This window comes from Tabrizicola soli (assembly GCF_015999335.1).
Classification (GTDB): domain Bacteria; phylum Pseudomonadota; class Alphaproteobacteria; order Rhodobacterales; family Rhodobacteraceae; genus Tabrizicola; species Tabrizicola soli.
In genome coordinates this window covers 53,637-111,307 of the sequence record NZ_JAEACP010000017.1, presented here as the reverse complement: position 1 = coordinate 111,307, position 57,671 = coordinate 53,637, and the positions used below count along the sequence as shown (strand labels likewise).

The window sequence follows — 57,671 nt, the reverse complement described above, 5'->3', positions numbered from 1 at the left end:
TCCCCATCCGGGAGCGCGGATCGAAACTTCCTGATGCGGGGCTGGGAGGAGCGGGAGTCGACGTCGCTCCCCATCCGGGAGCGCGGATCGAAACGACCAGTGGAACGCCTCGGCGATCCGGCGGATGCGGGTCGCTCCCCATCCGGGAGCGCGGATCGAAACATGATCGGGGCCGATGTCGCCGGTCTGACCCGCGGTCGCTCCCCATCCGGGAGCGCGGATCGAAACACCTATCGGCAGGGCACTGGTCAGATCTTGATCCTGTCGCTCCCCATCCGGGAGCGCGGATCGAAACGACTCCAAGGCTGGCGAATACGTCCAGCTCGCCAGTCGCTCCCCATCCGGGAGCGCGGATCGAAACACCGAGTTCGGCGTCTCGCAGATCTCGGTGGACTGTCGCTCCCCATCCGGGAGCGCGGATCGAAACGATCGAGAAGATCGACGCCACGCGGTCGCAGGTCAGTCGCTCCCCATCCGGGAGCGCGGATCGAAACGCCCATCGCGAGGGCGGCGAGATGGTGCCAGGCTGGGGTCGCTCCCCATCCGGGAGCGCGGATCGAAACCGCCGCATTCGTCGGCTCCGGCGCGCTGCCCGCCAGTCGCTCCCCATCCGGGAGCGCGGATCGAAACGGAGATGGTGCGGATGATCGCCTGGGCGAGGCCCGTCGCTCCCCATCCGGGAGCGCGGATCGAAACGTGCTCGACTACACTATCGCCCGGCGGCAGCGCCGTCGCTCCCCATCCGGGAGCGCGGATCGAAACCTCGGGGACATGGGCGACGTGATTTCCGTGGTTCGTCGCTCCCCATCCGGGAGCGCGGATCGAAACGCGCCTGAGTGCGCAGCTTTGGGTGCGCGGGTGCGTCGCTCCCCATCCGGGAGCGCGGATCGAAACCTCGCCCTGCCGCCGGCCGCGTCCTGGCGCGAGGGTCGCTCCCCATCCGGGAGCGCGGATCGAAACCGGGCGATGCCCCGCCCGAGGACGCCGGGGCAACCGTCGCTCCCCATCCGGGAGCGCGGATCGAAACTGATGGGCAAGATGAAGATCGTTTACCAGACAGAGTCGCTCCCCATCCGGGAGCGCGGATCGAAACGGCTCGGCGCAGCCCTCGAATTTCAACGTCTCGGGGTCGCTCCCCATCCGGGAGCGCGGATCGAAACAGTTGAATCCGAACCGGCATTACCGCAGCCGATCGTCGCTCCCCATCCGGGAGCGCGGATCGAAACCTCAACGAGCAGCTCGAGTTGGTTGACCACGACCCCGTCGCTCCCCATCCGGGAGCGCGGATCGAAACTTCGTCACGCCGATGACGGTTCAGTCGCGTTATAGTCGCTCCCCATCCGGGAGCGCGGATCGAAACGCTCGGATCGACGCCATGCGCTTGATCCGGCCAGGTCGCTCCCCATCCGGGAGCGCGGATCGAAACTCCCACTTCGAGATGTCATCACCGATGACCAGCCGGTCGCTCCCCATCCGGGAGCGCGGATCGAAACCTTGACCCTGCATCGGGGCCGATCCAGGCATCGGCGGTCGCTCCCCATCCGGGAGCGCGGATCGAAACTGATGATCGAGAGCAAGGGCATCCAGCGTCTTGGCGTCGCTCCCCATCCGGGAGCGCGGATCGAAACACTGTCTACAAGCCCGTCGACACGCGCCACTAGCGAGGTCGCTCCCCATCCGGGAGCGCGGATCGAAACTCTATGACGTCACCTCATACGATATCGCCTATCGGTCGCTCCCCATCCGGGAGCGCGGATCGAAACGGATTGCGCTATATCGGCCGCGTCATCGCCGATTGGTCGCTCCCCATCCGGGAGCGCGGATCGAAACTGACGCCGATGCAGGTCTGCGAGCGGCTGATCGGCCGTCGCTCCCCATCCGGGAGCGCGGATCGAAACCTGCGGGACAGCAACGGCAACAAGTGCGGCACGGTGTCGCTCCCCATCCGGGAGCGCGGATCGAAACCGCCAGGTGAACGGGTGCCGGGGGCCTTCGGGGGGTCGCTCCCCATCCGGGAGCGCGGATCGAAACCCGGCGGCCGGGAGATTAGGCCGCACGTCCTCCCTGTCGCTCCCCATCCGGGAGCGCGGATCGAAACGATTGACAAGCGGCCGATGGGCGAGGGCTTCGAGTCGCTCCCCATCCGGGAGCGCGGATCGAAACGACCAACTCAAGTCCTGGGTCACGGCCGACTGGCGTCGCTCCCCATCCGGGAGCGCGGATCGAAACCACAGGCGCGGTGTCGGCCTGCATTGCCTGCATGGCGTCGCTCCCCATCCGGGAGCGCGGATCGAAACCTCGGCGATGGATGCCTCTGGCGGGATCAGGCCCCGGTCGCTCCCCATCCGGGAGCGCGGATCGAAACACCCGACAGGGCAAACTGTGCCAAACCGTAACCTGTCGCTCCCCATCCGGGAGCGCGGATCGAAACCGTATAAGCACCATACGACTTTCCCCAGCCCGTAAGTCGCTCCCCATCCGGGAGCGCGGATCGAAACCCCGTAGGGTGCTTCCGTCCGTCCAAGTCTCCCGTCGCTCCCCATCCGGGAGCGCGGATCGAAACGGCACCTTTGGCACCTTGTCGCAGGCCGCGGCCAGTCGCTCCCCATCCGGGAGCGCGGATCGAAACAGGAAGATAGAGAAAGAGAGAGAGAGGGGCGCAACGCGTCGCTCCCCATCCGGGAGCGCGGATCGAAACCTGCAGAAGGTGAAGCGCCCGGTGCAGGTGATCGCGTCGCTCCCCATCCGGGAGCGCGGATCGAAACGACCAGGCGGCGCAGGAGCTGGCCGTCTCGGGCCGTCGCTCCCCATCCGGGAGCGCGGATCGAAACAACACTGACAAGGAAGGCCAGATCAATCGCTCTGGTCGCTCCCCATCCGGGAGCGCGGATCGAAACTACTCGCCAGGCGGGAGCGCCGCTGATGGGGTTCGGTCGCTCCCCATCCGGGAGCGCGGATCGAAACCGTGAACTTCTTGAAGAGGTAGGCCCACATGGCGGTCGCTCCCCATCCGGGAGCGCGGATCGAAACGCTCGAGGATTGCCCTGATGGTCGGAAAGCCCGCGTCGCTCCCCATCCGGGAGCGCGGATCGAAACCACGCGCTTGGCGACGAGCGCGGGATCGTTGGCGTGTCGCTCCCCATCCGGGAGCGCGGATCGAAACCCGATGGCCTCCTGTGTCATGCCGTCGCGGTATGCGGTCGCTCCCCATCCGGGAGCGCGGATCGAAACCGAAGCGCCGTGATGGACCAGGCGATCCTCTTTGGTCGCTCCCCATCCGGGAGCGCGGATCGAAACACCGCGACCTTTGGCGTCGCGTCCCGGTCCGCCGTCGCTCCCCATCCGGGAGCGCGGATCGAAACGCCGCGAGGACCCCCGCGCAGCGCAATATTGGCACCGTCGCTCCCCATCCGGGAGCGCGGATCGAAACATCCAGCGTGTTACGGCGGCTTTGCGCCGAATTGGTCGCTCCCCATCCGGGAGCGCGGATCGAAACGTCGATCCGGTAGCAGACGAGGCGGCGAACCGCCTGTCGCTCCCCATCCGGCAGCGCGGATCGAAACACCGCGCAGTTGTAGGCGAGGCGCACAGCCTCGTTGTCGCTCCCCATCCGGGAGCGCGGATCGAAACCGACAGCAGCCAGATACCGAACGCACCGGCGGCCGTCGCTCCCCATCCGGGAGCGCGGATCGAAACAGCATTTCCTTGACGCCCGCGCCCTCCAACTCGGGGGTCGCTCCCCATCCGGGAGCGCGGATCGAAACTACGAAGTCTGGGGCGTTGACGGTGAGTTTGAGACGTCGCTCCCCATCCGGGAGCGCGGATCGAAACCGGGCCGCGATGCGGTGGCTGTCGTCAAATCCCAACGGTCGCTCCCCATCCGGGAGCGCGGATCGAAACGCGGCGATGATCGGCATCACGCAAGGTGCCCTTGTCGCTCCCCATCCGGGAGCGCGGATCGAAACATTCAGCGCCTCCACCAGCCTCTCCACGGCGGTCAGGTCGCTCCCCATCCGGGAGCGCGGATCGAAACTACCGCATCCTCACCGGCCAGACGAAATCGCCCGACGTCGCTCCCCATCCGGGAGCGCGGATCGAAACCGGCACTGTCGCGGCGCAGTCGGACGGCTGGCAGTCGCTCCCCATCCGGGAGCGCGGATCGAAACCGAAAAGAAGTTTCCGATCAGCGCGCCAATCAGGTCGCTCCCCATCCGGGAGCGCGGATCGAAACAACGCGTTGCCTCGTCCGTCCGACTTGCGGCGTCGTCGCTCCCCATCCGGGAGCGCGGATCGAAACAGCGCAGCCCTGCCGCAGCCGGTGACGCTGGCCGTCGCTCCCCATCCGGGAGCGCGGATCGAAACGAGCCGCATGTCTTCTGGCGCGAGCTGGGGCCGAGTCGCTCCCCATCCGGGAGCGCGGATCGAAACAGCTTTTGCGCCACAAGGGATGGGTCATAGCGCCGAGTCGCTCCCCATCCGGGAGCGCGGATCGAAACTCGATGTGGCGGTCGGACATATCCTTCATGTCGAGGGTCGCTCCCCATCCGGGAGCGCGGATCGAAACACCGCCCAGAGCCAGAGAAGGCAGTCCGGCGCGGCCGTCGCTCCCCATCCGGGAGCGCGGATCGAAACGCGGCGGATCGGCGGCGGTTTGCGCCGGATCGGGGGGTCGCTCCCCATCCGGGAGCGCGGATCGAAACCGGTCAAAGCGCGCCTTCCGGTCCCGATCCGCCGCGTCGCTCCCCATCCGGGAGCGCGGATCGAAACGCCTTGATGAATTCATCACCACGGGCGCGGGACCGTCGCTCCCCATCCGGGAGCGCGGATCGAAACGGAAATCAGCCGGACGGCCGAGGCGACGGCGGGAACGTCGCTCCCCATCCGGGAGCGCGGATCGAAACGCCTCAATCTGGCTGATTGTCAGCACCGTTGCCCGTCGCTCCCCATCCGGGAGCGCGGATCGAAACACCCTTGAACAGGCGCGGCACTATGTCCTGACCGAGTCGCTCCCCATCCGGGAGCGCGGATCGAAACGAGACAATAGGACAGGACGTAGGATATGCCGGCTTCATCGGGTCGCTCCCCATCCGGGAGCGCGGATCGAAACTGGAACAGGTCCAGCAGGGGCTGAATGGGCGCGTGTCGCTCCCCATCCGGGAGCGCGGATCGAAACGGGAAGGCGCTGAACAGGGCGGCGGTGCGGTGGGCGGTCGCTCCCCATCCGGGAGCGCGGATCGAAACCACACCCGCACCAGGCGGCCGGCCTTCTGGTGGGCGTCGCTCCCCATCCGGGAGCGCGGATCGAAACGCGGCGGCGATCGCCACCTCGCGCTGGCGCGCCTGTCGCTCCCCATCCGGGAGCGCGGATCGAAACTCGCCGCCATGCAGATGCTTGATCAGGGTCTGCAGTCGCTCCCCATCCGGGAGCGCGGATCGAAACAGGCCGCCGCCGGACGGGATGCCCCGCGTCCTGCGTCGCTCCCCATCCGGGAGCGCGGATCGAAACACCAAGGGTGACGTCCTGCTCATGCCTTCGGGCGTCGCTCCCCATCCGGGAGCGCGGATCGAAACCTGCTGGGCGCCGCCCTTTTCTGACCTTCCTTCATGTCGCTCCCCATCCGGGAGCGCGGATCGAAACAAGGACCGGGCCGTCGCCACCCTTCGGCTGATGCGTCGCTCCCCATCCGGGAGCGCGGATCGAAACGTCTGGACCAGATCCAGTGCGCTGCGGCGGGTGCTCGTCGCTCCCCATCCGGGAGCGCGGATCGAAACGATGGTGTCTGATACCCTTGGGGCCGTCGCCAGGTCGCTCCCCATCCGGGAGCGCGGATCGAAACAGCGACAAACATTAGGCGTCTCACCCCCGCCGACGCGTCGCTCCCCATCCGGGAGCGCGGATCGAAACCTTGAAGGCAAGGCCGACCGGCAAGCCCCGCCGTGGGTCGCTCCCCATCCGGGAGCGCGGATCGAAACTGCGACGGCATGGCCGGGCATCTGATCCCCGGCGTCGCTCCCCATCCGGGAGCGCGGATCGAAACGGCTCCAAGGCTGGCGAATACGTCCAGCTCGCCAGTCGCTCCCCATCCGGGAGCGCGGATCGAAACCGCGTGTCTGTGGAGTGGCTGCTATATGGCAAGGGGTCGCTCCCCATCCGGGAGCGCGGATCGAAACGTGGCATCTATGCTGCCCCCGCCTGCGCCCGGCGCGTCGCTCCCCATCCGGGAGCGCGGATCGAAACCACATCGACACCGGCAACGACTTCGGCCCGCAATAGTCGCTCCCCATCCGGGAGCGCGGATCGAAACCGGCACCGAGGCCGGTGCGGGCTTGGCGGCTTGCAGTCGCTCCCCATCCGGGAGCGCGGATCGAAACGATGACGTGGTCGTAGGAAGCCGGGGCCAGATCGGTCGCTCCCCATCCGGGAGCGCGGATCGAAACCTCGTCACTGCACTCGACAACCGCCTCCTTGGTGTCGCTCCCCATCCGGGAGCGCGGATCGAAACGCCGATGCGATGTGCCACGCGGCCATCGCGTCGCGTCGCTCCCCATCCGGGAGCGCGGATCGAAACGCATTGGCGATGTGCCGGTAGTAGGCGATCACAGTCGCTCCCCATCCGGGAGCGCGGATCGAAACAACGGCCCCATGCGCGGCCGCTACGGAATTGGGTCGTCGCTCCCCATCCGGGAGCGCGGATCGAAACATCACCCGCGCGCTGGAGTGCAGCGACCATGTTGTCGCTCCCCATCCGGGAGCGCGGATCGAAACCGCAGATCAACTTGGCTTGTAGCGCCAGCTTGCGGGTCGCTCCCCATCCGGGAGCGCGGATCGAAACCCCTGCATGATGTTCTTGAGGATGTCGGGGGAGACGGTCGCTCCCCATCCGGGAGCGCGGATCGAAACCTGCAAGACGTGGTGACTTCGCAGCCGGTGGTTTTGTCGCTCCCCATCCGGGAGCGCGGATCGAAACAATTGCATACTGGAACAAGGAGTATGCAGACGCCCCGTCGCTCCCCATCCGGGAGCGCGGATCGAAACCACGATCTGCCGTCTATAGGCGGTGCTTCACGAAGTCGCTCCCCATCCGGGAGCGCGGATCGAAACTTCTCCTTGCGGGCCGGGGCAGCGCCATCCTTGCCGTCGCTCCCCATCCGGGAGCGCGGATCGAAACGATGTCCCATGAGCGCATACCGCCTTCGATGATGGTCGCTCCCCATCCGGGAGCGCGGATCGAAACACCACCTCGGCCAGCTGGTTCACCGATGACATGTGGTCGCTCCCCATCCGGGAGCGCGGATCGAAACGATCATCGTCGCCGCCCAAGAGGGGGCGCTTCTCGTCGCTCCCCATCCGGGAGCGCGGATCGAAACATCCCGGAGTTCGGCCGGGGTGCGCATCTGGCAAGCGGTCGCTCCCCATCCGGGAGCGCGGATCGAAACCGGTCAGGTCCGACCATGCCGTGTCCGTGTCAACGGTCGCTCCCCATCCGGGAGCGCGGATCGAAACAACATCTCGGCCTCGTCGTAATGCGGCGACGCCAGGTCGCTCTCCATCCGGGAGCGCGGATCGAAACTTCTTGGGGAACAGGCGATTCCACCGCCTGCTCCGGTCGCTCCCCATCCGGGAGCGCGGATCGAAACAGGATCGTGTTGATGTCGGCTGTCTGCTGCAAGGCGTCGCTCCCCATCCGGGAGCGCGGATCGAAACCCGCACCGCCCATCATCCACCAAGGTCATGAGGGCGTCGCTCCCCATCCGGGAGCGCGGATCGAAACGCCTATGGCGGCACGGTCGAGGCTCCGACCGAGGTGTCGCTCCCCATCCGGGAGCGCGGATCGAAACTCTCCTGACGGTAGACCCCGGCGACCCTCGCCGGTCGCTCCCCATCCGGGAGCGCGGATCGAAACTGTTGGGAGACGGACAAGCGAGCCGTCAGGCATCGTCGCTCCCCATCCGGGAGCGCGGATCGAAACACTATCGCCCGCATCTCGTCGATCTGGTCCTTGCGGTCGCTCCCCATCCGGGAGCGCGGATCGAAACCCTTTCGTGTGGTGTCCCCGCCGACCATCGGCGGGTCGCTCCCCATCCGGGAGCGCGGATCGAAACCGCGACGACGGCGATGCGTTCGGGGCCGCGCCCTGTCGCTCCCCATCCGGGAGCGCGGATCGAAACTGCGATCAGCCGGTCAAGCGCGGCGCGCTGGTCGGTCGCTCCCCATCCGGGAGCGCGGATCGAAACCCCAGCGGCCGTTCCTGTTCGAGGACAGGGGCGGGTCGCTCCCCATCCGGGAGCGCGGATCGAAACGTCCTGTCCACCGGCGCCATCGTCGGTGCCGGGGACGTCGCTCCCCATCCGGGAGCGCGGATCGAAACTCGACAGCGGGTGTGAATTTCGGCGGCACGGATGTCGCTCCCCATCCGGGAGCGCGGATCGAAACCTGTGGGGATCGTCGCCAAGCGATCACGCGGCAGAGTCGCTCCCCATCCGGGAGCGCGGATCGAAACGCTCGCAACTTCGACCACGACCGCATTTCGGATCGTCGCTCCCCATCCGGGAGCGCGGATCGAAACCATCGCCTCGTCAACGGCGCGGCCCCCGAACATCGTCGCTCCCCATCCGGGAGCGCGGATCGAAACCGCTGCAAGCCCTCGATGCGATCAAGGACCCGGAAGTCGCTCCCCATCCGGGAGCGCGGATCGAAACTGCAAGGCCGCCCCGCACAGAACCGGGGTTTAACGTCGCTCCCCATCCGGGAGCGCGGATCGAAACAAGAACCTCTGCAATTGCCTCCGCATGGCCCCGGTCGCTCCCCATCCGGGAGCGCGGATCGAAACACGCTCGCGGAACTGACCTGGGCGGAGGTCCGGGTCGCTCCCCATCCGGGAGCGCGGATCGAAACGGCAAGGGCTGGTCGCGCCGCGTGGCGCAGGTCGGTCGCTCCCCATCCGGGAGCGCGGATCGAAACACTGCCATCTGCTCCTTCAGCCTTGAGCGCGTGAGGTCGCTCCCCATCCGGGAGCGCGGATCGAAACCAGACCAACAAGTATGACCACGTTTACACTATCGTCGCTCCCCATCCGGGAGCGCGGATCGAAACACGCCGACGACGCCAATGTGCCGACCTACATCGTCGCTCCCCATCCGGGAGCGCGGATCGAAACCATAGCGCAGGCCGACGCCAGCCGCGTCTGGCAGGTCGCTCCCCATCCGGGAGCGCGGATCGAAACACCGAAACTGACCAGCCGGTAGCCCTTGCTCAGATGTCGCTCCCCATCCGGGAGCGCGGATCGAAACCAGCCGCTCCACCGCTTGCCGTCGTGCCTGTGCGTCGCTCCCCATCCGGGAGCGCGGATCGAAACGCACCAGTAGACCGGGCGATGCCGTCGGGCGGGCGTCGCTCCCCATCCGGGAGCGCGGATCGAAACCCGAAGCGAGCCGGTCGGATACCAGTAACGGCCAGTCGCTCCCCATCCGGGAGCGCGGATCGAAACTCCGCACCGATGGCGGGATCAGTATCGGCATTACGTCGCTCCCCATCCGGGAGCGCGGATCGAAACCTTTGTGGCGTCGCGCCCGTGCGCGCTGATGTTCCGTCGCTCCCCATCCGGGAGCGCGGATCGAAACGCCGCCAGCAGATCGCGGGCGTCATCTTTCGGCGCGTCGCTCCCCATCCGGGAGCGCGGATCGAAACCACCAGAGGCGCAGGTCGCCCGCGTCAAGACGGACGTCGCTCCCCATCCGGGAGCGCGGATCGAAACTGCCGCAAGCGCATCAGCCCCCCGCGCCATGCCGCGTCGCTCCCCATCCGGGAGCGCGGATCGAAACACGCGAGGGTGGCCTTCGGGCCAGAGCAGTGGGAACGTCGCTCCCCATCCGGGAGCGCGGATCGAAACTACAATTTCAAGTTCGACCTGGCGCGGATCAGGAAGTCGCTCCCCATCCGGGAGCGCGGATCGAAACCGCAGCGGTGACGGTCTTTCCTGCGCCGGTCGGGTCGCTCCCCATCCGGGAGCGCGGATCGAAACGTCGGCCGGGTGCCTCACATGCGGGCGCGGGGCGTCGCTCCCCATCCGGGAGCGCGGATCGAAACGCGTCCATGACAGCGTTCACGGTGCTGAACACGACCGTCGCTCCCCATCCGGGAGCGCGGATCGAAACAATTGCCACAGGGGGCCGAACGGCTACCACGCTGTCGCTCCCCATCCGGGAGCGCGGATCGAAACGACGTGGGCCTCCCAGAGGTCACGGGCATCCGCCACGTCGCTCCCCATCCGGGAGCGCGGATCGAAACCATCGGGAAAAGCAACCTAGAACAATTTGTGACTGTCGCTCCCCATCCGGGAGCGCGGATCGAAACTGCCCTAAGCCGATGGGTCCTATCCCTGATCGGGACGTCGCTCCCCATCCGGGAGCGCGGATCGAAACCCGGTCCGGTCTCGATCAACTGCGGGCCTCGGTTGTCGCTCCCCATCCGGGAGCGCGGATCGAAACGGGTATCCCTGACGCCAAGGAGGCGCTACAGCCCCTGTCGCTCCCCATCCGGGAGCGCGGATCGAAACGCCTGGGCGCAGCGCAACCTGTCCGCCGATCAGATGTCGCTCCCCATCCGGGAGCGCGGATCGAAACAACAGGATGCCGGGCCTTGCCCTGATAAATCATGGTCGCTCCCCATCCGGGAGCGCGGATCGAAACACTCCGCCATGTGCCAGCCCTTGGGGGTCTGACGTCGCTCCCCATCCGGGAGCGCGGATCGAAACAGATCCGTGAAGAACAGGATCGCGTGGAAATGCGGTCGCTCCCCATCCGGGAGCGCGGATCGAAACCGGAAGGGGACGACCATAAGCGTCGCGCCCGTAAGTCGCTCCCCATCCGGGAGCGCGGATCGAAACGATTTCGACCAGGCGATGAAGACCGTGATGAAGGGCGTCGCTCCCCATCCGGGAGCGCGGATCGAAACATCGACCCACTTCGCGGTCAATGGTGGCACGACGCCGTCGCTCCCCATCCGGGAGCGCGGATCGAAACTCCGGCCGACCATCTCGACGATCCGGGCGCGGCGGGTCGCTCCCCATCCGGGAGCGCGGATCGAAACGGCAAGGCGTGGCGACGAAGCTCTACCAGCCGATGTCGCTCCCCATCCGGGAGCGCGGATCGAAACTTGCGCAAGCCCTGCATGGCGGAGATTTCCGCCCGGTCGCTCCCCATCCGGGAGCGCGGATCGAAACAGATCCTCGCCGGGGTGGGACGACTTCCACACCCGTCGCTCCCCATCCGGGAGCGCGGATCGAAACACCCTGGCCCTGATCATCTGGATGGCCGTGCAGGGTCGCTCCCCATCCGGGAGCGCGGATCGAAACCGAGGCGATGCATCAGAACTGATCACCAATTCCAGGTCGCTCCCCATCCGGGAGCGCGGATCGAAACAGCTCGGGCTCCGGCGCACGGTCGCCCAGCCGCGTCGCTCCCCATCCGGGAGCGCGGATCGAAACGGGTGATAGTCCACCGTGATCAGGCCGGGGCGATAGCCGCTCCCCATCCGGGAGCGCGGATCGAAACCCGGTTTGTCGTGGTATGATTTTGGGGGGTAACGGGTCGCTCCCCATCCGGGAGCGCGGATCGAAACATGGTTGGCGAAGCCTTGGGCCATGGTGACGGCAAGTCGCTCCCCATCCGGGAGCGCGGATCGAAACACGCGACCGAGCTGTTGCCCGAACCCCCGCGCGGGTGTCGCTCCCCATCCGGGAGCGCGGATCGAAACATCACGGCCGCCAGGGTGGTGCCGTTCATCGCCCAGGTCGCTCCCCATCCGGGAGCGCGGATCGAAACGAGGCGGCTTGCGACCTTTTCACCGCCTGCATGAGTCGCTCCCCATCCGGGAGCGCGGATCGAAACCCATCCCCGAAAACATACTGCTTGGACACGCCGCCGTCGCTCCCCATCCGGGAGCGCGGATCGAAACAATGCCGTTAGCGCGCAGTGTCCCGCGCCGGGTGGTCGCTCCCCATCCGGGAGCGCGGATCGAAACATGTGGGGGGGCAACTGACCTGGCCCGAGCCGCAGGTCGCTCCCCATCCGGGAGCGCGGATCGAAACGACTACATCACCGAGAAGAACGGCCACAAGGACGTCGCTCCCCATCCGGGAGCGCGGATCGAAACCGCCAAGTCGGCAAGGCCCGCGCCGGTCGTCTCCTGTCGCTCCCCATCCGGGAGCGCGGATCGAAACTGGCCTACACCGCGCGGGCGCTTTCGGGGTCGAACGTCGCTCCCCATCCGGGAGCGCGGATCGAAACCTGACAGGAGCCTCCCAATGACCGGAGACCATCCGCGTCGCTCCCCATCCGGGAGCGCGGATCGAAACTGGGACCTCCAGCTGATCACCGCCAAGGAAGAGACCGTCGCTCCCCATCCGGGAGCGCGGATCGAAACTCCCTCAGAGCCGCCACCTGATCCAACGCGGCGGCTGTCGCTCCCCATCCGGGAGCGCGGATCGAAACAGCGCGTCCGCGAAGACGTCATTCGGGAAGGGCGAGTCGCTCCCCATCCGGGAGCGCGGATCGAAACTGACGCTCCACCAGCATTTGTGCGGAAGCATCTGCGTCGCTCCCCATCCGGGAGCGCGGATCGAAACCTCGACCACAGCCCCGAAGTCACCGGCACCGACAGTCGCTCCCCATCCGGGAGCGCGGATCGAAACTTGGTGAAGGCAATGGCCGCATTGGTCATCACGCGTCGCTCCCCATCCGGGAGCGCGGATCGAAACCGCAAGCTCAAGATGGAGGTGTGACGTGAAGCGCGGTCGCTCCCCATCCGGGAGCGCGGATCGAAACCTTGCCCAGCTGTTCGGTGTTCGACCAGGTGGCGCGTCGCTCCCCATCCGGGAGCGCGGATCGAAACCGTGCAGCTGGTCTGCGCGCTGGCAGCCTGCCAGGTCGCTCCCCATCCGGGAGCGCGGATCGAAACCATTAGGCAATCCTCACAAAAAGCGTGGCCCCGCCGTCGCTCCCCATCCGGGAGCGCGGATCGAAACCCTGCACCACAAGCACGTCCTGCACCGTGTCCCCGGTCGCTCCCCATCCGGGAGCGCGGATCGAAACTCGGACAGCTGGATCGCCCAGAAGACGATCGACGTCGCTCCCCATCCGGGAGCGCGGATCGAAACGACAAGGGCGCGCTCCGGAGGTTGGCCCGAATGTCGTCGCTCCCCATCCGGGAGCGCGGATCGAAACCAGAGCCGGACCAGGCAGCGGCTGACCGTGCGCTCGTCGCTCCCCATCCGGGAGCGCGGATCGAAACCCCGATTGCCGGGCGCTTGCTCATGCGAAATAGACCGTCGCTCCCCATCCGGGAGCGCGGATCGAAACTCCAGTGCCACCCGATCGACCGGCGCGCGCCAGCAGGTCGCTCCCCATCCGGGAGCGCGGATCGAAACGTCGGCCCAGATCACCCCTTCTCCGCCGCAGTTGTCGTCGCTCCCCATCCGGGAGCGCGGATCGAAACGACAACCACGAGAGCATCGAGGACGAATGGCGGCAAGTCGCTCCCCATCCGGGAGCGCGGATCGAAACGATCGCCTCGGACGTGGCGGCCGCGCCCAGGACTGTCGCTCCCCATCCGGGAGCGCGGATCGAAACGAGATCGGCGAGCGGGTCGAGGACGTGGCATCGCTGGTCGCTCCTCATCCGGGAGCGCGGATCGAAACCACTTGAGGGCCGCCCCGTCCTCGGTGCTGTCGGTGTCGCTCCCCATCCGGGAGCGCGGATCGAAACATCTCGCTGACGGACGCCTGCCGCTGGATCGTGCGGCCGTCGCTCCCCATCCGGGAGCGCGGATCGAAACACCGCCGAAACCGAGAAGCACCAGCTGGCGCGCGCCCGTCGCTCCCCATCCGGGAGCGCGGATCGAAACGATGAGGTCGCAGGCATCGACGCGGAAATCTCCTAGTCGCTCCCCATCCGGGAGCGCGGATCGAAACCACATCCGGCTCATGCACCACGCGAGACCACGCAGTCGCTCCCCATCCGGGAGCGCGAATCGAAACTACTACACCATGACGAAGGCCCCTGACCGCAAATGGTCGCTCCCCATCCGGGAGCGCGGATCGGCCGGCGCCATGCTCGCTCGGAGCAGTTGCGGTTCCCTGGCTCCGGGCCACGCACATGCTGCCGCCGATTGCGAAAGGCCATGCCAAGGCAGGCCGCATGCCGATCCCGGGGGCCGCGCGCGGTGGGTATTTCATCTTGATGGCGGCAGGGGCAGCAAGACTTACCCATTTTCCGCTGCCGGAATGGAATTGACGATCGCGCCATTAAGCGATCCATTGAAAGCCGAAGGACCGACGCCCCCAGCGCATCCCGACAGTCCTCAGGAAGAGATCACAGGAGTTCTCCCATGTCCCATGAGACCCTTGCCCCGCCGGCAATGCGCACCCTTTTCGGCATAGGCCTTCTGGCCCTGACGCTGAGCGTCGCCCCTTCCGCCCTTCTGGCCGAAACCGATCCCGCCGCCGTCCTGCGGATCGGGTCGCTTTATGAGCCGCAGAACCTCGACAATACCGCAGGCGCCGGTCAGGGCATCAACGAGGCCTTCAACGACAACGTCTATGAGGCCCTCTTCCGCCTGACCGACGCCGGCACGGTGGAGCCCGTGCTCGCCGCCAGCCATGAGGTCAGCGAGGATGGATTGACCCATACCTTCACCCTCAAGGACGGGGTGACCTTCCACTCCGGCGACCCGCTGACCGCGGCGGATGTGAAATACTCGATCGAACGCGTCGTGGCCGAGGCCTCGAAAAGCTCGCGCAAGCGCAGCCTTGCGAACATCGCCGGGATCGAGACGCCGGATGACAAGACGGTGGTCGTCACCCTGACCTCGAAGTCGATCTCGCTGCCCTACAACCTGTCCTATGTCTGGGTCGTCAATGACGCCGCCGGCGACATCACCGCGAAAGAGGACGGCACCGGCCCCTACAGGCTGGAGGACTGGGCGCGCGGCACCGCCCTGTCGCTGACCACCTTCGACGGCTACTGGGGCGAGAAGCCCGCGAACGGCGGGGCGGTCTTCAGCTATTTCTCCGAAGCGGCGGCGCTGAACAATGCGCTTCTGACCGATGCGGTGGACATCATCACCTCGGTGCAAAGCCCGGATGCATTGAGCATGTTCGCGGACACCTCGGCCTTCACCATCGCCGAGGGGAAATCGACCACCAAGCAGCTCCTGGCCTGGAACGACCGCGTGGCGCCCTTCGACAACGTCAAGGTGCGCAAGGCGCTGGCGCGGGCGGTCGACGACAAGAAGCTGCTCGAGGCGATCTGGGGCGACCGGGGCACGCTGATCGGCTCCTTCGTGCCGCCGACCGATCCCTGGTATGTGGACCTGACCGGGGTCGATCCCTACGATCCCGAAAGCGCCAAGGCGCTCTTGGCCGAGGCGGGCCTTGCCGATGGCTTCACCTTCACGCTGGACACGCCGAACTACGACCCGCATCCGATCACGGCGGAATTCGTGAAGGCGGAACTGGCCAAGATCGGCGTCACGGTGAACATCAACATCATCACGCCGAACGAATGGTACGAGAAGATCTACCAGAAGCACGATTTCCAGGCGACGCTGCAGGAACACGTCAACCACCGCGACATCGTCTTCTACGGCAACCCCGACTTCTACTGGGGCTACAACAACCCCGAGGTGACGAAGCTGATCGAAGAGGCCGAGGCGAGCGACACCGAGGCCCAGCAGACCGAGAAGCTGACCGAGGCCAACAGGATCATCGCCGAGGATGCCGCATCGAACTGGTTCTTCCTCTACCCGCAGATCGTGGTCTCGACCGTCAAGGTCACGGGCTATCCGGTCAATGGGCTGAACGCGCAATTCTTCCTGCGCGGCATCCAGAAGGCGTCCTGACGCCGCGAAAGGCCGGTGATGCTGCGCTATCTCCTCCGCCGCACGCTGGTGCTGGCCCTGTCGCTGGTTGTGGCGGGGCTGGTGCTGTTCGTGCTGCTGCGGCTTCTGCCCGGCGATCCGGCGGCGGCACTGCTGTCGGTCGGGGCGGACGAGGCGCAGATCGCTGCCGCGCGCGAACAGGTCGGCAGCGACCTGCCGATCGGCCAGCAACTCCTCCGCTTCCTGGGCGATCTCGCGCGGTTCGACCTGGGGAAATCCTTCGTCAGCGGCTCTCCGGTCCTGCCCGAGATCGCCAAGCGGCTGGCGGTGACGGTGCCGCTGACCCTGGCTGCCTTCCTTCTGGCCCTGGCGCTGGCGGTGCCGCTGGGCATCCTGGCCGCCGTCAAGGCCAACCGCTGGACCGGGGCCGCCCTGTCCGGCCTGTCGCAACTGGGCCTCGCGGTGCCGGTGTTCTGGATCGGCATCCTTCTGGTCTGGATCGTCGCGGTCGAGTGGCGCCTGCTGCCTGCCAGCGGCTTTCCGGCGAAAGGTTGGGCCGACCCTGCGGCGGCGACGCGCGGGCTGGTGCTGCCCGTGGTGACCATCGCGCTGGTGATGGGGGCCTCGCTCCTGCGCTATGTCCGCTCGGCCACGCTGGACGTGCTGGGGGCCGACTACCTGCGCAACGCGCGCGCCATGGGTTCCAGCTTCTCCCAGGCGCTGCTGCGCCACGGGCTGCGGAACGGCGCCGCTCCGGTGATCTCGATCCTGGGGATCGAGCTGGCCTCGACCCTGCTCGGGGCCGTGGTGGTCGAGCGCGTCTTCGCCCTGCCGGGCCTGGGCTCGATGCTGCTCCTGGGGATCCAGCAGCGCGATTATCCCTCGGTCCAGGGTGTGCTTCTGGTCTCGACCCTGCTGGTGCTGCTGATCGGCTTCCTGGCCGACATCCTGCAACGCCTGATCGACCCGCGCCTGCGTGGCGCCGACGAAGGCGAGGCGGCATGAGGCGGCTGACCTTCCGTCTTGGCCTCGTGCTTCTGGGTCTCGCATTTGCGGTGGCGCTGACGACGCTGGTCTGGACCCCCTGGCCGGTCGAGGACATGTCCGGCGGTCGTCTGGCGGGGCCGTCCTGGGCGCATTGGGCCGGCACCGACCGGCTGGGCCGCGACAGTCTGAGCCAGGTGATGATCGGCGCGCGCATCGCCCTGATGGTGGGCCTGGGCGCGACGCTGGTGGGCGGGCTGATCGGCACGGTCGCGGGCGTTTTGGCAGGGTTTGCGCAGCGCGGGCTGGACGACGCGCTGGCCGCCGCGCTGGACATCCTGATCGCCTTTCCCACTCTGCTCCTCGCCATGCTGGTGGTGGCCGCCAGCGAGACCGCCAGCCTTGGCACAGCGATCCTGGCCATCGGCCTGGCCATGTCGGCGATCATCGCCCGGCTGGTGCGGGTCGTATCCAAGCGCGTGCTGGCGCAGGACTATGTCACCGCCGCGCGTTGCTGCGGGGCTGGCTGGCTGCGGATCGTCCTGACCCATGTCCTGCCGAACATCGCCCCGACCCTGCTTGTCGCCCTGGCGCTGCAATTCGGGCTTGCCGTGATCGCCGAGGCCTCGCTCTCCTACCTCGGCCTCGGCGCGCCGCCGCCCAACGCCTCGTGGGGGCAATTGCTGCAACAGGCGCAGGCGACGGTCTATACCGCGCCGCTGGGCGTGCTGGTGCCGGGGGGCGCGCTGGTGCTGCTGGTGCTGGCGATCAACTTCGTCGCCGACGGCTTGCGCGACCTGCTGGACGACAGCGCGGAGGTTCGCGAATGACCCTGCTGCAGGTCCAGGGGTTGAGCGTCCAGGCCAGGGGCCGTGCGCTGGTCGAGGATGTCGACCTGACCCTCGCCCCTGGCGAGCGGCTGGGACTTGTCGGCGAAAGCGGCTCGGGCAAATCGCTGACCGCGCTGGCGGTGCTGGGCCTGTTGCCGCCGGGGCTGACCGCCTCGGGCCGCGTGCTGCTGGACGGCAGGCCGGTGATCGGCCAGCCCGACCGGGCGCTTGTCCCGCTGCGCGGCGCGGTGGCGGCGATGGTGTTTCAGGACCCGCGCATGGCGCTGGATCCGCTGATGCGGCTGGGCGACCAGCTTGCCGTGCCGCTGCGCCGCCGCGCAGCACGCGAGGGCCGGTCGATGTCGCGGCAGGACCTGCGCGCCGCACAGGTCGCCGCGCTGGAGCGGGTGGCGATCGCGGAGCCGGCGCGCATCCTGGACGCCTGGCCGCATCAGGTCTCGGGCGGCCAGCGCCAGCGCGTCGCCATTGCCATGGCGCTGGCCTGCGGGCCGCGCCTCCTCATCGCCGACGAACCGACGACCGCGCTGGACGTCTCGACCCAGGCCGAGGTGATGGCGCTGCTGGACCGGCTGGTCCGCGACGAGGGGCTGGCCCTCCTGTTCATCAGCCATGACCTGCCGGTGGTGGCGGGCATCGCCGACCGGGTGACGGTGATGGCGCGCGGGCGCGTGGTCGAGGAAGGGCCGACGGCGCAGGTGTTCCACGCCCCGGCCCAGCCCTATACGCAGGGCCTGATCGCCGCGGCGCGCCGGCTGGACGCAGCATTGGGACCGGGGGAATGAGCCTGCTTGCGTTGGAGAACGTGGATTTTGCCTATCGCCCCGGCCAGCCGGTGCTGAGCGGCGTGTCGCTCTCGGTCGCGCCGGGCGGGCATCTGGGGATCGTCGGGGAAAGCGGATCCGGCAAGACCACGGTCCTGCGCCTTCTGCTCGGCCTTGCCGCTCCGCAGGGCGGCCGGGTGCTCTCGGACGGGCGGCCGCTGGACATCCGGTCCCGCGCGGCCCTGCGGGCGCATCGGCGGCTGGTCCAGCCGGTGTTCCAGGATCCCTATACCGCGCTCGACCCGCGCATGTCGGTCCGCCGCATCCTGACCGAACCCTTGCAGGCCCTGTCCCTGCCCGGCGACCCCGCTGCCGAGGTCTCCCGCGTGCTGGCTGCGGTCGACCTTCCGCCCGACAGCGCCGGGCGGCGGCCGAAGGATTTCTCGGGCGGGCAGCGCCAGCGCATCGCCATCGCCCGGGCCCTGATCGCCCGCCCCCGCGTCCTGCTTGCCGACGAGCCGGTCAGCGCGCTCGACCTCTCGACCCGCGTCCGCATCATCGACCTTCTGGCCGGGCTGTCCCGGGAGACGACGCTGGTCCTTGTCTCGCACGACCTGGCAGTCGTGGCGGCGCTGTGTCCGCACCTTCTGGTTCTGGAACGCGGCCGCATCGTCGAGGCCGGCGCGACCCGCCAGATCCTGGACGCCCCGTCGCACCCCTATACGCAGCGGCTGCTCGCCAGCCTGCCGCGCCTGCCGCGCTGACCGGGTCGTCCCCGGAGTGCTGCCGGGCTTACCCGGTGACGATCAGGCCCTGACCGTTGCCGACCCTCCCGATCCGGCTCGCACTCTCGAAACCGTGGTGCCGGAAGACAGCCATGACCCGGTCCAGGCTGTCTTCCGCGCAGGAGACCAGCAGCCCGCCACTGGTTTGCGGGTCGCTGAGCAGGGCGCGGTCAAGCCCGGTCAGCCCTTCCAGCCTCACGTCGTCGCCATAGCTGGCCCAGTTCCGCCCCGAGGCGCCGGTGATGTGACCGGCCGCCGCCAGATCGCGCACGCCCGGCAAGAGCGGTACCGCAGGCCAGTCGATATGCACCGCACAGCCCGAGCCATGCGCCATTTCCAGCGCGTGACCGGCAAGGCCGAAGCCGGTGACATCGGTCATGGCGTGAACCCCCTCGATCCGGGCCAGATCGGGGCCGGGCGTGTTTAGCCGGGTGGTGCTGCCGATCATGGCTTCATGGCCGGCCGCGTCCAGCACCCCCTTCTTCAGCGCCGAGGAATAGATCCCGACACCCAGCGGCTTGCCCAGCACCAGCACATCGCCCGGCCGGGCATCGCGGTTCCGGCGGATATGCGCCGGATCGACCAGACCGATCGCCACCAGGCCATAGAACGGCTCGACCGAGTCGATGGTATGGCCGCCCGCAATGACGATGCCGGCGGCCCGGCAGGCCTCGGCCCCGCCATCCAGGATCCGGCCGATGGTTTGCGGGGACAGCACATTCACCGGCATCCCCACCAGGGCCAGCGCAAAGATCGGCGTCGCGCCCATGGCATAGACATCGGAAATCGCATTCGTCGCGGCAATGCGCCCGAACTCGCGCGGGTCATCCACCACCGGCATGAAGAAATCGGTCGTCGCCACCACCGCCTGATGCGCGTTGATCTGCCAGACGGCGGCATCGTCCGAGGTTTCGATGCCGACCAGAAGCTCCGGCGGCACCGGCATCGCGGTCGTGCCCCGCAGGATGTCCTGCAATACCGCCGGGGCGATCTTGCAGCCGCAACCGCCGCCATGGGCAAGCGAGGTCAGCCGGGGCTCGGGTTGGTCGATCATGCTGTCGGCTCCTGTCCGGTAATCGGGCTGCGGACCGCCGCTGCGCTCTCCCGGCCAGGGCCGGGTGGAAAGTTCGGCGGCGTGAATGGCGTCCCCGTGCACCCTGCGGCGATCGGTGACGGGCATAGCGGAGATCATGATGCCATTCCATGAGTCGTTGGCGCGCGCCGAGAAGCCGCCGCCAAGCTTTCAGCCCGGCAGGATTGGCCGAGTAAGCCCCCGGCCCGGAACGAGAACGCCCCGAACGGCCGCAAACGGCGCTGGCGTCGATCAGGCGGCAGCTTTCCCGCGCGAACGGGACTGGCGCCGAAGCATCGCCGCGCTAACATCGGGCCGCTCGCAAAGAAGCAGAGGTGGCAAGGATGCCTGCAGCACGAAGGAAGACCGGCCCGGCCGGGAAAGGCGGCGGCAGCGACAACGGACCTCCGGTTCCACCCGGGCGGACCTGGCTGATCTTCTTCCTGCTGCTCGGGATCAACTATTTCCTGTTCACCTCGTTCTACCCCGACGAGGATGCGCCGGTCCCCGTTTCCTACACCCTCTTCCGGGCCGAGCTGGCCAAGGACAATGTCGAGGCGATCCATACACGGGGCGAGGCGATCGAGGGCAAGTTCCGCGCCGCCGTCCCCTGGACGCCGCCCGCCGTCGAGGGCCGGCCTCCGGAAGCGCCGCGCGAGGTCGGGACCTTCACCACCATCCTGCCGGTCTTCGTCGACCCTGGGTTGGAGACCGAGTTGATCGCCCGCAAGGTCGATATCCGGGCAACGCCGATCCAGACCGAGACCAATCCGATCCTGTCGCTGCTGTTTTCCTTCGGTCCGGCGCTCCTGATCATCGGGCTTTATGTCTGGCTTTTCCGCCGGGCCGCGAAGCAGGGCGGGGGGCTGTTCGGCGGCATGGCCGGCATGGGCAAGAGCCGCGCCAGGCGTTTTGACAAGGAGACGGAAACGAAGGTCACCTTCGACGATGTCGCCGGGATCGACGAGGCCGAGAACGAGCTGGTCGAGATCGTGGATTTCCTGAAGAACCCCGAGAAATACACGCGGCTGGGCGGCACGGCCCCCAAGGGCGTGCTGCTGGTCGGCGCGCCGGGCACCGGCAAGACGCTACTGGCCCGCGCCGTGGCGGGAGAGGCCGAGGTGCCGTTCTTCTCGATGAGCGGGGCGGAATTCGTCGAGATGATCGTGGGCGTCGGCGCGGCGCGGGTGCGCGATCTCTTCACCGAGGCCCGCAAGAATGCCCCGGCGATCATCTTCATCGACGAGATCGACTCGATCGGCCGCGCCCGTGGCCAGTCGGTGCTGGGCGGCGCCAGCGAGCAGGAGCAGACGCTGAACCAGATCCTGACCGAGATGGACGGCTTCTCCAGCCGCGAGGGCATCATCGTGCTGGCCGCGACCAACCAGCCCGACGTGCTGGACAAGGCGCTGTTGCGCGCGGGCCGGTTCGACCGGCGCGTGGTGGTGAACCTGCCCGACAAGACCGGGCGCATCGCGATCTTCCGGGTCCATACCCGCAACGTGCCCCTTGCCGATGACGTGGACCTCGACGATCTGGCGCAGACCACGCCCGGCGTCTCGGGGGCCGATATCAAGAACCTGGTGAACGAGGCCGCCCTGCTGGCGGCGCGGCGGCAGCAGGACCAGGTCCGCCACAAGGATTTCCTCGACGCGCTGGAAAAGATCGTGCTGGGGCCGGAGCGTCCGATCATCCTGACCCATGCCGACCGCGAGCGGGTGGCCTATCACGAGGGCGGGCATGCGATCCTGGGGCTGGTCGTGCCGGGGGCCGATCCGGTCCACCGGGTCAGCATCGTGCCGCGCGGGCAGGCCCTGGGGGTCACCTACCAGCGCCCGCCGACCGATCGCTACAATTTCCCTGAGGCCTATCTGCGCGCCCGGATCATCGGCATCCTTGGCGGCCGCGCCGCCGAGGAACTGGTCTATGGCACCCGCACCACGGGCGCGGAAAGCGACATCGAACAGGCCACCGCGCTGGCCCGCCAGATGGTCACCCGCTGGGGCATGAGCGATGCGCTTGGCATGGTCGAGCTTGCGCCGCGCCAGAACACCTGGGTCGGGAATGCGGGATTCGGAGGAGCGAAACCCTACAGCGAGGAAACCGCCCGCCTGATCGACAGGGAAATCCTTGGCATCATCAGCGACTGCCACGACGAGGCGCGCCGCCTGCTGCAGGACCACAGGCGCGAGCTCGACCAGCTTGTCGCCGCGCTGATGGAACGAGAGACGCTGGACGAGCAGGCGATCCTGGCCGCGACCGGCCTGCCCCCCGCGGCGGCGCTGGAGGATCGCCCGACCGCCGCGATGGCAGACCCCCCGAAACCACAGGCGCATTGAGGGCAGAGTGCTGCATCTTCTGGGGCAGATGGCGCTGGTGCTGGCCGGGATCGCGGCGCTCCTGGCAGCGGCGCATCTTGCCTACCGGCCGCCGCCGCTGGCGGGTCGCAGCATGTCCCGGGCGATTGCGGCCTCGCCCGAGACGCTGCTCGGCCGCCTTGCCCTCGAGGAAGCGGCGCGGCAGGACTTCGACAGCGGCGTGATCCCGCTCCTGGACGGACCCGGCGCCTTTGCCGCGCGGATCGCACTGATCCGGACGGCGGAGGTCTCGCTGGACGTGCAGTATTACATCTGGAGCCGGGACGCGACCGGGCTGATCCTCCTGGACGAGCTGCGCCGCGCGGCCGGGCGCGGGGTCCGCATCCGGCTCTTGCTGGACGACAACGGTATCGTCGGGCTGGACGGCGAACTGGCCGCCCTTGATTCCCTGCCCCAGGTCGAGGTCCGGCTGTTCAATCCCTTCATCCTTCGCAGGATCAAGCCGCTCGGCTTCGCCTTCGACTTCGTGCGGCTGAACCGCAGGATGCACAACAAGTCGCTGACCGCCGATGGCGCGGTCGGCATCCTGGGCGGGCGCAACATCGGCGACATCTATTTCGGCTTCGCCAACGGGGTGCAGTTCGTCGACGCGGATGTGCTGGTGGCCGGCCGGATCGCAGCAGAGATCGGGGCCGATTTCGACCGCTATTGGCACAGCGGCTCGTCCCATCCGATCGCAAGTCTCGTCGCCGCGCCCTCTGCCGGCGGGCTTGAGCGGCTGGCGGTCGATGCCGGGCTGGCAGCGGCCAGGGCCGGGGAGCGGCTGCATGTCGAGCATCTGCAGGGATCAGACCTGATCAACCGGATCGCGGCGGGGGAGCTGGCCTTCGAATGGACGGGGATGGCGCTGGTCAGCGACGATCCGGCCAAGGGATTGGGCCGGGCGGCCCAGAAGGATCACCTGTTTCCGCAGCTGATGGCGCTTCTGGCCCGGCCCGCGCGGTCCGTCGATCTGGTCTCGGCCTATTTCATCCCCGGTCGGCGGTTCTCGAAGCGGCTGGAACGACTGGCGAAAGAGGGCGTCCGCATCCGCATCCTGACCAATTCGCAGGCGGCGACCGATGTCCTCGTCGTCCACAGCGCCTATGTGCGCTACCGGCCGCGCCTCTTGCGGGCGGGGGTGGGGCTTTACGAGCTGCGCCCCGATTTCGCGATCGAGGATGACCCCGCGCCGCGCAGGCTGACCGGATCGCGCGCCAGCCTGCATTCCAAGACACTGGCCATCGACGAGGAACGGATCTTCATCGGCTCGTTCAACTTCGACCCCCGGTCCCTGCTGCTGAACACGGAAATGGGCCTGCTGATCGACAGCCCCGGTATTGCCGGAGCACTGGCAGGTGCCTTCGTCGACCGCTTCGCATCAGCCAGCTATGCTCCGGTCTGTGACGGCCGACGCGTCGTCGGATGGGAGGAAACCGGCGCCGACGGAACCCTGGTCCGCCACCGGATCGAACCGGGCACCAACCCCGCCTCGCGGATGCTGCTGCGGATTCTGGGCCTGTTGCCGATCGAATGGCTTCTCTGAGCCCCGGCCGGGCCTGGCTGTCAGGCGACGATCTTCCAGTATGAATCCTTCCGGATCACCTTGCCGTTTCCGAAGGTATAGAAATCGCAGCCGCGCACGCAGATCTTCTCGCCCGCCGGCGTCGTGCCGGTCAGAAGCCACCGGGACATGCCGGTATTGCCGGCGGCGAAATTCTCGACCTCGCTGTAGTGGACGTCCGGAGTGGTCTCGAACCGCGTCATCAATCCCCGCCGCACCGCATCGCGGCCGAGGTATCGCCTTCCGTGCGGATCGGGGCCGCGCGGCAGGTCCAGACTGCAGTCCTCCGCGAAAAAACCCATGATCCTGTCGATATCATGCGCGTTGAACCCGGCGGTCAGGCCGTCGAGAGCGGCAAGTATGCGTCCTTCGTCCTCCATCGACCTTCTCCCTGATGCCCTGCGCCAGTGTCCAGGGCCGGTGGCGGAGGGGAGTGGGAGTCGAACCCACCCGGGACAGGCTCGCTGCCCCAACCGATTTTGAAGACCGGCCGCCCCACCGGGGACGATTCCCTTCCCTCATTCGCCGAAAAGATCGGCGCGATGAGGATTTATGCGCCGCAGGTCGCCACGGCGCAAGGTAAGGCCATGGCGGTCGAGGAAATCCAGGATCTCGATGGCGACCTTGCGGCCGTTCTGTACCCGGTCGCGGAAGGCGGGGGCGGTGAACCAGCCGTCCTCCGACTGCCCGGCGACATCGCGCAGGATCGCCACCATCTCGGCGGTGACGGCGCGGGCGAAGAAATGGTCCTGCGCGATCTGGTCGACCCGGCCCAGCCTTTGCGCCAGCTTCAGCACCCGGCGGATCTCGCGTTCGTCCATCCCGAACTCTTGCGCGAAATCCCGGACGCGCGGCGGGCGGAAGCGGCCCTCGCCCAGAAGCTGCGGCAGGATCCGCGCGAACAGCGCCTCATCCTCGGGCGAGAGCTGCACCTCATGCCCCGGCAGGCGGAGGAAGGCTCCCTCCAGCACCACCCGGCCCGCCTGCGCCTGATCGCGCAGGAAGGCCAGGAACTCCTCCTTCGGCAGCCGGGGGGTGAGGGCAAGGCGCAGCTTCTCGCGTCCGATGCCGGGAAGGTCGGGGTTGCCGGCATGGAAGGCGGCAAGCGTATCGGTCAGGGCGTGGCGGAGTCCCTGCATCTGCGCGGCCGACAGTGCAAGGCGGCCGACGATCTCGGCCCTCGCCGCGTCCTGGATCGCCGCAGGCGCCAGGGGCAGCGCCCGGTCGCGCAGGAAGCCGGGCAGGTCCACCGGGGCGATCGCCAGCATCCCTGCCAGCGCCGAGGCCGGATCGCGGTCGCGCGCGGCGGCCAGGACGGCCAGCCGCTCCGGCGTCGACCGCTTGCGCGCCGGGGCCCGCAGGTCGAGGAAGATGCCGCCCCCGATCGAGCGGCTGGCCGAGGTGTCGCGCAGGACGAAGCGGTCGCCGACGGCGGCGGCAATCGGGCGGTCCAGCACCAGTTGCACGAGGCCGCGTTCACCCGGAGCAATCTCGCCCCGCAGCGGCACGATGCGGGCCGCGACATCGGCGGCATGGCTGTGCAGCCGCGCCGGGAACCAGATGCCGACGGGGCGGGGCTCGGTGGGCAGGACCGAAAGCTCGGCGTCGATCCGGTCGGTCGGCGCGTGCAGCATGGGCGCAAGGATCATGTCGCCGCGATGGATCGCCGCCCTGGTCACTCCGTCCCCCGCCAGGTTCAGGGCACAGCGCTGCCCGGCAAAGCCTTCCACCGCCCGGTGGTTCTGCGCATGGATCCCGCGCACCCGCGCGTTCAGGCCCGATGGGCTGACGATGACAGTGTCCTCCTGCGCCACCCGACCGGAGATCACGGTGCCGGTGACGATGGTGCCCGCCCCCGCAAGGGTGAAGCTGCGGTCGACGGCCAGCCGGAACGGCCCCTGCGCACTGCGCCGGGCGGTCTCGGCCTCGGCTGCGGCAAGGGCGGCGCGCAGATCGGCGATCCCCTCGCCGGTCAGCGAGGAGACCGGCAGGATGTCCGCGCCCGCAAGCGGGGTTCCGGCCAGCGCCGTGCGGATCTGCGCCGTGACCTCGGCCCGCCGCTCATGCCCGGCAAGGTCGGCCTTGGTCAGCGCGACGATGCCGCGCGGCAGGTTCAGAAGGCTCAGGATCGCCAGATGCTCGCGGGTCTGCGGCATGATCCCGTCATCGGCGGCCACTACGAGGAGGGCAAAGTCGATCCCTCCGGCCCCGGCCAGCATGGTGTGGATCAGCCGCTCGTGCCCCGGCACGTCGACGAAACCCGTCACCGCGCCGCCGCCCAGATCGGCATAGGCGAAGCCCAGTTCGATGGTGATGCCCCTGGCCTTCTCCTCGGCCAGCCGGTCGGCCTCGATCCCGGTCAGCGCCTTTACCAGCGCGGTCTTGCCGTGGTCGATATGGCCCGCCGTGCCGACGATCATGTCCCCGCCAGCGCCCCGAGCAACTCCTCGTCCCGCTCGAGGCAGCGCAGGTCCAGGATCAGCGCCCCGTCGTGGATGCGCCCGATCACCGGCAGCGGCAGCGCGCGCAGCCATGCCGCCAGACGGTCCGGCGCGTCGCCGCCGGGGCCGGTCAGCCGCAGGCCCGCGCTGGGGATCGTGTCGACCGGCAGCGCGCCGGATCCGATCTGGCTGTCGCAGGCGCAGGGCGCGGCGGCAAAGCCCTGCGGCGCCAGCGCGGCATCGACCGGCGGGGCCAGCCGGGCCGCCTGTGCGGCGATCTCGGCCAGGGGCCGTGCCAGCAGGCGCAGGGTGGGCAGCCGTTCCGACAGCCGGTCGGGGTCGCGATAAAGGCGCAGCGTCGCCTCCAGCGCGGCGATGCGGATCTTGTCCAGCCGGACCGCCCGCTTCATCGGGTTGCGGTTGATCGCCGCGACCAGATCGCGCCGGCCGACGATGAACCCCGCCTGCGGCCCGCCCAGGAGCTTGTCGCCCGAGAAGGTCACCAGATCCGCCCCCTCGGCCACCGCCTCGGCCACCGTCGGCTCGCGTCGCAGGCCGTAGGCCGAAAGGTCGACCAGCGAGCCCGAGCCGAGATCGTTCAAGAGCGGCAACCCCGCCGCTTGGGCGATTATGGCCAGACGCGGGGCGGGAACCTCGGTGGTGAAGCCCTCGATCCGGTAGTTCGAGCAATGGACCTTCAGGATCAGCCCGGTCCGGTCGGTGATCGCTGTCTCATAATCGGCAGGATGGGTGCGATTGGTGGTGCCGACCTCCACCAGCTGCGCCCCGGCGCGGGTCATGATGTCGGGCATCCGGAAGGCGCCGCCGATCTCGATCAGCTCCCCGCGCGAGACGATGGCCTCGCGCCCCTCGGCCAGCGTGTTCAGCGCGATCAGCACGGCGGCGGCGTTGTTGTTGACCACCGTCGCATCCTCGGCCCCGGTCAATTCGCACAAGAGGCCGCGCAGATGGTCGTCGCGCTGGCCGCGCCCGCCGCCGTCCAGGTCGAACTCCAGCGCCATCGGCTGGGCCATCGCCCCGGCCGCGGCGCGGATCGCCTCCTCCGCCAGCAGGGCGCGGCCGAGATTGGTGTGCAGCACCGTGCCCGTCAGGTTCAGCACCGGCCGCAGGCCCGGCCGCGCCGCCCGCGCCAGATCGGCCGCCACCTCTCCGGCCAGCGCCCCGGCCAGCGCCGCACCGTCGCCGCCCGCGCGGATTGCCTGCCGCGCCGTGTCAAGCCGCGTGCGCAGCGCCGCCAGCACCTGCGCACGGCCATGCAGCGCCACCAGCCCCGCGCCGCAATCGGACAGCAGGAACTGGTCGGCCGAGGGCAGGGCGCGGAAGTCCGGCATCAGTAACCCGCGAGGAACGGGTGGAAACCGCCGCGCCGCAGGCCGGTGTCCCGCATCATCAGGTCAAGGCCAAGGCTGCCGACATCATCGGCCACCGGGTCAAGGCTGTGGTTCTTCGTGCGATGGAAGATCTTCAGCCAGGAGCCACATTCGGCGCAGGTCTCCGCCTTGACCGAGGCCTCGTGCGTCTCGGCCGAGTGGTAGCCGATCCCCTTGGTCGAGCCGCAGCACAGGCACTTGACCCGCACCTCATTCCACTGCGTCGCGCAGCCAGAGCAGGCGGCATAGCGGACATTCTCGATCCCCGGCGTCGCCATCACGGTGGAACTGACCGGAAGCCCGCCGCAGGCGGGACAGGTGCCGGTCCCGACCGGCGCAAGCGCCTCGGGGGCAAGCCGCGCGGCCAGACGCGCCAGGTGGACCTGCACGGCGGCGGCGGCGAAGAGATGCGCGGCGGCGCCGTCCTCGGGGATGGTGTCGGCGAGGATGTTGCCCAGAAGCCAGCGCCGGTCCTCCGCCCCAACCTGCGAGACCGCCTCCAGCGCAAGGCGGGCGGGCTCGGGCATGTCCAGCCCGGCGGCCCCCTCGCACAGGGCGGCAAGGGTGTCGTGCAGCGCGGGATCGTCCAGCAGAAGCGCGCGGTCGATCACGGGCATCCCTCCGCCCCTGCCGGGGGGCAGCGGGGCCGGGGACGGAAGGGTCACCGCCAGCCGCGCCTGAAGGGCCGACAGGTCGCCCAGGAATGCCAGGTAGGGACCGAGGCGGCTGCTCCTGGCCAGAAAGCCGAAGCGCCGCGCGCGGGACTGGAAGACCGCGACGGGATCGGGAAGGAAGACGAAGGGGGCCTTGGGCACGCCGCCAATGGCGGAAGGATCGGGTTCAAGCGTTTCTGCCATCTGCTCTCCGGGCCGACCGGCCACGTCAGGAATGGATCGGAACCGGCGGCCGCGACCGGCCGCGCTGCACTTGTGCCGTCACTCTGCCGGGCCGCGGCTTTGCCGTCCAGCCAGTTCGCGCAGCCATTTCCGGTGGTGCCGCCAGGCCCAGCCCCCGGTCACCGTGCCCCGCGTCATGGCGCGCAGGGTGCCGCGCGTCCAGAAGGCAGCATAGACATGCAGGATGAAGACCAGGATCATCGCCACCGCCGCCAGCGCATGGATCGCCACCGCGATCCGCCGCGCGGGGATCGAGGCCAGCGACGGCGCCTGCGCGGCCCAGAGCGGAAGCTGCTCCTCCCAGATCATCACGCCGGTGACGATCAGCACCACGATCAGCCCCGCCATCGCCCAGAAGACCAGCTTCTGCCCGGCGTTGTACTTGCCAAGCTCGGGCAGGCGTTCCTCGTGGTTGCTGACCACATCGCCCAGATGCGACAGCCACACCCGATCCTCGCGCCGGGGCAGGTTCAGCCGCCACAGCTGCAGGAACAGGATCAGGAAGCTGAAGAACAGCACCACGCCGATGACCGGATGCAGCCAGCGCACCGTCGCACCGCCCCCGAACAGGGCGGAAAGCGGGTAGAGCAGCGGATGGAACAGCGCCAGGCCGGACAGCGCCAGCAGGATCAGCGACAGCGCCGTCACCCAGTGGTTCAGCCGGGTGAGACCCCGGTAGCGGCTGACGGTCACCGGCTGGCGGCTGGCGATATGGTCGCGGCGTTCGGAATAGACGGGTTTCATCACGCGCCCTCCCCCGGACCGGATGTCCCGGATTTCACCAGCTTCTCGGCCGCTGTCTCATCCGAGGGCTCGACGACATTTGCCCGCCCGAAGAGGCCATGCAGCGCCGCACCCACCGCCGCCAGGCCGATGGCGGCAAGGCCCACGGTCTTGGCCGGGCCCTTCCAGCCCTCGACCACCGGGGCGATCTTCGGGTCTTCCGGCAACCCGGCATAAAGCGCGGGCTGGTCGGCGTGGTGCAGCACATACATGACATGCGTGCCGCCCACGCCCGGTGGATCGTAGAGACCGGCGTTCTCATAGCCGCGCGACTTCAGGTCGGCGATCCGCTCCTCGGCATGGGCGGTCATCTCCTCCTTGGTGCCGAAGACGATGGCCTGGGTCGGGCAGGCCTTGGCGCAGGCCGGGCCCTGGCCCACGGCGACCCGGTCCGAGCAGAGCGTGCATTTCTTCGCCACATGCGCCGTCTTGTGGATGCGCGGCACGTTGAACGGGCAACCCGTGACGCAATAGCCGCAGCCGATGCAGTTCTCCGAGATGAAGTCCACGATGCCGTTGGAATATTGCACGATGGCGCCGGGGGCCGGGCAGGCCTTCAGGCACCCCGGATCCTCGCAATGCATGCAGCCATCCTTGCGGATCAGCCATTCGAAGTCGCCCTCGGGGTTCTCGTATTCGGTGAACCGCATCAGGGTATACATCTCGGGCGTCAGGTCATGCGGGTTCTCGTAAAGGCCCACATTCGCCTCAAGCTCGGGATGGGTGTCGTTCCACTCGATGCAGGCCGACTGGCAGGCCTTGCAGCCGATGCATTTCGACACGTCGATCAGCTTGGCCACCTTGGTCAGCTGCCGGTCCGGCTGCGGCGGGCTGCGCGTGGCCGAGATCCGCACCACGTCCGAGGGCAGGAGGTTCGACTCCAGCGCCTCGACCGGCGGGTTGGCGATGGCCGTGGTCGGTTCGGATGCCGTCGTCATGCCATCACCTCCCCTTCCGCGCGCTCGATGTTGACGAGATAGGCCTTGAACTCGGGCGTCTCGATGTTGGCGTCGCCGACGAAGGGCCCCAGCGTGTTCGAGCCGAAGCCCTTGCGCGCCGCCCCCTTGAAGCCCCAGTGGATCGGGATGCCGACAACATGCACCGGCTTTCCGTCGCAGATCAGCGGCCGGATCCGGCGCGTGACCAGCGCCTTGGCCCAGACCTGCCCGCGCTTCGACCAGACCCGGACCCGGTCACCCTTGGCGATGCCCCTCTCCGCCGCCAGTTCCTCGCTGATCTCCACGAAGAACTCGGGCTGCAACACGGCGTTCACCCGGTTGTGCTTGGTCCAGTAGTGGAAATGCTCGGTCAGGCGGTAAGAAGTGGCGACGAAGGGGAACTCGCTCCGGTCGCCCAGCTGCGCAAGGTCGCCCTCGAACATCCGGGCCACCGGATTGCCGCGCATCGCGGGGTTCAGCGGGTTCTCCACCGGGCTTTCGAACGGCTCCATATGGCTTGGGAACGGCCCGTCCCGCATCAGCCTGCGCGAGAAGAAGCGGCCGGTCCCCTCGGGCGTCATGATGAAGGGGCCGACCTCGCCCGGTTTCGCGGTGACCGCGATGTCGGGCACGTCGAACCCGGCCCATTTCTGGCCGTCCCATTCGATCAGCTTGCGCGTCGGGTCCCAGGGCTTGCCCGACAGGTCGCAGGAGGCGCGGTTGTACAGCACCCTGCGGTTGGCGGGCCAGGAGAAGGACCAGTTCTGGAACGTACCCATGTCACCCGGATCGCTGTTGTCGCGCCGGGCCATCATATTGCCGTCCTCGGTCCAGCAGCCGGTATAGATCCAGCAGCCGGCCATGGTCGAGCCGTCGTCGCGCAGCTGGCCGAAGCCCGACAACTGCTTGCCCGGCTCGACCAGCACCTTGGCCGGGTCCGCCGGGTCATGCACCGGACCGATCGCGCGCCCGTTCAGCTCGCGCGCCAGTTCCTCGGCCGTCGGTTCCTCGGGATCGGCATAGTCCCAGGCCAGGTTCAGGATCGGCTCCGGCGCCTTGCCGCCTTCCTCCGCGTACAGCTTGCGCAGGCGCTGGAAGACGTTGGCCATGATCCAGGTATCGGTCTTCGCCTCGCCCGGAGGGGTCGCGCCCTTCCAGTGCCACTGCAGCCAGCGGCCCGAGTTGACGGTGGCGCCGTCGTCCTCGGCAAAGCAGGTCGTCGGCAGTTCCAGCACCTCGGTCTGGATTTGCGCCGGGTCCACGTCGTTGTAGATGCCGTGGTTTTCCCAGAACGCTGCGGTTTCCGTCTCCAGCGGGTCCATCACGACCAGAAGTTTCAGCTTGCCGAAAGCCTCGGTCATCTTGGCCCGGTTGGGGAAGGCCAGAAGCGGGTTGAACCCCTGGCAGAAGTAGAGGTTCACCTGACCGTTCGCCATCATGTCGAACATGCGCAGCGCGTCGTATTGCGCGATGTCCAGCTTCGGAAGCCAGTCGTAGCCCCAGCCGTTCTCGGCCGTGGCCTTGTCGCCCCACATCGCCTTCATGAAGCTGACCATGAACTTGCCGTAGTTCTGCAGGTAGCTCATCTGGTTGGGAAACAGCGGCTTGTTCCCCCGCGTCGACATGTAGGTGGCATAGTCCGTCTCGCTCTCGCGCGGGATGGCGAGGTAGCCGGGGATCAGGTTCGACATCAGCCCCACGTCGGTCAGGCCCTGGATGTTGGAATGTCCGCGCAAGGCGTTCATCCCGCCCCCGGCCAGCCCGATGTTGCCCAGCAGAAGCTGGAGCATGGCCATGCCGCGGATGTTCTGCGAACCCTTCGAATGCTGGGTCCAGCCCAGGGCATACATCGAGGTCATCACCTTGTCGGGTGCCGAGGTTTCGCCGATCATCTCGCAGATCTTCAGATAGCGGTCCTTCGGCGTGCCGCAGACGTTTTCCACGAATTCCGGCGTGTAGACGTCGACATGCGCCTTCAACAGGTTCCAGACGCAATGCGGGTCCTGCAGCGTCGGGTCGGTCCTGACGAAGCCGTCCTCGCCGATCTGGTATTCCCAGCTGCTCTGGTCATAGTTCCGGGTCTCCGGGTCATAGCCCGTGAACAGCCCGTCCTCCCAGCCGAAGTCCTCGTTCACGAGGTAGGTCGCATTGGTGTAGTTCTTCACATAGTCCCACTGCACCTTGTCGTTCTCGATGCACCAGCGGATCACGCCCATCAGCCAGGCGATGTCGGTGCCGGGCCGGATCGGGGCATAGTAGTCCGCCACGCTGGCCGAGCGGGTGAAGCGCGGATCGACCACGATCAGCTTGGCGCCGCGTTTCGCCTTGGCCTCGGTCACCCATTTGAAGCCGCAGGGATGCGCCTCGGCGGCATTGCCGCCCATGATGACGACAAGGTCGGTGTTCTTGATGTCGGTCCAGGAGTTGGTCATCGCTCCACGGCCAAATGTCGGGCCCAAACTGGACACCGTGGGGCCGTGTCAGACGCGCGCCTGGTTGTCGAATCCTACAATTCCCATCGCCCGGACCGTCTTGTAGGTCAGCCAGGCGGTCTCGTTCGTGGTGGCCGAGGCGGCAAGATAGCCGGTCGTCGTCCAGCGGTTGACCGTCGTGCCCTTGTCGTTCTTCTCGATCAGGTTGGCGTCGCGGTCGTCCTTCAGCGCGCGGGCGATCTTGTCCAGCGCCTCGTCCCAGCCGATGTCCTGGAAGCGGTCGGCGCCGGGCGCACGATAGCGCGGCCGGGTCAGGCGGGTCTCGGCCCGGACATAGTCCTTCAGCGCGGCCCCCTTGGGGCAAAGCGTGCCGCGGTTGGTCGGATGGTCGGCATCGCCCTCGATATGCAGAAGCTCGGCCGTCTCGCCCGCGGCAAGGTCGCCCTTGGAATACATGATGATCCCGCAGGCGACCGAGCAATAGGTACAGATGTTGCGGGTCTCGGTCGTGGCGACCAGCTTGAAGGGCCGCACATGCGCCGCCTCTGCCGCCTCCGCCGCGCCGAACCCCATGGCCCCGAGTGTGGTTGTCGCTACCCCTGTTCCGGCCAGGGCCAGGAACCCGCGGCGCGAAAGGTCGATTGTCATCAGCCCCTCCTACTGCCCGTCGATCGGATATGTCCGGGGATGGTCCCCCCAATCCGCTCCTGTGTCAACCTGTCGCAGGCCGGTGGCGACCCGCAAGTATTCGTGGCTCAAGGAAATAGCCGGAGCGTGATCGGCGGCATTACGTCTGGGGTTGTGATACCGTGCCCCCGGATCCCGGGATCGTGCGCGCAGCGGGCGCACCGATCCCGCCCGTCATGGCGACGCACATGAACACACCGCAAAGGATCGCAACAGCGCCAGTTGCGCGGCGCTCGAAGCGCCCATCCAGGCCGCGGCGGACATGGTGAACACGGCCAGCACCTGCAGGATGGCGCTGGAAAGGATGATCCGGGACCTGCTCTCCGAGGGCGCGAAGCGGCCAAACAGGGCGACCAGCGCCCCCAGGGCGGCAAAGCCGATCAGATGCGACCAGGGTGACAGCCAGATCAGCGGCAGGGCAATCGCGGCCGCAAGCCCGGCCTGCACGCCCGCCAGGGCAGAGTTGCGCAGCGAAGGCTGCGACGACAGGGCGAGGCAGGCCTTGAACTGGTCCCGATGCCGCGGCGCGTTGCCGCGCGCCGGCCTGGGCTCTTGCCCGCATCCTTGCCTGTCGAGCGATCCGTCTCCATCCCGCCGCAGACTTTGGCAAGCCATGCGACCGCAGTCTTGCCCTGCCTGCCGGTCGCCCATCCGTTGCCGAACCTGCGATAGGTCAAGACGCGCTGGTGACGCCTCGTCGGGCGCGAGTTCCGCGAGGCACGGCTTTGCCGGTGCCCCGATCTCGACCAACCTGACCTTGTGCTATATCACCGAACAGGTGCTTGGCCTGCCGAAATCCTATGGAGAGACGCGTACATGACGACGCTGGAGCACGTTCTCGACCTGGCCGGGCTGCCCGCCTCGTCCATCCCGGCCGAGGCCCGCCAGACCGCCCGCTTCTCGCTTTACGACTGGATGGTCTGCGGCCTTGCCGGCGCCAGCGAACCCCTGGCGGTGCTTCTGCGCAAGGTGATCGGGGCCGAGGGCGGGCATCCCGTCGCCAGCACCTTCGGCGGCCCGGCCATGCCCGCCCGCGCAGCCGCGCTGGTGAACGGCGCGACCAGCCATGCGCTGGACTATGACGACACCCATTTCGCCCATGTCGGCCACCCGTCGGTCGGCATCTACCCCGCCGCCCTTGCCGCAGCCGAGGCGGTGGACGCCTCCGTCGCCGACCTGGCCGACGCCTTCCTTCTGGGGGCCGAGGCTTCGGTCCGCATCGGCATGCAACTCGGCGCGGTGCATTACAACCGCGGCTTCCACCAGACCGCCACCGCCGGAGCCTTCGGTGCGACCGTCGCAGCCGGGCGGCTTTGCGGGCTGGCCCGGGCGCTGGGCAAGATGCTGGGGGCAGGCTGATGGGGCAGGGGGCGGCGCCCGACCATCGGGACTGGATCGGGCGCAGCTGGACCCGTTCCGATCAGGTCTCGGACCGGCTGATCGCCGAATGCCGCGCCACCCTTCCCGGCCTTCTGGGACCGGGCGCGGTGCCGCCCGGCCTGCACTGGGCGCTCGCCCCCGATCTGGCCGGACCCGAGGCGCTGGGCCGCGACGGGCATCCCCGGCAGGGTCTCTTCGTGCCCGAACTGCCCCTGCCGCGCCGGATGTGGGCAGGGGGCGATCTGGTGCTGCATCGCCCCCTCGACCCCGGTGACATCGTCGACCGGCAAACCACCGTCACCGACATCGCGTTCAAGCAGGGCTCGACCGGGCCGCTGGGCTTTGTCACCCTGCGCCATGTCCTGACCGTGGCCGGGGATCTGCGGCTTGAGGAACGGCAGGACCTCGTCTACCGCGGCGACCCGGAACCGGGCGCCCCCGCGCCGCAGCCGCCCCCTGCCGAGCCCTGGGTCTCGCCCCGAAGCTGGGCCGTGACCCCCGATCCGGTGCTTCTGTTCCGCTATTCGGCGCTGACCTTCAACGGCCACCGCATCCATTACGACCACCCCTATGCCACCGGAGTCGAGGGTTATGCCGGGTTGGTGGTGCATGGGCCGATGCAGGCAGCCTGGATGCTGAACCTCGCCACCGAGATCTTGGGCCGCCTGCCCGCGCGCTTCCGCTATCGCGGCCTCAGCCCGCTGATCTGCGGCATCCCGGTGCGGATCGAGGCGCAGGAGCAAGCGGGCGAGATCGCCCTCAGGGTGCGGACGGAAGACGGCAGCCTTACGACGCAGGCCAGCGCCACCCCCTGAGCCAACCCTTGCCGAAGTCCTGACAGCCGCAGCCAAGCCGTTGAAATCATCGGAGTGAGATTTCTGTCCGCATCGGACGCTGCCCTGCTGCCGGCGGGGCCTCTCCAGTTCCGGTGCAAGCCGCCCCTCTCCCGGAGGCCGCGCACACCAGATCGTGCGCCACGGAGATTGCAAGGTCGATCATCGCCCCGGCCGCCCGGCATCCGCCGCGCCTTCGCTGTCACCGCCGAGGAGATGGCCTGGGCGGCCGGGGCGATGAAACCGCAGGATCTGGCGGCGTCGCGGCCGTTTCAGGCGGGATGATCGAGGCCCCGATCCTTGCCTGCGCGCGCCGGATCGCGGAAAGGCGAGTTCCAGACGGGCCGCCGACCCTACTTCTTCGCCCTCCAGGTATTCAGCCAGGCCCCCATTCGGCCAAAGAAACCGCGCGCCTCCTTGCGGGCATTCTCGGCCCTGGCCTCGACAGAATCCCAGGCCTCGCCCGCATCGGCCAGGGCAGGGTCGACCATCCGTTCGCGGAACTGCAGCCACATGCGGCGCAGCAAAACGACAAGGAACAGCAGGAAGGCGAAGAAGAAGATGTTGAACCAGGGAATGATAGTGACATCCGGTCCTTCGACGGCCCGGATTCCGACGGCGTTGGGAAAGATCGAGATCAGCTCGTTCCGCCAGCCGTAATGTGTCACCACGGCCCATTTGGGGGCGTCGGCGGTGGATTTCAGGTCATCCGCCTCGGTTTGCAGGCTGGCCGTGTCGAACTTGAAATAGGGTGGCCAGCGCCAGCCCGTATCCTCGTTCCGGTACACCATCGGCTTGCCGTTGGTCCGGATGGTCTGGATGAACTGCACGTCGCGGCTGCTGAGTGTCCCCGACTGATCATCCGGTGAGGACCAGAATATCCGCGTCCAGTCGTTCAGGTCCTGGCGTTCCTGATAGGTGCCGACCACCCGGACCACATCGTGCTGTGGCAAGCTGTAGTGGAGGAACGACCCGAGGGTCACGACGATGATGGCCAGCACGGCCCATTTGACATAGCGCATTACGGCCTCACGCGTAGTTCATCAGATATAGGAGCAGCGCAATCACGATGAAAGGCAGGACGAATATGATCACCAGCAGCCGGTTCCGCAGGCTGCCTTCATAGGCTTCCATGCCCCGTTCGATATAGGCCTCGCGCGCGGCTTGTCCGCCATCCCCCGGAGTGGCGTCCCATTCCTTCTCCAGCGCCTCGCGCCGAAGCGACCGCCCGTAGATGCGCAGCACGAAGAAAGCCACGGCCCCGATCACGGCCCAGATCACGATAGCCCGCAGGAACCCGATCATCTCCGCCCTCCAATGCTTCCCCAGGGCCCCGTTCCGCCCCATGGCCCGCGCGCGGGTTTCGGACCCTCGGCCATCTGCGGGCGCTGCGCCTCGTCCATCGACGGCTCCGGTCCGAACAGGGCCGTCCGCGCCCCTTCCCGGTCCACCTGATACTCCCGCGCCAGGAAATCGGCCACATAGGTCTTCTTGCGGTCGGACCAGGCGGCATATTGCGCGTAGAAAAGCTCCTTGTGAACGATGAACATCTGCCGCACATCCATCGGCGACAGTTCCGACAAGAGCATGTTCACCAGGTCGCGCTCCGGCCCCTTGCCGCGCAGGGTGTAGAAATAGGCCGGATGCTCGCTGGTGATCTTCGGCCAGGGCCCGCCGGCCTCAACCCAGCGCAGCAGCGCCGCGAGGCCGAGGAACTCCTGGGGCAGGGCGCTTCCCAGCTTGTAGGCCACCTTGCGCAGCTCGGTCCGCCGCGCGTCGCCGACCTCGATCCCCAGCCGGTCGGCGGCGTCGATCAGGATGAAATCCATCTTCTGCCGCAGGATCGCCGCCGCATCCGTGCCGCGCGCCTGGACGATCGGCTCCACCAAGTTGTTCCGCTCCAGCCAGTCGGCGATCTGGTTGCGGTGCGTCAGGTCCATCACCTGCGCCACGGGCACCTCCCCCAGGGACCGCCAGTCCAAGACCGAGATCGCCGCCGGATAGCGCACCCCCTGGAAGATGTAGACCCCGCCGAAATGGCTGGTCCAGAAGTTCGCCTGCGCGAAGGTCATCGCCGGCAGGCTGATCGGCACCCGCGTCACGTCGCCGGTCTTCTTGGCCAGGGTGATCATCTCCGCCACCAGCAGGTCGTCGCGCCAGCCGTCGGGCTCCTGCCGGAACCGCTCGATCAGCTTGGCGAGCTTGCCCGCATCCGCCACATGCCCGCCGATCGTGTCGGCCTCGACCGTCACCTGCCTTATGTCGAACAGCTTGGCCGGCGTGTCCACCGCATAGACCGAGTTCTGCAACTCCCCCGCCACCGCATCCCTTGCGGTCAGCGCGAAGAGCTGCGCCTCGTTCTTCTCGATGAACTGCGTCAGGATCCCGCGCGAGGTGGAGAATTTGATGTTGAGGAGAGGCGCATCCTTCTGCGCCGTGGTCAGCAGGATGAACTGCCGGTTCGCCCCGTTGGGGTTGAGGTAGAGGTCGTCCTGAAGCTCGTCGCCGATCTCGGGCGAATAGCCGGAGAGGTCGATGTGGAAATCGTCGAGCTTGGTGGTCTTGCCGGTGAGGTGCTTGAGCGCCCGGTTGTAGCGCTCGACAAGGGCGGGGGAGGAGACCTCGATCAGGTTCCCGAACATCAGGCCGCGGGTGATGAGGCGTTTCATGGAATTTCCCCCGTTGCGCCCCTGTCCGACGCCCCCCCACCCCATCCCTCCCCCACGCGGGGGGAGGGAGGCGCGAAATGCCCAATGTTGCGCGGGACGGTCGGGCCGGGCACCTCCCCTCCCCCTCGTGGGGAGGGGCCGGGGGTGGGGGGCACGCCGTTTCCATCTCGCGCTTCGGTGCAGAACCGGGCCTCTCCCTCCCCCCGCGTGGGGGAGGGCCGGGGTGGGGGGGCGTCCGCAACAGGTGCAGCCCTTGGCTCTTTGCGCGCTACACCCGCCTCAAGCGCCTCCCCTCCCCCCCGTGGGGAGGGGCTGGGGGTGGGGGGCACGCGGTCAGCCAGGGACTTCCCTTCAACCGCATCGAAGATCACCTGCATCACGCCCTCGATATTCCCCGACACCTCCGGATTCCAAAACCGCAGCACCTGAAACCCCTGCGACGCCAGCCACTCATTCCTCGCGACATCCCGCGCCCCGCCATGCCCGCCACCATCCACCTCGATCACCACCCGCCGCCCCAGATCGGCGAAATCCGCGATGAACGGCCCGATGGGCGCCTGCCGCCGGAAATGCAGCCCCAGCATCCGGTTCAACTCGCGCAGCTTCGTCCAGAGCTTCCGCTCCTGCGGCGTCATCTCCGACCGCAGCTTCCGCGCCCGCTGCCGGGTGATCGGGTGAATGCCGGTCATCCGTCCCGCCCCATGCCCGAGGGCCCCCACCCCGACCCTCCCCACAAGGGGGAGGGAGTGCCGAGCCGCTCAGCACCAGCGCCCACGGCAACCGTCCAAGCGCCTCCCCTCCCCCTCGTGGGGAGGGGCTGGGGGTGGGGGGCCGGAGAGGAGACCTCGAGCAGGGGTCCAAGCATGAGGCCGCGATGGATGAGGCGTTTCATGGACTTAGATTAACCCCTGATCTCGTGCGCGTTGAGCAGCCTTGGGCGCTATGAGCCAACTAACAACGCCCATTTGATCGTTCAGTGTTCTGGGGCACTCTCGAACCAATTGGAGAATTGCTTCAAGCAAGGCGTCTCTATCGTCAGGCGGCCCACCAGCGTTTGCCTCTAGGAATGCGAGTGCCAAACTCTCATCCTCAACGATTGCACCGGGATAAACATCTCTAAGGGCTCCCATGCAAGATCCTAGCGCAACCGCGACCTCGGTAAGCCTTTCAATGAGTTCCTCCTTTCGACTTGCAGTGAGAAGTCTGTCAAAGGTTCGAACGAAAGTCGTCTCCAAGTCTTTCGTAAATCTTCGTCGGGCCAGTACTTCCGAAATGAACTTTAGCATTCTCTTCTTCCTGCTTCGGCTGATCTGTCGTTAGCCTTTGCGCCCAACCATAGCTCACCCTTTCCCCTCCAGATATCGCCGCTTCGCCTCCTCCGTCCGTCCGAAGTCGCGGACCATCGCCTCGATGGCGACCTCGTCGGACTTGTCGGCATAGCGGAACTCGCTGTCGGCGTAGCGGTTCACCTCCTGGATCACCATCTCCACCGTGATCGGCGTCATCAACCCTTTGATCATAGCCAGTTTCTCGTCATAGGGCTTGAACAGGAACAGGTCCGGCTCCTCCATCCATTCATCCGGCAGCTCGAAGTCCATCGCCCGGACCTTCACCGCATCGGTGATGTTCTTGATCGCCCGCCCGGTGAAGCGCTCGTCCGCCTGCTGGATCGCCTTGAGATAGGCCCCGATCTTGGCCAGCGTGTCCAGCGGCCCGATCTCGCCCGAGACCCGGTCCCAGACCTTCAGCAGCCCCTCCTCATGCGGCCGGGAATGCCCCTCGAACGAAGCCGCCACCGCCCTCCTGATCTCCTGCGCCGCGAACAGTTCGTGCTCACCCACGGGAATGGAGTGGTTCTTCCCCAGCAACAGGGACAGGATGTCGATGTAGTCCTCCCGGCTCTGCGGCCCGTCCACCAGGAACCGCGCCCCGGCCCGCTGGCGCAGGGCGTCGTCCACGTTCTCCGGGTAGTTCGAGAACATCCCGAAGGTGCAGTTCCCCCGCACCACCGTCCCCGCCCCGGCGAAAGCCTGCATGAAGACCGCCGTCACCTCCTGCTGGCCCGCGCTCGACTGCCGGTCGCCCCGCTTGCCGGCCACCTGGTCGATGTCGTCGATGGTGCCGAAACCGATCACCGAAGGGTCCAGCACCGCGTCGATGAAGGCCTTGGCGTTCTGCCCCGACTTGCCCTGATAGCTGTCGATCTGGTCGATACTGAAGTTCTGGTAGCGGAACGGATAGCCCGCTTGCCTGCAATAGCCGTCCAGAAGGCCCGCCATCATCTGAATGAGGGTGGTCTTCCCCGTCCCCGGCTTGCCGTCGCCCATGAAGGTGAAGATGAACCCGCCCAGTTCCGCGAACGGGTTCAGGCGGCGGTCGAAGTCATAGGCCATCAGCATCTTCGCCAGCCGCATCGACTGGTATTTGGCGATGTGGTTCCCCACCACCTCATGCGGCTGCTTGAAGGCCATCACGATGGATCCGCCCTTCGCCGCCTTGGCCGGCTTGAACCCGGCGATGGTCAGCTGATCCGCCTCAACCTTCCAGCTGCCGCCCGTGAAGACGGAAACCCGCGCACCGTTCTCCGCCCTGATCTGCACCTTCTTCATCAGCGCCTCGGCGAAGGCCGAGACCACCGCCACCAGCTTCGCATCATCGCTCGCCAGCGCGCCGATGTCCTGGTCCAGCTCCCAAAGCGCCCCCTGCAAGGCCAGCGGAGCGTTGTCGGTCAAGACCTCCTCCACCTCACCCAGCTCCACCGTCCCCGGCCCCACATGCGGCGCGATGAGATAAGCCAGAGCATTCCCAAACGTGAACAAAACCACCAGCGCCTCGCCCTGCAACAGCTCGCCGAACTCCGCCCGCTTCGGCTCCGGCACCCGGCCCTCGAGGTTCGCTTTCTTCAACTCAGCCAGCCCCGACTGCGCCGAAAACGTCTCCCCCATCGCCAGCGCGATCGCCAGCGACCGCCGCAGCGCGTTCAGCACCGCCGCCTGCACCGGAGAGACCAGCCCGTCCGACAACCCCTCCACCCGCTCGGCCAGCCGCACGCCCCCCGGCCGCGCGGTCGAGCGTGTCGCCATTCCCGGCACGGTAGACCGGAAGGTCGGGCGCGCCCCGATGCCTGGCGACCGCTCGGCAACCGGCGCACTGACCAAAGCCTTCGCCAACCGCGGCGCATGATCGAAGCCCAGGACTAGCCCCAGCGCCGCCTCGTATTGCGCCCGGACCGTCTCTTCCTTCAGCTCCATCGTGTCGCGCGTGGTCATCGGCCAAGCCCTTTCTTCTGTTCACAAATATCCTGGGGGTCCGGGGGCGACGCCCCCGGGGGCTTCCCCAATCACAACGTCGGAATCAACCGCCCCCCGGCCCCCACCACGAACTTCCGCAACCCCTGCAATCCCTTCGGGTTCTGCTCCGCCAGCACCTGATAGGGCTTCTCCGGCAGGATGATCATCCGCTCCTGCCGCGTCGCCCCCAGCTCCACCCCCGCCACGGCGTCCAGCTTGTAGACCTGCCGCAGGGCGGTCGAGAACCAGCCGTCCTTCACCTCTTCCTCGCGGTCGGAAACCAGATCCTCCACCGTCCAGACCAGCGCCCAGTCCTCGCCCTCCGGCGCCTTCGCCCCCTCCAGCACCTTCGAGATCGGGCCGGATTGCAGGGTGAAACTCGCCGAATACATCGGCCCCAGGATGATCCGCCGCAGCCGCTTCGGATGCAGCCCCTCGAAATCCTTGTCGAACCCCGTCGCAATCGTCAGCAGCTTCAGCCCGCCCACGGACTGCGCCATCAGCGCCTGCTGCACCTGCGGCCAGCGGTAGGCATCGTTCGGCAGGGGCTTCCTGCCCGAGTCCTCGACGTCCATCAGATAGACCACCGGCAGGTTTGCTTGCGTATCCCAGACCGCCCAATGCACGAGGAAATGCCGCCGCTCGCCCAGGTCCCGGATCCACTGCGCATCGGGGTCGTTCCGCGCCCAGAAGATCCCGCCCGCCACCAGCGCCTCATAATAGTACCGCTGCGACAGGGCGAACTGCAGCGCCGTCGGGATCGTCAGGTCGCCCACGATCTGCCGGATCATCCGGTCCTTCAGCTCCGCTTCCGAGGGCATCCCGGCCAGATGCTTCGCCGCCTGGCTCGCGTCGACCGCCATGGTCATCAGCTCCTGCGCGACCGGAAAGCCGCTCTCGTGCCGGTCGATGGTCAGGCGTGGGGCCGCCTCCCCCCGCCCGGTCATCAGGTATTTGTTCGACAGCGCCCGGAACGTCCCTGCCACCGCCGTCAGATACCGGCCGAGCACCCGCGCCTCGGTCCGCGTCAGCTTCCCCTCCGCCTCCACCTCCGCTGCCACCCGGCCCAGATGCCCGCCGATCCGGTCGAACTTGGCGAAGTAGCGGCGGGCGACGAGCGTGTCGTACAGCTCGGCATGGTCCTGGACGAGCTGGTCCTTGACCCGGTTTTCAGTCATCCAGCGCCCCGTCGATCCCGAACCACCAGCGCAGGAGGGCTTGGCGCTGCACCAGCTCGCGCAGTCGTCCGGCCGGGATGCCGCGCCTGAAGGCGGCCTGCTGCAGGGGCCGCATGATCCCGCCCGCCAAGGCCAGCATTGCCCCTCCGGCGATCAGGCCCATGGTCGCCAGGCCCAGCGGATCGGCCAGCCAGAGGCCGTCGGCCTCGGCTATCACCGTGGCGAAGGCGAGAACCGCTCCCACCGCTGCGGCCCCCAGCCCCCTGGTCAGCGCCCAGCGCGCCTGCCCCGGCATGGTCAGCCGCCATACGCGTTCTTGTCGTGCTTCTCGACGATCGCCGCGAACCGGCGCGCGAAGCGTTCATCCGCCTTCGCCTTCTGCTCCAGGATCTGCCGGGCAAAGACCATGTGGCCCTCATGCGCCTCCAGCATGTCGGCCATCTTGTCGTTGGTCGCGGCGCCGATGGCCGCCATCGCCGTCTGCGCCTCCTGGTCGGTCTTCACCCCGATCTCGTTGATCCGATGCGCCACATCCTGCTGCTGCGCCGTCTTCAAGGACGAGGTCAGCGCGTCATACAGCACCACCCGCTGCTTGGTGTCCGTCTGCAGCTTGTTGATCAGCACCATCTGCGTCGCCGCCTGGTTCTGCAAGGAATCAACCCAGGTCTTGCCCTTCTCGATATAGCGCTCCAGCGTCTGCGACTTCGCCAGCTTCACCTGCTCGTCCTGCACCAGCGCGTTGTATTTCGCGTTCAGCGTCGCAAGCTCGGTCTCCAGCTTGGTCCGCGCCGCTGCGTCCTGCTCGACGCTGATCCTGTTCTCCAGCTCGATGATCTTCGGGTCCATCCCCGCGATCTCCGTCCGGACCGCCTCCAGCGCGCCCACCGTCTCCTCGCGCTCGGACAGCGTCCCCGCCAGATTGCCCTCGACCCGCGTCCGCTGCGTGGTCAGCACGTTAAGCTGCCCCTGGAGAAGCTTCACGATCACGTCCGATTTCGAGATCAGGTCCTGCAACTTGTCATCGACCGAGGCCGCCCGCATCCGCTCCTGCCGCATCGACTCGGCCTTGGCCGAGGAGAAGATCCCGATGAAGGACTCCATCCCGGTCTTCGAGCGCATCTCGCTGAACTCTTTGGAGAATCCTGCCGTCACATCATCCAGCCCCATGATCAGCTCGGCAATGTTCGCGTTCATCAGGTCGGTGTGCTTGTGCACGTCCTCCAGCGTGGCGTTCTCCACGTCCAGCTCGGTCCCCTGGTCCAGCCTGGTCCGCGCTTCCTCGATCCGGCTGGTGATGGCCGAAATCTTCGCCTGGGCCTCGGCGACCTGCGCCTGGCTTTCCCTGATCTGCGTCTCGAAATCGGCCATCCAACCCTCCGTTGATCAACCCTGCATCACATAATGATGTAACATCGAATTACATCAACCCGGCGCCGGTATTTCGGCGACCTCGCACGCAACTCTTGCAGCAAGGCACCCCATCCGCCAAGTGCGGAATATCCGCATCCCTTGGCCGTGTGCGGGCCAACAGGCGTCGGAACCCATGATCGCCAATTCCAGCCGGGGCCCGGATTTGCTATGCTTTTCGGGCCCCGACCTGGCAGGGGGTGCGGAGGCCGCCTTGCGCATATCTCGCAAACCGATGCGGCAGGGGGCCGCCTTGATGGTCGGCCCGCCGGTGCTGATGCTGGCGCTTGGCTGGTTCCTCGGTTTTGGCATGCCGAAGGACGGAGAGGCGGCGCCGCCGCAGCCGCCGACCGGCCAGGCGATCGGCGGGTTTTCCCTGCCGCCGCTTGCGGGCGAGAATGGCGGGCTTGCCGAAACGGACCTGAGGGGCAAGGTTTCGGTGGTGAATTTCTGGGCCTCGTGGTGCCAGCCCTGCCGCGAGGAAATGCCGCTTCTGCAGGAACTGGCGGCGATGCCCGGCGTCACCCTCTTCGGGATCAACTCCAGAGACCGCCCCGCGGCGGCGCGGCGGTTTCTGTCGGTCGCAGGCGATCCTTTCGCGCGGATCGGCACGGACCCGGACGGTGCCGTGGCCAAGGCCTGGGGAGTCTACGGGCTGCCGGCGACCTTCGTGGTCACGGCCGAGGGCCGCGTCGCGCATGCGCTGATCGGACCCCTGGACCGCGACCTGCTGGAGCGGGAAATCCTGCCGCTGCTCGCCGGGCCTTCGCCGGCGCGTTGAACCCCGGCGGGGGTCAATGCCCATGCGGGCCAAGCCGGTGATGCAGGCGCGAGTCGTGGGTCTTGAAATGGTCGGTGAACCAGGCCTCCAGCACCTTTGTCAGCCGTTCGGCCGTATCGGTCCGGCCGATGCCGACGCCATCCATGATGTCGCGCAGGCTGTCCAGAAGGCGCTCGTGGTCCGTCTTGTGCGGGGTCAGCTGATCGTAATGCGCGCGCCGCATCTGGTTTTCCTCTTGCGCGAAATGCGCCGAGATCGCCTGGAACAGGTCGCCGAGCGAGCGGTCGACATCGGCGCCGGGCCGCCCGTCCAGGATCGCTCCGGCCGCGATGTTCACCAGATCGACCAGCTCGCGGTGTTCGTGATCGACGGCGGGGTCGCCGACGCTGAACTCGGGTTTCCAGGCGATGGGGGACATGGCGGTCGCTCCATTGGGTCAGTGCAGGAAGAACCTGCCCGCCGAGGCGTCGAAGTCGATGGCCTGACTTTGCGCCGGGACGAGGTCTATGTCGAAGGTAGCTTCTTGGGTGAAGCCGGCAACCGCAGGGTCGTCGCGCATCCGGAGATCGACCTTGTAGCGCCCGGCGGGCAGTTCGAAACGGTGGTAGACGCGCGAGGGGCCGCTGCCCGCCAGGCCGCTGGGGGCAAGGTCGGCGGCAAGGACGGGCTGGCCGTCGATGTCCATCTCGATCCGCACCGGCGCCCGGCGGCGGTCGCAGATCTGGGCGTCGCGCATGTTGGGGGGGAGTTTCGCAAGCTCGTCCTCGGTGCGGTCGCGGCAGTTGCGCGCGCCGCTGTGGCTGAAGCTCAGCCGCAGCACGGCCTCTCCGGGGGGAAGGCTTTGCCAGGCGGGCCAGGCCGACAGCGCCGCCGTGGCAAGCACGGTCGCCAGGGACACCGCGCCGCCCAGCAGCAGATGCCGGGCGCGACCGCGCCAGTCGATCCCGAAACGGCCCGGCCCGGTCATTTCGCGCCCTCCTGCATCTCGTCGAAGGCGTCCGCCTCCAGCTTCCGGGCCCCTTCAAAGGGCGGAAGCGCGGCAAGGCGGGCCGAGAAACCGGCCAGTTCGCCGTCCAGCCGGGCGGTTTCGGTGGGCCCGGCCCAGACCGTCGCCAGTCTTTCGCGCGGCACCCGTGCCCGCAGGTAGGGGTCTCGGATGCGGTCGAAGCGGGCCTCGGTCCAGGCGATGCCAAGGCGGTTGTAGCAGTCACGCTCGGCGCATCCGGCGACGGCGACGCCATCGGCAAGGTCGCGGCTGATGATGAAGTCGATCAGCGAGGGCGGCGCCATCGCCACGCAGGGCAGGACCACGCGCCCCGGAGCCTCCGCCGCCGCCGCGCCATGCGCGCAGGCCAGCGTCAGCACCCGGCCCTGGCGGCCCTCCAGCGCGGAGGCGGCTGCGATCACCTCGGCCCGGACCTGGGAGAGCGGGCGCCCGGGCAGGTCGATGCCGGTGATCAGCGGGCCGGAGCGGCGGAAGGGCGTGGAGGAGGGGCAGGAGCCCATGCAGATGCCGCAGGCGACGCAGCGGGCGGCGTTGACCTCGACCTCGTGGGTGAAGGGCAGCCCGTCGCTGCGCGGCACCAGGGTGATCGCGGCATAGGGACAGTCGGCGACGCAGCGCGAGCAGCCGTTGCAATGGTCAAGGAACACCTCGGCCGCCGCCGCCTCGCGCCGGCGCGGCAGCCAGGGCAGGCCTGCCAGGAGCAGGGTGAAGGCCAGCACGCCGCCCCAGATCACCCCCGCCGGGACAGATTCGATCACCGGGTAAAGCGACAGCAGGAACCAGTCGATCCCCACCGCCTGCGGCACGGTGGCAAGGTCGGCGGCCTCTTGCGAAACGGCGGGCATCAGAAGCGAGCCGGCCACCAGCCCGGCCAGCGTGACCACCGCCAGCCCGCGCGGCGGGCGGGTGCGCGCCTCGGTGATGCGCTGGATGTGGATCCACATCAGCAGCAGCAGCAGCAGCGGAATGGCGATGTGCAGGAAGACCATCAGCGTGAAGAACCGGCTGGACAGCGTCTGCGGCGACAGGAAGTTGCGGGCGATCGGCTCGGCGAAGATGCCCAGCGTGTCCAGAAGCTCGGTCGTGGTCAGGGCGACATATTGCGCCAGCTTGTCCCAGACCAGCCAGTAGCCGGTGATGCCCGAGAGGTAGACGAACCAGATCACGAAGACCCCGGTCAGCCAGGAAAACCAGCGCTTGCCCCGGTAACGGTCCAGCGCCCATTCGCGCAAGAGGTGCAGGAACATCATCAGCACCATCAGGTCCGAGGCATAGCGGTGCAGGCTGCGCGCCAGGCCCGCGTGCCACCAGTGGTCGTTGGTCAGCCACTCGATCGAGGCATGGGCCTGGGTGACGCCGGTGTCGAAGAAGATGAAGAGGTAGATGCCGGTGGCCGCGACCGTCCAGAACAGGAACCAGCCGATCGGGCCAAGCTTGGCCAGCGGGTTCCAGTCCGGGCCGAAGGCGCGGTCAAGGATGCGTTCGGCCCGGTCGAAACCGTTGCGGACCCAAAGGCGGGGGCTGCTCATGACGCGGCCTCGTTCCGTCCCCGCAGCGACCGCAGCGCGCGCCTGCGCTCCAGCCAGAGCCGCAGGATGAAGAATCCGGTCAGAAGCAGCGAGGCCGCGCCGAAGAAGATGCCGAAGAAGATGCCGTAGTCGAAGCGATAGGCGCCGGTCAGCGGATTGTAGACGGTGCAAAGGAAGTTGATCCGGTTCCACAGGTCCTGCGGCGCGAGGGAGCGGGTATGGGTGCCCAGCACCAGCTCTTTCAGCGGCTGGATCAGCACCTGGGGCGGGAAGGCCTCGCCATAGACCTGGCGGTAGACGGTGCCGTCGGCGTCCAGGATCGTCGTCTGCGTCACATGCTCGAAGCTGCCGGCAAGGGTGGCGTAGGAAAAGCCAAGCTCCTCAAGGAAGGCGGTCGTCGTCTCGGGGTCGGCGCTGGCGATCCGCCAGCCGTCGATGCTGGTCAGGTCATGCGTCCCGGCGAAGGCGGCAAGCTGCGCCGGCCGGTCGCCGCTTGCGTCGAAGCCGAAGGTGAGGATGCCGAACCCGTCGCCGACCGCGCGGCGGGCCGTGACGACCTGCTCGCGCAGGTAGTCGGTGGTGATCGGGCAGACCGTGGCGCAGCTGGTGTAGACCAGCGAGACCACCAGCGGCTTGCCGCGCAGGTCGGCCAGGGCAAGCGGCTGGCCGTTGTGATCGGTCAGCACATGCTCCGAGACCCGGCCGCCGATCGCCGCCTGGCTTTGCCCATAGGCGGTCTCGGCATCGAGGCGCGGCGTGTCGGCCCGGGCGGCAGGGGCAACGGCCAGCAGGCAGGCCGCAAGGCAGGCGTTTCTCAGAACGCCCATGCCAGGCCCCGATCCAGCACCACGCCAAGCGACAGCAGGGCGAACTGGCCCAAGGAGGCGCGGAAGGTCGATCTGGCCGCCTGTTTCGACGGCTGGTTCGTCAGCCGCCAGCTGGTCGCCAGGAACCAGAGGCCCCCTCCCGCCGCGCACAGCCAGTAGACCGGGCCCAGGCCGTAGAACACCGGGCCAAGCGACAGGACCACCAGCACCGCGACATGGATGAAGATCACCGGCCCCCAGGTCTCGGGCCCGGTCACGACCGGCAGCATCGGGATCCCGGCACGGCGGTAATCCTCCTGGCGCAGGGCGGCCAGCGCCCAGAAATGCGGCGGGGTCCAGAGAAACAGGGTCGCGGCCAGCAGGATCGGCACCGGCCCCAGCGCGGGGCCGAAGGGATCGGCCGCCGCCGCCGCCCCGGCCAGAAGCGCGAAACTGCCGGCCGCGCCGCCGATCACGACGTTCCAGACCGTGCGCTTCTTCAGCCACAAGGTATAGACCACGCCATAGGTGAAGGCCCCGAGGAAGATCAGCACGGCGGCCAGCGAGCCGCCGACCGACCAGCCCATGATGATCGAGGCCGCCAGCAGCATGGTGAAGGTCAGCGGCCAGATCGGCCCCTCCTTCAGTCGGCCGCTGGCGAAGGGCCGGTTGAAGGTGCGCGCCATCAGCCGGTCGGTGTCGCGCTCGAAATACTGGTTGAAGGCCCCCGCCGCGCCGGAAGCGCCCAGCACGGCGAGGGTGAAGACGGCCGCTTCCAGCCAGCCCAGCCGGCTGCCGCCGGTCATGATTCCGACCAGTGCGGCAAGGGCGATGAACGAGCCGATCCGCAGTTTCAGGATCGAGACGGTCATGGTCATGGCGTCGCGCATGGGCTGGCTCCTGTCAGTTCGGTTCAGTTGAAAAGCCAGAGTTCCGACAGATATTTCCAGTTCACGAAGTAGTAGAGGATGAAGCAGGCGAAGAAGATGCCGACCAGGATCAGCGTCCCCGGAAGCTTCAGCGTGGCATGGCTGCCGTATTCCGAAACCGCCTCGCGGCTCTTGTCGTGCAGCGGGAAGGTCAGTTTCGCGCCCGGCTGGTCCAGCCGTGGCCCGGCCAGGATCGAGCCGACGACGATGACGATGAACATCACCCCGCCAACCGCCGCCATGATGGCGGAGATCCCGTTCAGCCCCATCATCAGATAGGCCGCGGCCGGGAACTCGTAGGCATGGGCCGCGTCGGTCAGGGACATGTCCCAGTGCCGCCGCGCCACCCCCAGCGTCCCCGCCCCCATCATGAACAGCGAGATGCCACCCGCGCCGATGCCGAAGACGAAGGGCTGCCACTTCGCCAGACCGGGCCAGAGGATGTCGCGCTGGAAGATCAGCGGCACCACCAGGTAGGTCATCGCCATGAAGGCCAGCGTCGTGCCCGCCACCACCGTGCCGTGGAAATGGCCCGGCACATAGATCGTGTTGTGCATCAGGACGTTCAGCTGCTCCGTCCCCAGCACCACGCCCGAGATGCCGCCGATGAAGCCGAACATCACCAGGCTCAGGAACATGCCGGCAAAGGCCGGATTGCCCCAGGGCGCCTTGGTCAGCCATTCGAAGGCGCCGCGGGTGAAGCCGTTCCTCCGCTGCGCCGCCTCGATCGCGCCGGGCACGGTCAGCCCGTGGATCATCGAGCCCATGACCGCCAGATACATCATGTAGCTGGTGTTCACGATCTTCCAGCTCGACGACATGCCCGGCTCGGCCAGGATGTGGTGGGCCGAGGCGAGCTGCAGGAACAGGATGTACATGAAGAAGGCCATCCGGCTGACCTTCTCGGACAGCGGCTTCGCCCCCACGACCATCGCCCCGATCGCATACCAGATCGACACATGCGCCGAGACGTTGATCTGCTGGCTGGAATGACCCATCCCCCACCAGACCACCTTGTACATCAGCGTGTCGATGTTGGTGATCAGGCCCAGCGACCAAAGCCAGGTCGGGATCAGGATGATCGCGCCCGAGGCCAGGGTGAAGACGGCGATGATGCCGGCCGTGATCGCGCCGAAGGTGACCAGCGGCACCGACCCGTCATAGGTCCTTTCGTTCTTTGCCACGACCAGGGTGGCGAAGAAGACGAAGACCGCGATCAGCGCGCCGACCGCGAAGATGATCAGCGACAGGTAGAACCACTGCGAGGCCATCATCGGCGGGTACGAGGTGAACATCACCGTCGAATCGCCGCGCAGCACCGCGTAGTTCGCCATCACCGCGCCCACCACCATCAAAAGGAAGGCGAACCAGGCGATCTTCGGCGCCGCCAGCCGCGATCCCAGGATCACGGCCGAGGCAAAGTAGAGCACCGCGATCTCGAAGAAGATGATCCAGAACAGAAGCACGTTGGCCCCATGCCCGGTCAGCACCAGATAGAACCATTCCGCAGGCAGAAGCTGCACCGCGGGCCAGCGGGTCAGGGCCACCATAAGGCCCATCAGCCCGCCAAGCGCCAGGAACAGCACCGCTGCCACGGCATTCACCTTGATCAGCGCCTCGGCGCTGGACTCGATCCTCAGCCCCGAGAAGCGGCAGGCCCGCCACGAGGTTCCCGCGCGCGTTCCGTTCAGCGCACCCTGGTCGATTGTGGTCATCTCTGTTCCCCCTCAATCCACGATCCGGATGCGCCCGGTCATCGTATGATGGCCGATCCCGCAGAATTCGTTGCAGACGATGCCGAAACTGCCGCTTTCCGTGGGAGTCAGGGTGATGATGTGCTCGTATCCCGGATGGACCGAGATGTTGATGTTCGTCGGCTGCAGCGAGAAGCCGTGCTGCCAGTCGGCCGAGGACAGGTGGATGCGGTAGCTTTCGCCCTTCTTCAGCTCGAGAATGGGCCAGAACTCCCACAGCCGCGCCAGGATATAGGCGTCGCCGCCGACGGGCGGCCGGACCACCGGAACCCCGTCCTCCTCAAGCGGCGTGCCGTCGTCGGCCACGGCCTGGAACTCGGCCGCAAAGGCCTCGACCCGTTCGGCATAGACCTCGGGCTTGATCTTGTAGGTCTCGTTGGACAGGTTCTGCTGGCCGATGAAATGCCAGGCGATCATGAAGAAGAACATGAACAGCCCCCAGAGGAAGGCGATCACGATCCAGGCCAGTTCGATGCCGTGGATCGGCTCCTTCCACCAGAGCCGGTTTGAAGGCGGGTGAATTGCCATGATTGCACCCGCTCAATCTGCTACGGGGATGGAGGCGATCTCCATGACCCCCCAGACGATGTAAAGCACCGTCGGGATGGTGATCCCGAGGAACAGGAGCAGGAACGGATTGTCCAGGACCTGCTGCATGAAAGGCTCGTCCTTCGGCGGGCTCCCGTCTTTCGCCGGGGCCTCGGTCTTGTCGTCCATTTCTGTCCCTCCCTGATTTGGGCGGACACAGCGTCATCTCCCTGGAAAACAATACTTCCCGTTCCCTCGACGCCGCCGCCGGGATTGCATGCAAACACCTCTTTTCAGGTCGTCACCGGAACTTCCCGAACACAGACGTCCGGTGCAGCTCATCTCCGCGCCCTGGATGCGGCGCGATGTGGGCTAGGGCAAAGTAACGCATGAAACACGACCGGCAGACTTGATCTAAGTCAATGCAAAGGCTGCCCCGCCGGGAATTGGCATCGAAGATGCGACTTCAAACGCAACCTGTCCCGGTCAGACGCCGTCAACGATGGTGACATGCGCGACGGCCGCCTTGTCGCGATAGCGCCGGGCTTCCTGATAGGCCGCCGAGTCGTAGCAGGCCCGCGCCTCGGCCAGCGAGGCGAAGCGGATGATCACATGGCGCTGCATCTCCGGCCCCTCGCGGACATCGGCCTCGCCTCCCCGCGCCAGAAAAGTGGCGCCATGGTCCGCAAAGACGCGCGCGGCACGTTCCTGGTATTGCTTGTAGGCCTCGGGGTCGGTCACGGTGACATGTGCGATCCAGTAGGCGCTCATGGCGATGTCTCCAGGGTCTGGCGGGCGATCTCGGCCGCGTCCCGCAGGTGGTCGTTGACCGCGGCGGCGGCGGCTTCCGGATTGCGGGCGCAGATCGCCTCGCAGATGCGCGCCATATGGGCGGGCCCTGAAACGCGCCGGTTCGAACTTGCCAGCGTCAGCGCGCGCAGCCGCGAGATCCGCCCGTTCAGCCGCTGTACGATGTCCCAGGCGATGTTGTGGCCCGCGGCGAGGAAGATGACCTCATAGAAGGCGGTCGTCGCGGCATAAAGCTGGGTGGGGCTGCCTTCGGCGAAACTGCGGTTCAGCTCGGCCAGCGCGGCGCGAAGCCGGGTGGCGGTGGCCTCGCCGGCCTCTCTGGCGCAATCGGCGGCGGCGTCGGCCTCGAGCAGGCGGCGGATATCGTAGATCTGTCGGGCGTCCCGCCAGTCAAGCCGCGCCACCACCGGGCCCGAGCGGGGCTGGGTCTCGACCAGCCCTTCCGCCTCAAGATAGCGGATCGCCTCGCGCACGATCGAGCGGGAGACGCCCAGCTGGTCGCACAGCGCCCGCTCGACCAGGCGCTCGCCCGAGGTGAAGCGCCCCGAGATGATCGCCTGGCGCAGCTTGTCCACCGCCAGGGCGCGCAGGGTCGTGACGGGATGGTCGATGCGAAGGTCCTGTTCCATGCGCGCAGCCTAGGCGGCTGGACGCGGCTCTGCAACAGGTTCTTGACATATGGTCATCTGGTATACCAACATACCAGGCAGAGAGAAGGAGGCCGCCGATGCCCGCAGAGATTCGCAAGACCCTGACGCTGGTCGAAACCACGCTGATCGAGGGCGGGCGCGCCGCGCCGGTGCCGCTCAAGCTGATCGCGGCGGTGGCCGTGCTGAAGAACCCCTGGGCGGGGCGGGGCTTCGTGCAGGACCTGAAGCCCGAAATCCACGCTGTCGCCCCGGAACTCGGCGCGCTGCTGACCGGCATGATCCTTGATGCCGCAGGCGGGGCCGACCGGGTGGAAGGCTACGGCAAGGCGGCCGTCGTCGGCCTTGACGGCGAACTGGAACATGCCAACGCCCTGATCCACACCCTGCGCTTCGGCAACCACTACCGCCAGGCGCTGGGGGCGAAGACCTATCTTGCCTTCACCAACGTCCGTGGCCCGGCCAACTGTCCGGTGATGATCCCCCTGATGGACAAGCACGACGAAGGCCGCCGCTCGCATTACCAGACGGTGCATTTCTCGATCCCCGACGCGCCTGCCGCCGACGAGCTGGTCGTCGCGCTGGGCGCCTCCACCGGGGGCCGTCCGCACCACCGGATCGGCGACCGCTACCAGGACCTGAAGGACCTCGGCCATGATGTCGCGAACCCTGCGGCTGTCTGACGGGCTCGCCGTCCGCATCCTCGAGGCGGGGGCCGGCGCGCCGCTCCTGCTGATCCACGGCGTCGGCATGCGGGCCGAGGCCTGGGGGCCGCAGATCGAGGCGCTGTCGCCCGAGTGCCGCATGATCGCGGTCGACATGCCGGGCCACGGGACAAGCGATCCATTGCCGGGAACACCGGACCTTGCGGATTACGTCGCCTGGGCCGCGCGGGTGATCGGGGCGCTGGGCCTGGGGCCGGTCTCGGTTGCCGGGCATTCCATGGGGTCGCTGATCGCCGCCGGGCTGGCGGTCGAACGTCCCGACCTGATCCGCCGCGCCGCGCTCCTGAACGGCGTCTTCCGCCGCAGCCCCGAGGCCAAGGCCGCGGTTCTGGCCCGCGCCGACGAGATCGCCCTGGGCGGGGGCAATGTCGACGGCCCGCTGTCGCGCTGGTTCGGCCCCGGGGATGCCGCGGTCCGCGACCGGGTGGCGGGCTGGCTGCGCGCGGTGCCGCAGGCGGGTTACGCCGCCGCCTACCGCGCCTTCGCCGGGGGTGACGCCATCTATGCCGACCGGCTGACCGCGATCCGCTGCCCGCTTCTGGCGATGACGGCGGATGGCGACGCCAATTCGACACCCGGAATGAGCCGGGAGATGGCCGCGCTCGCGCCCTTCGGCCGTGCCGTCGTGGTCACCGGCCACCGCCACATGCTGAACCTGACCGCGCCCGAGATCGTCACGGCGGAACTGCGCCGCTGGCTTGCCACCGAGGAGAGTGTCGCATGACCGCCCTTGATCCACGCGCCCTGCGGGATGCCTTCGGTTGCTTCATGACCGGCGTCACCGTCGTCACCACGCTGGATGCCGCGGGCAAGCCCCTGGGATTCACCGCGAATTCCTTCTCCTCCGTCTCGCTCGACCCGCCGCTCCTGCTGGTGTCGATCGCCAACAGCTCGGCCAACCTGGGCAATTTCACCGGCGGCAGGGGCTTCGCGGTCAACATCCTGTCCGAAAGCCAGAAGGACATCTCGGCCACGTTCGGGCGCCGCTCCTCCGGCGACCGCTTCGCCCAGGTCTACTGGAAGCACGGGCCGGTCGGCTCGCCGCTGATCGCAGGGGTCTCGGCCTGGTTCGACTGCACGCTGGAGCAGGCGATACCGGCGGGGGACCATACCATCCTGATCGGCCGGATCGGCGGTTTCGAGGCCAGCCCGCATCCCGGTCTCGGCTACTATCGCGGCGCCTACACCACCCCGGCCGCGACGGCGGCGGAGCTTCCGGCCGGGCCGGATGTGGTGATCTCGACCGTGCTCGAGGCGGCGGGGCAGGTGCTGCTGGTCGACGACGGGCGCGGCGGGCTGTCGGTGCCGATGGCGCGCGTCGGCCGCGAAGGCGTGCAGGCCGCGCTCGACGCCCTGATCGCCGGTGTCGGGGTCAAGGCCGAGGCGGGCTCGATCTACGCGGTCTACGAGGATGCGGGCACCCGGACGCAGCATATCGCGGTCCGCTGCCCCGCCGTCGCCGCCCGGCCCGCTAGGGGCGCCTTCGTGGAGCTGTCGCGCGCGGGTGTTGCCGATGTGACCGACCCGGCGCTGCGTCATATGCTCGAGCGGCTGGCCGACGAATCCCGCATCGGCAACTACGGCATCTATTTCGGCAATCATCAGCAAGGCCGCGTGCAGCGCATCGCAGAGGACAGCAGCAAATGAAATTCTCGCTTTTCATCCATATGGAACGCGTCTCGGCCGAGGATGACGAGAAGCGGCTATACGACGAGATGATCGAGCTGTGCCGCATCGCCGACGAGGGCGGGATGCATGCCATCTGGACCGGCGAGCATCACGGGATGAACTTCACCATCGCACCCAATCCTCTCCTGAACCTGGTCGACCTCGCGCGGCGGACGAAGAACGTGCGTCTGGGCACCGGCACGGTGATCGCCCCCTTCTGGCATCCGATCCGCCTGGCGGGCGAGGCCGCGATGGCCGACATCATCATGGACGGGCGGCTCGACCTTGGCATCGCCCGCGGTGCCTACAGCTTCGAATACGAACGCCTCGTGCCGGGGCTCGATGCCTGGAACGCGGGCGGCCGGATGCGCGAGCTGATCCCGGCGGTCAAGGCCTTGTGGGAAGGTGACTATACCCACGACGGCCAGTACTGGCAGTTCCCGAAGACGACTTCCTCGCCCAAGCCCCTGCAGCGGCCGGGCCCGCCGGTCTGGGTCGCGGCGCGCGATCCGAGCAGCCATGACTTCGCCGTCGCCAATGGCTGCAACGTGCAGGTGACGCCGCTGCATCTGGGGGACGAGGAAGTGGTCAGCCTGATGGACCGCTTCAACGCCGCCTGCGCCGCGCATCCACAGGTGCCGCGCCCGAAGATCATGGTGCTGCGCCACGCCTATGTCGCCGACAGCGAGGCCGACGCCCGGCTTGGCGCCGAGGAGATCAACCGCTTCTATTGCTACTTCGGCGCCTGGTTCAAGAACGAGCGCCCGATCAGCCAGGGCCTGATCCAGCAGCTGACCGACGAGGAGATCGCCGCCCATCCGTTCTATTCGGCCGAGGCGATGCGCAAGAACCAGATCATCGGCGAAGCCCCCGAGGTGATCGAACGGATCAAGGGCTATGAGGCGCTGGGCTATGACGAGTTCAGCTTCTGGATCGACACCGGCATGAGCTTCGAACGCAAGAAGGCCTCGCTTCGGCGCCTGATCCGTGACGTGATGCCAGCCTTCGCCTGACAGGGGGACCGCGATGGACCGCTTCCAGCACTATATCGACGGCCGGTTCGAGGACGGGGCCGAAAGCTTCGCCAGCGTCGATCCGGCAACCGGCGCGCCCTGGGCCCTGATGCCGCTGGCTTCGGCCGCAGATGTGGACCGGGCGGTGCAGGCGGCCCATCGCGCCTTCACCTCTGCGCCCTGGGCGGGGATGACGGCCGGCGCGCGGGGCAAGCTCCTCTATCGCCTGGCCGAGCTGGTGCGTGCCGCGGCCCCCCGGCTCGCGGCGCTGGAGACCCGCGACACCGGCAAGATCATCCGCGAGACCTCGGCCCAGATCGCCTATGTCGCAGAATACTACCAGTACTACGCGGGCCTCGCCGACAAGATCGAGGGTGCGCACCTGCCGATCGACAAGCCCGACATGGAGGTCTGGCTGCGCCGCGAACCCGTCGGCGTGGTCGCGGCCATCGTGCCCTGGAACAGCCAGCTGTTCCTCTCGGCCGTCAAGCTTGGCCCGGCGCTGGCGGCGGGCTGCACGGTGGTGCTGAAAGCCTCGGAGGACGGGCCCGCGCCGCTTCTGGAATTCGCGCGGCTGGTGCATGACGCGGGCTTCCCCCCCGGCACCGTCAACATCCTGACCGGCGGGCCCGAGGCGGGCCGGGCGCTGACCACACATCCGAAGGTCGCCCATATCGCCTTTACCGGCGGGCCCGAGACCGCGCGGCATATCGTGCGGGCCAGCGCCGAGAACCTGGCCAGCACCTCGCTGGAACTGGGCGGCAAGTCGCCCTTCATCGTCTTCGACGACGCGGATCTGGACAGCGCCGCCAATGCCCAGGTCTCGGGCATCTTTGCCGCGACCGGGCAAAGCTGTGTCGCCGGATCGCGCCTCCTGGTGCAGCGCGGGGTGAAGGACG

General features: G+C 67.8%; 43 protein-coding genes, 1 tRNA gene and 1 CRISPR repeat array (2 of these 45 cut by a window edge). Of the genes, 15 read left to right on the top strand and 29 right to left on the bottom strand.

The genetic code is table 11. The features are described 5' to 3' along the window. Nucleotides 1–14,103: a CRISPR direct-repeat array (repeat unit 32 nt; unit sequence GTCGCTCCCCATCCGGGAGCGCGGATCGAAAC); it reaches 2,336 nt to the left of the window's first position. Nucleotides 14,104–14,386: 283 nt separating this feature from the next. From I7S92_RS16245 to I7S92_RS16225, 5 genes are read left to right on the top strand one after another with little or no spacing between them, the layout of a single operon-like run. Continuing rightward, nucleotides 14,387–15,898, top strand: coding sequence for an ABC transporter substrate-binding protein (locus I7S92_RS16245; RefSeq protein ID WP_197646289.1), 1,512 nt, complete (start codon nt 14,387–14,389; stop codon nt 15,896–15,898). Nucleotides 15,899–15,916: 18 nt separating this feature from the next. Beyond that, nucleotides 15,917–16,882, top strand: a complete 966-nt coding sequence (locus I7S92_RS16240; RefSeq protein WP_197646287.1) for an ABC transporter permease — start codon at nt 15,917–15,919, stop codon at nt 16,880–16,882. Further along, nucleotides 16,879–17,691, top strand: coding sequence for an ABC transporter permease (locus I7S92_RS16235; protein WP_197646285.1), 813 nt, complete (start codon nt 16,879–16,881; stop codon nt 17,689–17,691). The genes I7S92_RS16240 and I7S92_RS16235 overlap by 4 nt, the downstream gene beginning before the upstream one ends. After that, nucleotides 17,688–18,494, top strand: coding sequence for an ABC transporter ATP-binding protein (locus I7S92_RS16230; RefSeq protein WP_197646283.1), 807 nt, complete (start codon nt 17,688–17,690; stop codon nt 18,492–18,494). Before I7S92_RS16235 ends, I7S92_RS16230 begins: the two co-directional genes overlap by 4 nt. After that, nucleotides 18,491–19,237 carry an ABC transporter ATP-binding protein gene (locus I7S92_RS16225; RefSeq protein WP_197646281.1) on the top strand — a complete coding sequence of 249 codons (747 nt, stop codon included), beginning with the start codon at nt 18,491–18,493 and terminating at the stop codon, nt 19,235–19,237. The genes I7S92_RS16230 and I7S92_RS16225 overlap by 4 nt, the downstream gene beginning before the upstream one ends. 28 nt (nt 19,238–19,265) lie before the next feature. Here I7S92_RS16225 and selD read toward each other — a convergent pair whose 3' ends face one another. Continuing rightward, complete coding sequence (gene selD / locus I7S92_RS16220) at nt 19,266–20,312, bottom strand: selenide, water dikinase SelD (RefSeq protein ID WP_197646279.1); 1,047 nt, start codon at nt 20,310–20,312, stop codon at nt 19,266–19,268. 362 nt (nt 20,313–20,674) lie between these two features. On the opposite strand from selD, the gene ftsH reads away from it, so the two are divergent. Both ftsH and I7S92_RS16210 read left to right on the top strand, forming a co-directional pair. After that, nucleotides 20,675–22,669 carry an ATP-dependent zinc metalloprotease FtsH gene (ftsH, locus tag I7S92_RS16215; protein WP_197646277.1) on the top strand — a complete coding sequence of 665 codons (1,995 nt, stop codon included), beginning with the start codon at nt 20,675–20,677 and terminating at the stop codon, nt 22,667–22,669. 7 nt (nt 22,670–22,676) lie between these two features. Then, nucleotides 22,677–24,233: a phospholipase D family protein gene (locus tag I7S92_RS16210; RefSeq protein ID WP_287872625.1), complete on the top strand. Its 1,557-nt coding sequence runs from the start codon at nt 22,677–22,679 to the stop codon at nt 24,231–24,233. A gap of 20 nt (nt 24,234–24,253) precedes the next feature. Here I7S92_RS16210 and I7S92_RS16205 read toward each other — a convergent pair whose 3' ends face one another. The 10 genes from I7S92_RS16205 to I7S92_RS16165 all read right to left on the bottom strand — a co-directional run bounded on the left by I7S92_RS16205 (nt 24,254) and on the right by I7S92_RS16165 (nt 34,470). Next, on the bottom strand, nt 24,254–24,631 hold the full coding sequence (locus tag I7S92_RS16205) for a nuclear transport factor 2 family protein (RefSeq protein ID WP_197646275.1): 378 nt from the start codon (nt 24,629–24,631) through the stop codon (nt 24,254–24,256). 41 nt (nt 24,632–24,672) lie between these two features. Next, nucleotides 24,673–24,768: transfer RNA gene (locus tag I7S92_RS16200), tRNA-Sec, on the bottom strand. 1 nt (nt 24,769) lies between these two features. Beyond that, entirely contained in the window at nt 24,770–26,671 is a 1,902-nt protein-coding gene (selB, locus tag I7S92_RS16195) for a selenocysteine-specific translation elongation factor (protein WP_197646272.1), read from the bottom strand. Then, nucleotides 26,668–28,044, bottom strand: a complete 1,377-nt coding sequence (gene selA, locus I7S92_RS16190; RefSeq protein WP_197646270.1) for an L-seryl-tRNA(Sec) selenium transferase — start codon at nt 28,042–28,044, stop codon at nt 26,668–26,670. The genes selB and selA overlap by 4 nt, the downstream gene beginning before the upstream one ends. Further along, nucleotides 28,044–28,940 (bottom strand): formate dehydrogenase accessory protein FdhE, encoded by an 897-nt coding sequence (fdhE, locus tag I7S92_RS16185; RefSeq protein WP_197646268.1) that lies wholly within the window; start codon nt 28,938–28,940, stop codon nt 28,044–28,046. The genes selA and fdhE overlap by 1 nt, the downstream gene beginning before the upstream one ends. A gap of 78 nt (nt 28,941–29,018) precedes the next feature. Next, nucleotides 29,019–29,723, bottom strand: a complete 705-nt coding sequence (locus I7S92_RS16180) for a formate dehydrogenase subunit gamma (RefSeq protein ID WP_206761100.1) — start codon at nt 29,721–29,723, stop codon at nt 29,019–29,021. After that, nucleotides 29,723–30,700 carry a formate dehydrogenase subunit beta gene (gene fdxH, locus I7S92_RS16175; protein WP_197646264.1) on the bottom strand — a complete coding sequence of 326 codons (978 nt, stop codon included), beginning with the start codon at nt 30,698–30,700 and terminating at the stop codon, nt 29,723–29,725. Before fdxH ends, I7S92_RS16180 begins: the two co-directional genes overlap by 1 nt. Next, entirely contained in the window at nt 30,697–33,168 is a 2,472-nt protein-coding gene (gene fdnG, locus I7S92_RS16170; RefSeq protein ID WP_206761099.1) for a formate dehydrogenase-N subunit alpha, read from the bottom strand. Before fdnG ends, fdxH begins: the two co-directional genes overlap by 4 nt. Before the next feature lie 12 nt (nt 33,169–33,180). Further along, a complete protein-coding gene (locus I7S92_RS23610; protein WP_206761098.1) occupies nt 33,181–33,780 on the bottom strand; it encodes a molybdopterin-binding domain-containing protein in 600 nt (199 codons plus the stop codon). Nucleotides 33,781–33,993: 213 nt separating this feature from the next. Continuing rightward, nucleotides 33,994–34,470, bottom strand: coding sequence for a hypothetical protein (locus tag I7S92_RS16165; protein WP_197646262.1), 477 nt, complete (start codon nt 34,468–34,470; stop codon nt 33,994–33,996). 165 nt (nt 34,471–34,635) lie between these two features. Between I7S92_RS16165 and I7S92_RS16160 the strand changes: the two genes are divergently transcribed. Further along, nucleotides 34,636–35,178, top strand: a complete 543-nt coding sequence (locus I7S92_RS16160; protein WP_197646260.1) for an MmgE/PrpD family protein — start codon at nt 34,636–34,638, stop codon at nt 35,176–35,178. Beyond that, complete coding sequence (locus tag I7S92_RS16155) at nt 35,178–36,014, top strand: HTD2 family dehydratase (protein ID WP_197646258.1); 837 nt, start codon at nt 35,178–35,180, stop codon at nt 36,012–36,014. Before I7S92_RS16160 ends, I7S92_RS16155 begins: the two co-directional genes overlap by 1 nt. Before the next feature lie 371 nt (nt 36,015–36,385). Here I7S92_RS16155 and I7S92_RS16150 read toward each other — a convergent pair whose 3' ends face one another. The 8 genes from I7S92_RS16150 to I7S92_RS16115 all read right to left on the bottom strand — a co-directional run bounded on the left by I7S92_RS16150 (nt 36,386) and on the right by I7S92_RS16115 (nt 44,537). Then, nucleotides 36,386–37,054, bottom strand: coding sequence for a DUF1523 family protein (locus tag I7S92_RS16150; protein ID WP_197646256.1), 669 nt, complete (start codon nt 37,052–37,054; stop codon nt 36,386–36,388). 7 nt (nt 37,055–37,061) lie between these two features. Continuing rightward, a complete protein-coding gene (locus I7S92_RS16145; protein ID WP_242070238.1) occupies nt 37,062–37,337 on the bottom strand; it encodes a hypothetical protein in 276 nt (91 codons plus the stop codon). Then, a complete protein-coding gene (locus I7S92_RS16140) occupies nt 37,334–38,701 on the bottom strand; it encodes a DUF6638 family protein (protein WP_197646254.1) in 1,368 nt (455 codons plus the stop codon). The genes I7S92_RS16145 and I7S92_RS16140 overlap by 4 nt, the downstream gene beginning before the upstream one ends. Next, entirely contained in the window at nt 38,698–39,336 is a 639-nt protein-coding gene (locus I7S92_RS23520) for an endonuclease domain-containing protein (protein ID WP_354001341.1), read from the bottom strand. The genes I7S92_RS16140 and I7S92_RS23520 overlap by 4 nt, the downstream gene beginning before the upstream one ends. Nucleotides 39,337–40,041: 705 nt before the next feature. Next, nucleotides 40,042–41,970: an AAA family ATPase gene (locus I7S92_RS16130; RefSeq protein WP_197646250.1), complete on the bottom strand. Its 1,929-nt coding sequence runs from the start codon at nt 41,968–41,970 to the stop codon at nt 40,042–40,044. Between the two features lie 71 nt (nt 41,971–42,041). Further along, nucleotides 42,042–43,169, bottom strand: coding sequence for a hypothetical protein (locus tag I7S92_RS16125; protein ID WP_197646248.1), 1,128 nt, complete (start codon nt 43,167–43,169; stop codon nt 42,042–42,044). Next, nucleotides 43,162–43,464 (bottom strand): hypothetical protein, encoded by a 303-nt coding sequence (locus tag I7S92_RS16120; RefSeq protein WP_197646246.1) that lies wholly within the window; start codon nt 43,462–43,464, stop codon nt 43,162–43,164. The genes I7S92_RS16125 and I7S92_RS16120 overlap by 8 nt, the downstream gene beginning before the upstream one ends. A 2-nt stretch (nt 43,465–43,466) precedes the next feature. After that, nucleotides 43,467–44,537: a coiled-coil domain-containing protein gene (locus I7S92_RS16115; protein WP_197646244.1), complete on the bottom strand. Its 1,071-nt coding sequence runs from the start codon at nt 44,535–44,537 to the stop codon at nt 43,467–43,469. Between the two features lie 274 nt (nt 44,538–44,811). On the opposite strand from I7S92_RS16115, the gene I7S92_RS16110 reads away from it, so the two are divergent. Continuing rightward, the gene (locus I7S92_RS16110; RefSeq protein ID WP_197646242.1) at nt 44,812–45,357 is read left to right on the top strand and encodes a redoxin family protein; all 546 of its coding nucleotides are present in this window, start codon (nt 44,812–44,814) and stop codon (nt 45,355–45,357) included. A 13-nt stretch (nt 45,358–45,370) separates the two neighbouring features. On the opposite strand, the gene I7S92_RS16105 is transcribed toward I7S92_RS16110, so the two are convergent. From I7S92_RS16105 to I7S92_RS16060, 10 genes are all read right to left on the bottom strand, one after another. Further along, on the bottom strand, nt 45,371–45,775 hold the full coding sequence (locus I7S92_RS16105; protein ID WP_197646239.1) for a bacteriohemerythrin: 405 nt from the start codon (nt 45,773–45,775) through the stop codon (nt 45,371–45,373). A gap of 18 nt (nt 45,776–45,793) precedes the next feature. Then, nucleotides 45,794–46,324, bottom strand: a complete 531-nt coding sequence (locus I7S92_RS16100; protein WP_197646237.1) for a hypothetical protein — start codon at nt 46,322–46,324, stop codon at nt 45,794–45,796. Beyond that, entirely contained in the window at nt 46,321–47,892 is a 1,572-nt protein-coding gene (locus tag I7S92_RS16095; RefSeq protein ID WP_197646234.1) for a cytochrome b N-terminal domain-containing protein, read from the bottom strand. The genes I7S92_RS16100 and I7S92_RS16095 overlap by 4 nt, the downstream gene beginning before the upstream one ends. Further along, nucleotides 47,889–48,719: an SCO family protein gene (locus I7S92_RS16090; protein ID WP_197646232.1), complete on the bottom strand. Its 831-nt coding sequence runs from the start codon at nt 48,717–48,719 to the stop codon at nt 47,889–47,891. The genes I7S92_RS16095 and I7S92_RS16090 overlap by 4 nt, the downstream gene beginning before the upstream one ends. Then, nucleotides 48,707–49,588 carry a heme o synthase gene (cyoE, locus tag I7S92_RS16085; protein ID WP_197646230.1) on the bottom strand — a complete coding sequence of 294 codons (882 nt, stop codon included), beginning with the start codon at nt 49,586–49,588 and terminating at the stop codon, nt 48,707–48,709. Before cyoE ends, I7S92_RS16090 begins: the two co-directional genes overlap by 13 nt. Before the next feature lie 23 nt (nt 49,589–49,611). Then, a complete protein-coding gene (locus tag I7S92_RS16080; RefSeq protein ID WP_197646229.1) occupies nt 49,612–51,342 on the bottom strand; it encodes a cbb3-type cytochrome c oxidase subunit I in 1,731 nt (576 codons plus the stop codon). 12 nt (nt 51,343–51,354) lie between these two features. After that, nucleotides 51,355–51,909, bottom strand: a complete 555-nt coding sequence (locus I7S92_RS16075; protein ID WP_197646227.1) for a cupredoxin domain-containing protein — start codon at nt 51,907–51,909, stop codon at nt 51,355–51,357. Between the two features lie 12 nt (nt 51,910–51,921). After that, nucleotides 51,922–52,098, bottom strand: a complete 177-nt coding sequence (locus tag I7S92_RS16070) for a hypothetical protein (RefSeq protein WP_197646225.1) — start codon at nt 52,096–52,098, stop codon at nt 51,922–51,924. A 297-nt stretch (nt 52,099–52,395) separates the two neighbouring features. Next, on the bottom strand, nt 52,396–52,680 hold the full coding sequence (locus I7S92_RS16065; protein ID WP_197646223.1) for a DUF1330 domain-containing protein: 285 nt from the start codon (nt 52,678–52,680) through the stop codon (nt 52,396–52,398). After that, entirely contained in the window at nt 52,677–53,348 is a 672-nt protein-coding gene (locus I7S92_RS16060) for a GntR family transcriptional regulator (RefSeq protein WP_197646221.1), read from the bottom strand. The genes I7S92_RS16065 and I7S92_RS16060 overlap by 4 nt, the downstream gene beginning before the upstream one ends. A gap of 98 nt (nt 53,349–53,446) precedes the next feature. Here I7S92_RS16060 and I7S92_RS16055 point away from each other — a divergent pair, with 98 nt between their 5' ends. The 5 genes in view from I7S92_RS16055 to I7S92_RS16035 are tightly spaced (at most 13 nt apart) and all read left to right on the top strand, a layout consistent with a single transcriptional unit that may run on beyond the window. After that, complete coding sequence (locus I7S92_RS16055; protein WP_197646219.1) at nt 53,447–54,049, top strand: amino acid synthesis family protein; 603 nt, start codon at nt 53,447–53,449, stop codon at nt 54,047–54,049. Next, nucleotides 54,021–54,815 (top strand): alpha/beta fold hydrolase, encoded by a 795-nt coding sequence (locus I7S92_RS16050; protein WP_197646217.1) that lies wholly within the window; start codon nt 54,021–54,023, stop codon nt 54,813–54,815. The genes I7S92_RS16055 and I7S92_RS16050 overlap by 29 nt, the downstream gene beginning before the upstream one ends. Further along, nucleotides 54,812–55,738 carry a flavin reductase family protein gene (locus I7S92_RS16045; RefSeq protein WP_197646215.1) on the top strand — a complete coding sequence of 309 codons (927 nt, stop codon included), beginning with the start codon at nt 54,812–54,814 and terminating at the stop codon, nt 55,736–55,738. Before I7S92_RS16050 ends, I7S92_RS16045 begins: the two co-directional genes overlap by 4 nt. Further along, nucleotides 55,735–56,772 carry an LLM class flavin-dependent oxidoreductase gene (locus I7S92_RS16040; protein WP_197646213.1) on the top strand — a complete coding sequence of 346 codons (1,038 nt, stop codon included), beginning with the start codon at nt 55,735–55,737 and terminating at the stop codon, nt 56,770–56,772. The genes I7S92_RS16045 and I7S92_RS16040 overlap by 4 nt, the downstream gene beginning before the upstream one ends. 13 nt (nt 56,773–56,785) lie before the next feature. Further along, nucleotides 56,786–57,671, top strand: partial view of an aldehyde dehydrogenase gene (locus I7S92_RS16035; protein ID WP_197646211.1) — the 5' portion only. Its footprint extends 578 nt past the window's final position; the window shows 886 of its 1,464 coding nt (coding positions 1–886); its start codon is at nt 56,786–56,788; the stop codon falls past the right edge of the window.

Bases quoted from the DNA above. Each gene is read 5' to 3' on its own strand.
- I7S92_RS16245 (WP_197646289.1), top strand. From the start codon at position 14,387: ATGTCCCATGAGACCCTTGCCCCGCCGGCAATGCGCACCCTTTTCGGC.
- I7S92_RS16240 (WP_197646287.1), top strand. From the start codon at position 15,917: ATGCTGCGCTATCTCCTCCGCCGCACGCTGGTGCTGGCCCTGTCGCTG.
- I7S92_RS16235 (WP_197646285.1), top strand. From the start codon at position 16,879: ATGAGGCGGCTGACCTTCCGTCTTGGCCTCGTGCTTCTGGGTCTCGCA.
- I7S92_RS16230 (WP_197646283.1), top strand. From the start codon at position 17,688: ATGACCCTGCTGCAGGTCCAGGGGTTGAGCGTCCAGGCCAGGGGCCGT.
- I7S92_RS16225 (WP_197646281.1), top strand. From the start codon at position 18,491: ATGAGCCTGCTTGCGTTGGAGAACGTGGATTTTGCCTATCGCCCCGGC.
- selD (WP_197646279.1), bottom strand. From the start codon at position 20,312: ATGATCGACCAACCCGAGCCCCGGCTGACCTCGCTTGCCCATGGCGGC.
- ftsH (WP_197646277.1), top strand. From the start codon at position 20,675: ATGCCTGCAGCACGAAGGAAGACCGGCCCGGCCGGGAAAGGCGGCGGC.
- I7S92_RS16205 (WP_197646275.1), bottom strand. From the start codon at position 24,631: ATGGAGGACGAAGGACGCATACTTGCCGCTCTCGACGGCCTGACCGCC.
- selB (WP_197646272.1), bottom strand. From the start codon at position 26,671: ATGATCGTCGGCACGGCGGGCCATATCGACCACGGCAAGACCGCGCTG.
- selA (WP_197646270.1), bottom strand. From the start codon at position 28,044: ATGCCGGACTTCCGCGCCCTGCCCTCGGCCGACCAGTTCCTGCTGTCC.
- fdhE (WP_197646268.1), bottom strand. From the start codon at position 28,940: ATGGCAGAAACGCTTGAACCCGATCCTTCCGCCATTGGCGGCGTGCCC.
- I7S92_RS16180 (WP_206761100.1), bottom strand. From the start codon at position 29,723: ATGAAACCCGTCTATTCCGAACGCCGCGACCATATCGCCAGCCGCCAG.
- fdxH (WP_197646264.1), bottom strand. From the start codon at position 30,700: ATGACGACGGCATCCGAACCGACCACGGCCATCGCCAACCCGCCGGTC.
- I7S92_RS23610 (WP_206761098.1), bottom strand. From the start codon at position 33,780: ATGACAATCGACCTTTCGCGCCGCGGGTTCCTGGCCCTGGCCGGAACA.
- I7S92_RS16165 (WP_197646262.1), bottom strand. From the start codon at position 34,470: ATGGGCGACCGGCAGGCAGGGCAAGACTGCGGTCGCATGGCTTGCCAA.
- I7S92_RS16160 (WP_197646260.1), top strand. From the start codon at position 34,636: ATGACGACGCTGGAGCACGTTCTCGACCTGGCCGGGCTGCCCGCCTCG.
- I7S92_RS16155 (WP_197646258.1), top strand. From the start codon at position 35,178: ATGGGGCAGGGGGCGGCGCCCGACCATCGGGACTGGATCGGGCGCAGC.
- I7S92_RS16150 (WP_197646256.1), bottom strand. From the start codon at position 37,054: ATGCGCTATGTCAAATGGGCCGTGCTGGCCATCATCGTCGTGACCCTC.
- I7S92_RS16145 (WP_242070238.1), bottom strand. From the start codon at position 37,337: ATGATCGGGTTCCTGCGGGCTATCGTGATCTGGGCCGTGATCGGGGCC.
- I7S92_RS16140 (WP_197646254.1), bottom strand. From the start codon at position 38,701: ATGAAACGCCTCATCACCCGCGGCCTGATGTTCGGGAACCTGATCGAG.
- I7S92_RS23520 (WP_354001341.1), bottom strand. From the start codon at position 39,336: ATGACGCCGCAGGAGCGGAAGCTCTGGACGAAGCTGCGCGAGTTGAAC.
- I7S92_RS16130 (WP_197646250.1), bottom strand. From the start codon at position 41,970: ATGACCACGCGCGACACGATGGAGCTGAAGGAAGAGACGGTCCGGGCG.
- I7S92_RS16125 (WP_197646248.1), bottom strand. From the start codon at position 43,169: ATGACTGAAAACCGGGTCAAGGACCAGCTCGTCCAGGACCATGCCGAG.
- I7S92_RS16120 (WP_197646246.1), bottom strand. From the start codon at position 43,464: ATGCCGGGGCAGGCGCGCTGGGCGCTGACCAGGGGGCTGGGGGCCGCA.
- I7S92_RS16115 (WP_197646244.1), bottom strand. From the start codon at position 44,537: ATGGCCGATTTCGAGACGCAGATCAGGGAAAGCCAGGCGCAGGTCGCC.
- I7S92_RS16110 (WP_197646242.1), top strand. From the start codon at position 44,812: ATGCGGCAGGGGGCCGCCTTGATGGTCGGCCCGCCGGTGCTGATGCTG.
- I7S92_RS16105 (WP_197646239.1), bottom strand. From the start codon at position 45,775: ATGTCCCCCATCGCCTGGAAACCCGAGTTCAGCGTCGGCGACCCCGCC.
- I7S92_RS16100 (WP_197646237.1), bottom strand. From the start codon at position 46,324: ATGACCGGGCCGGGCCGTTTCGGGATCGACTGGCGCGGTCGCGCCCGG.
- I7S92_RS16095 (WP_197646234.1), bottom strand. From the start codon at position 47,892: ATGAGCAGCCCCCGCCTTTGGGTCCGCAACGGTTTCGACCGGGCCGAA.
- I7S92_RS16090 (WP_197646232.1), bottom strand. From the start codon at position 48,719: ATGGGCGTTCTGAGAAACGCCTGCCTTGCGGCCTGCCTGCTGGCCGTT.
- cyoE (WP_197646230.1), bottom strand. From the start codon at position 49,588: ATGCGCGACGCCATGACCATGACCGTCTCGATCCTGAAACTGCGGATC.
- I7S92_RS16080 (WP_197646229.1), bottom strand. From the start codon at position 51,342: ATGACCACAATCGACCAGGGTGCGCTGAACGGAACGCGCGCGGGAACC.
- I7S92_RS16075 (WP_197646227.1), bottom strand. From the start codon at position 51,909: ATGGCAATTCACCCGCCTTCAAACCGGCTCTGGTGGAAGGAGCCGATC.
- I7S92_RS16070 (WP_197646225.1), bottom strand. From the start codon at position 52,098: ATGGACGACAAGACCGAGGCCCCGGCGAAAGACGGGAGCCCGCCGAAG.
- I7S92_RS16065 (WP_197646223.1), bottom strand. From the start codon at position 52,680: ATGAGCGCCTACTGGATCGCACATGTCACCGTGACCGACCCCGAGGCC.
- I7S92_RS16060 (WP_197646221.1), bottom strand. From the start codon at position 53,348: ATGGAACAGGACCTTCGCATCGACCATCCCGTCACGACCCTGCGCGCC.
- I7S92_RS16055 (WP_197646219.1), top strand. From the start codon at position 53,447: ATGCCCGCAGAGATTCGCAAGACCCTGACGCTGGTCGAAACCACGCTG.
- I7S92_RS16050 (WP_197646217.1), top strand. From the start codon at position 54,021: ATGATGTCGCGAACCCTGCGGCTGTCTGACGGGCTCGCCGTCCGCATC.
- I7S92_RS16045 (WP_197646215.1), top strand. From the start codon at position 54,812: ATGACCGCCCTTGATCCACGCGCCCTGCGGGATGCCTTCGGTTGCTTC.
- I7S92_RS16040 (WP_197646213.1), top strand. From the start codon at position 55,735: ATGAAATTCTCGCTTTTCATCCATATGGAACGCGTCTCGGCCGAGGAT.